Annotated in this window: 43 protein-coding genes (1 of these 43 running past the window's edge); 19 read left to right on the plus strand and 24 right to left on the minus strand. The window is 58.7% G+C overall.

Annotated elements, in window-relative coordinates; genetic code table 11:
• Positions 1–46 precede the first annotated feature (46 nt).
• The 3 genes from H9S92_RS12285 to H9S92_RS12295 form a co-directional block, all read right to left on the minus strand.
• Complete coding sequence (locus H9S92_RS12285) at positions 47–1141, minus strand: IS110 family RNA-guided transposase (protein WP_187465678.1); 1095 nt, start codon at positions 1139–1141, stop codon at positions 47–49.
• Positions 1142–1508: 367 nt separating this feature from the next.
• Entirely contained in the window at positions 1509–2948 is a 1440-nt protein-coding gene (locus H9S92_RS12290) for an aldehyde dehydrogenase family protein (protein ID WP_187467007.1), read from the minus strand.
• A 96-nt stretch (positions 2949–3044) separates the two neighbouring features.
• Positions 3045–3746 carry an SAM-dependent methyltransferase gene (locus H9S92_RS12295; protein WP_187467008.1) on the minus strand — a complete coding sequence of 234 codons (702 nt, stop codon included), beginning with the start codon at positions 3744–3746 and terminating at the stop codon, positions 3045–3047.
• 244 nt (positions 3747–3990) lie between these two features.
• On the opposite strand from H9S92_RS12295, the gene H9S92_RS12300 reads away from it, so the two are divergent.
• The 11 genes from H9S92_RS12300 to nadC all read left to right on the plus strand — a co-directional run bounded on the left by H9S92_RS12300 (position 3991) and on the right by nadC (position 18445).
• A complete protein-coding gene (locus tag H9S92_RS12300) occupies positions 3991–4767 on the plus strand; it encodes a glucose 1-dehydrogenase (RefSeq protein WP_187467009.1) in 777 nt (258 codons plus the stop codon).
• Between the two features lies 1 nt (position 4768).
• Positions 4769–6409 (plus strand): GMC family oxidoreductase N-terminal domain-containing protein, encoded by a 1641-nt coding sequence (locus H9S92_RS12305; protein WP_187467090.1) that lies wholly within the window; start codon positions 4769–4771, stop codon positions 6407–6409.
• Between the two features lie 125 nt (positions 6410–6534).
• Positions 6535–7935 (plus strand): c-type cytochrome, encoded by a 1401-nt coding sequence (locus H9S92_RS22660; RefSeq protein WP_187467010.1) that lies wholly within the window; start codon positions 6535–6537, stop codon positions 7933–7935.
• Between the two features lie 239 nt (positions 7936–8174).
• The gene (locus H9S92_RS12315) at positions 8175–10100 is read left to right on the plus strand and encodes a CBS domain-containing protein (protein ID WP_187467011.1); all 1926 of its coding nucleotides are present in this window, start codon (positions 8175–8177) and stop codon (positions 10098–10100) included.
• A gap of 81 nt (positions 10101–10181) precedes the next feature.
• Positions 10182–11066, plus strand: coding sequence for an Rpn family recombination-promoting nuclease/putative transposase (locus tag H9S92_RS12320; RefSeq protein WP_187467012.1), 885 nt, complete (start codon positions 10182–10184; stop codon positions 11064–11066).
• Positions 11067–11109: 43 nt separating this feature from the next.
• Entirely contained in the window at positions 11110–12498 is a 1389-nt protein-coding gene (locus H9S92_RS12325) for a YfcC family protein (protein ID WP_187467013.1), read from the plus strand.
• 218 nt (positions 12499–12716) lie between these two features.
• Positions 12717–14057 carry a Trk system potassium transporter TrkA gene (gene trkA / locus H9S92_RS12330; protein ID WP_187467014.1) on the plus strand — a complete coding sequence of 447 codons (1341 nt, stop codon included), beginning with the start codon at positions 12717–12719 and terminating at the stop codon, positions 14055–14057.
• 21 nt (positions 14058–14078) lie between these two features.
• Positions 14079–15527 (plus strand): TrkH family potassium uptake protein, encoded by a 1449-nt coding sequence (locus H9S92_RS12335; protein WP_187467015.1) that lies wholly within the window; start codon positions 14079–14081, stop codon positions 15525–15527.
• A 436-nt stretch (positions 15528–15963) separates the two neighbouring features.
• Positions 15964–16671, plus strand: coding sequence for a hypothetical protein (locus H9S92_RS12340; protein ID WP_222936078.1), 708 nt, complete (start codon positions 15964–15966; stop codon positions 16669–16671).
• A gap of 132 nt (positions 16672–16803) precedes the next feature.
• Positions 16804–17379: an endonuclease V gene (locus tag H9S92_RS12345; RefSeq protein ID WP_290282331.1), complete on the plus strand. Its 576-nt coding sequence runs from the start codon at positions 16804–16806 to the stop codon at positions 17377–17379.
• A 211-nt stretch (positions 17380–17590) separates the two neighbouring features.
• Positions 17591–18445, plus strand: a complete 855-nt coding sequence (gene nadC / locus H9S92_RS12350; RefSeq protein WP_187467018.1) for a carboxylating nicotinate-nucleotide diphosphorylase — start codon at positions 17591–17593, stop codon at positions 18443–18445.
• A gap of 590 nt (positions 18446–19035) precedes the next feature.
• Here nadC and H9S92_RS12355 read toward each other — a convergent pair.
• Both H9S92_RS12355 and H9S92_RS12360 read right to left on the minus strand, forming a co-directional pair.
• Positions 19036–19488, minus strand: coding sequence for a single-stranded DNA-binding protein (locus tag H9S92_RS12355; protein ID WP_187467019.1), 453 nt, complete (start codon positions 19486–19488; stop codon positions 19036–19038).
• A 555-nt stretch (positions 19489–20043) separates the two neighbouring features.
• A complete protein-coding gene (locus H9S92_RS12360) occupies positions 20044–24357 on the minus strand; it encodes a hypothetical protein (RefSeq protein ID WP_187467020.1) in 4314 nt (1437 codons plus the stop codon).
• Between the two features lie 402 nt (positions 24358–24759).
• On the opposite strand from H9S92_RS12360, the gene pdhA reads away from it, so the two are divergent.
• The gene (gene pdhA / locus H9S92_RS12365; RefSeq protein WP_187467021.1) at positions 24760–25818 is read left to right on the plus strand and encodes a pyruvate dehydrogenase (acetyl-transferring) E1 component subunit alpha; all 1059 of its coding nucleotides are present in this window, start codon (positions 24760–24762) and stop codon (positions 25816–25818) included.
• A 69-nt stretch (positions 25819–25887) separates the two neighbouring features.
• Here pdhA and H9S92_RS12370 read toward each other — a convergent pair whose 3' ends face one another.
• From H9S92_RS12370 to H9S92_RS12385, 4 genes are all read right to left on the minus strand, one after another.
• Positions 25888–26340, minus strand: coding sequence for a GNAT family N-acetyltransferase (locus tag H9S92_RS12370; RefSeq protein WP_187467022.1), 453 nt, complete (start codon positions 26338–26340; stop codon positions 25888–25890).
• 10 nt (positions 26341–26350) lie between these two features.
• A complete protein-coding gene (locus H9S92_RS12375; protein ID WP_187467023.1) occupies positions 26351–28813 on the minus strand; it encodes a zinc-dependent metalloprotease in 2463 nt (820 codons plus the stop codon).
• 148 nt (positions 28814–28961) lie between these two features.
• Complete coding sequence (locus H9S92_RS12380; protein ID WP_187467024.1) at positions 28962–29591, minus strand: flavin reductase family protein; 630 nt, start codon at positions 29589–29591, stop codon at positions 28962–28964.
• Positions 29592–29686: 95 nt separating this feature from the next.
• Positions 29687–30340 (minus strand): hypothetical protein, encoded by a 654-nt coding sequence (locus H9S92_RS12385; RefSeq protein WP_187467025.1) that lies wholly within the window; start codon positions 30338–30340, stop codon positions 29687–29689.
• 387 nt (positions 30341–30727) lie between these two features.
• Here H9S92_RS12385 and H9S92_RS12390 point away from each other — a divergent pair, with 387 nt between their 5' ends.
• Positions 30728–33205, plus strand: a complete 2478-nt coding sequence (locus tag H9S92_RS12390; protein ID WP_187467026.1) for an HYR domain-containing protein — start codon at positions 30728–30730, stop codon at positions 33203–33205.
• Positions 33206–33352: 147 nt separating this feature from the next.
• Here H9S92_RS12390 and H9S92_RS12395 read toward each other — a convergent pair whose 3' ends face one another.
• From H9S92_RS12395 to H9S92_RS12430, 8 genes are all read right to left on the minus strand, one after another.
• Positions 33353–34933 (minus strand): T9SS type A sorting domain-containing protein, encoded by a 1581-nt coding sequence (locus H9S92_RS12395; RefSeq protein WP_187467027.1) that lies wholly within the window; start codon positions 34931–34933, stop codon positions 33353–33355.
• A gap of 246 nt (positions 34934–35179) precedes the next feature.
• Positions 35180–36121: a sterol desaturase family protein gene (locus tag H9S92_RS12400; protein WP_187467028.1), complete on the minus strand. Its 942-nt coding sequence runs from the start codon at positions 36119–36121 to the stop codon at positions 35180–35182.
• Positions 36122–36184: 63 nt separating this feature from the next.
• Complete coding sequence (locus H9S92_RS12405) at positions 36185–37120, minus strand: energy transducer TonB (protein ID WP_246463836.1); 936 nt, start codon at positions 37118–37120, stop codon at positions 36185–36187.
• A 100-nt stretch (positions 37121–37220) separates the two neighbouring features.
• Positions 37221–37664, minus strand: coding sequence for a hypothetical protein (locus tag H9S92_RS12410; protein ID WP_187467029.1), 444 nt, complete (start codon positions 37662–37664; stop codon positions 37221–37223).
• Positions 37646–38032, minus strand: a complete 387-nt coding sequence (locus tag H9S92_RS12415; protein WP_187467092.1) for an alkyl hydroperoxide reductase — start codon at positions 38030–38032, stop codon at positions 37646–37648. The genes H9S92_RS12410 and H9S92_RS12415 overlap by 19 nt, the downstream gene beginning before the upstream one ends.
• Positions 38033–38245: 213 nt before the next feature.
• Positions 38246–38593: a type II toxin-antitoxin system VapC family toxin gene (locus tag H9S92_RS12420; protein WP_187467030.1), complete on the minus strand. Its 348-nt coding sequence runs from the start codon at positions 38591–38593 to the stop codon at positions 38246–38248.
• Entirely contained in the window at positions 38575–38784 is a 210-nt protein-coding gene (locus H9S92_RS12425) for a hypothetical protein (RefSeq protein ID WP_187467031.1), read from the minus strand. The genes H9S92_RS12420 and H9S92_RS12425 overlap by 19 nt, the downstream gene beginning before the upstream one ends.
• A 229-nt stretch (positions 38785–39013) precedes the next feature.
• Positions 39014–40165, minus strand: coding sequence for a BamA/TamA family outer membrane protein (locus H9S92_RS12430; RefSeq protein WP_187467032.1), 1152 nt, complete (start codon positions 40163–40165; stop codon positions 39014–39016).
• Positions 40166–40362: 197 nt separating this feature from the next.
• Here H9S92_RS12430 and H9S92_RS12435 point away from each other — a divergent pair, with 197 nt between their 5' ends.
• A complete protein-coding gene (locus tag H9S92_RS12435; protein WP_187467033.1) occupies positions 40363–40953 on the plus strand; it encodes a Uma2 family endonuclease in 591 nt (196 codons plus the stop codon).
• A 146-nt stretch (positions 40954–41099) separates the two neighbouring features.
• Here the strand turns inward: H9S92_RS12435 and H9S92_RS12440 are convergent, their stop codons facing one another.
• Together H9S92_RS12440 and H9S92_RS12445 are read right to left on the minus strand one after the other, a co-directional pair.
• Positions 41100–43295: a sodium-translocating pyrophosphatase gene (locus tag H9S92_RS12440; protein ID WP_187467034.1), complete on the minus strand. Its 2196-nt coding sequence runs from the start codon at positions 43293–43295 to the stop codon at positions 41100–41102.
• A gap of 548 nt (positions 43296–43843) precedes the next feature.
• The gene (locus tag H9S92_RS12445) at positions 43844–45544 is read right to left on the minus strand and encodes a M3 family oligoendopeptidase (RefSeq protein WP_187467035.1); all 1701 of its coding nucleotides are present in this window, start codon (positions 45542–45544) and stop codon (positions 43844–43846) included.
• Between the two features lie 282 nt (positions 45545–45826).
• On the opposite strand from H9S92_RS12445, the gene rpoN reads away from it, so the two are divergent.
• The 4 genes from rpoN to H9S92_RS12465 all read left to right on the plus strand — a co-directional run bounded on the left by rpoN (position 45827) and on the right by H9S92_RS12465 (position 51802).
• A complete protein-coding gene (gene rpoN, locus H9S92_RS12450; protein WP_187467036.1) occupies positions 45827–47323 on the plus strand; it encodes an RNA polymerase factor sigma-54 in 1497 nt (498 codons plus the stop codon).
• A gap of 102 nt (positions 47324–47425) precedes the next feature.
• The gene (locus H9S92_RS12455) at positions 47426–47716 is read left to right on the plus strand and encodes a GNAT family N-acetyltransferase (protein ID WP_187467037.1); all 291 of its coding nucleotides are present in this window, start codon (positions 47426–47428) and stop codon (positions 47714–47716) included.
• Between the two features lie 13 nt (positions 47717–47729).
• A complete protein-coding gene (locus H9S92_RS12460; RefSeq protein WP_187467038.1) occupies positions 47730–48905 on the plus strand; it encodes a glycosyltransferase in 1176 nt (391 codons plus the stop codon).
• Positions 48906–49165: 260 nt separating this feature from the next.
• Positions 49166–51802, plus strand: a complete 2637-nt coding sequence (locus H9S92_RS12465; RefSeq protein WP_187467039.1) for a DUF5916 domain-containing protein — start codon at positions 49166–49168, stop codon at positions 51800–51802.
• Between the two features lie 195 nt (positions 51803–51997).
• Here H9S92_RS12465 and H9S92_RS12470 read toward each other — a convergent pair whose 3' ends face one another.
• Positions 51998–52555 (minus strand): thioredoxin family protein, encoded by a 558-nt coding sequence (locus tag H9S92_RS12470; RefSeq protein ID WP_187467040.1) that lies wholly within the window; start codon positions 52553–52555, stop codon positions 51998–52000.
• A 287-nt stretch (positions 52556–52842) separates the two neighbouring features.
• On the opposite strand from H9S92_RS12470, the gene H9S92_RS12475 reads away from it, so the two are divergent.
• A complete protein-coding gene (locus tag H9S92_RS12475; protein WP_187467041.1) occupies positions 52843–54042 on the plus strand; it encodes an ATP-grasp domain-containing protein in 1200 nt (399 codons plus the stop codon).
• 89 nt (positions 54043–54131) lie between these two features.
• On the opposite strand, the gene sucD is transcribed toward H9S92_RS12475, so the two are convergent.
• The 4 genes from sucD to carA form a co-directional block, all read right to left on the minus strand.
• Positions 54132–55004, minus strand: coding sequence for a succinate--CoA ligase subunit alpha (gene sucD, locus H9S92_RS12480; RefSeq protein WP_187467042.1), 873 nt, complete (start codon positions 55002–55004; stop codon positions 54132–54134).
• 248 nt (positions 55005–55252) lie between these two features.
• Entirely contained in the window at positions 55253–55579 is a 327-nt protein-coding gene (locus H9S92_RS12485; RefSeq protein ID WP_187467043.1) for a hypothetical protein, read from the minus strand.
• Between the two features lie 94 nt (positions 55580–55673).
• Positions 55674–56969, minus strand: coding sequence for a phosphopyruvate hydratase (eno, locus tag H9S92_RS12490; RefSeq protein ID WP_187467044.1), 1296 nt, complete (start codon positions 56967–56969; stop codon positions 55674–55676).
• A 120-nt stretch (positions 56970–57089) separates the two neighbouring features.
• Positions 57090–57671, minus strand: the 3' portion of a protein-coding gene (gene carA / locus H9S92_RS12495) for a glutamine-hydrolyzing carbamoyl-phosphate synthase small subunit (protein WP_187467045.1). It continues 531 nt past the right edge of the window; only the last 582 of its 1113 coding nucleotides appear in the window; its start codon lies off the right edge, out of view; its stop codon occupies positions 57090–57092.

The following is a 57671-nucleotide window of genomic DNA, read 5'->3' on the forward strand; positions in this document are numbered from 1 at the left end:
CCCCGTAGGTGCTATGTTAAAAACCAAGCTTTTTTGAAAGTTTTTGCTAGTTTTGAGGTTCAAGGACGGGCTGTTTTCTCGGCTCAGTCACCGTAGGCGAGCTCGATGGCTCGCCTACCCTTTTACCCGCCCGGTTCCGGTGGGTATCCTCGCAGTATGGCTGCCCTGACTTCACCACTCCAAACGCTACCTTAAGTACCTGACGTACTGTTGCGGTGCGTGCCTGTTTTTTGGCCATTCCCTTGTCGATTGCCCTGCGGTAGGTCTCTCCGAACACGCTATCGTGATTACCGACCGCCGCCAGGCCCATGTAAGGTGCCGAACGGATTCTAGCGTTGCCTCGGCCCGAGATCCTCGTCTTGCCCCGAACCGAACTCCCAGACTGGTTTTCGATGATATCTAGACCGGCATACTTAATGAGTTGTTCGCGGTTCTCAAAGAGCGCGAATCCGTCCGTTTCGGCCAAGAGCGTATAGGCCGTGACGGAACCCACAAAGGGGATGGAGCACAGTAGCGCGTGGTTGATTTGCAGCGCTTCGTCCCCATCCCGCAACTCGTCCATTTCTCCTTCGATTTGGTCGATCTGGCGGGTGAAAAATTTGATCTGTTCTTTGAGTCGCTTGACCGTGTCCAGGCGCGGGCATTTGCTACTGGTCAGTGCGTGTAGGCGATTTCTAGCCTGGGTAAGGATACCCATAAGTGACTGACGCTCACGGGATAGCTCGCGCAATTCGCGCATCAACGGACTCATTGGTTGCCACGCCTTGGGATTGTACATGGCCCCGTAAGTGGCGATAATGCGCGCATCCAAGGGGTCATTCTTGGAGTATTCGTTAAGGCTACGGGCGAAGTTCTTGATCTTGTTGGGCAGCACCACACTCAGGCGGTATTGAGCATTGAACAGAACGTAAGCCAGGTCCTCGTAGTAGCGTCCAGTGGCTTCCATCACCACGTGCACTAAGGACCGATCAGGGGCGTTTTTACCCACCCATTTGACGAACTGGGTGTGCCCCCCACGAGTGTTATTGAAGCTCCGTTTAGTGACGATTTCCGAAGTGCGGTTAGCGTACACTTTCTGGATTACGGCCTCGAAAGTCTCGCAGGCGATGTCAGCTCCAATACTGTAGGCTATGAGTTGCATAAAAGAAGATTGAGGAAGTGAAAAAATGATCGAAGAACTTCCGTCGTCCAGCCTTGTAATCTTTACAGTTCCTAGTGGCAAAAGCAGCTACTGGATTAAGTGCTATCGTGACTCTAAAAGCCTTCTAACCGAAGCGTACAACCTACGGGAGTAACTGATCTGTAAAGACCGTCTTAGCGTCCGATGAACTGCATTCGGCTAGAAGTAAAGTAGTTATTTTTGCTTAGAGCGACCAAGCGATAACGACCCTACTGCAAACGTACAAGCGTCCGACGCCCACGAGCCAACTTAAACGAGCGGCGAAACTTTGCGGCGAGGGACCTGCGGGCGTCCGGGCCTTCCTCTGCTGAAAGGTTATTTACCCCCTCTAAATCCACGTAAATATCCGTCGCGCCAGCCCAACCACCTTATCCGTATACGGCGGGTAAGCCATGCTGAGGTCAAGAAAACGCCGCTCCACCACGGGCCGTTCGTTGGTGAATTCAATGAAGCCGCGGTGGCCGAAAGATTTCCCGATGCCCGAGTTGTTCACCCCGCCAAACGGCACCACCGGGCTGCCCCCGCCAATCAGGTAGTCATTGATCACTGCCCCGCCGGAGCTGCTGCCGGCCAGGAGGGTTTTTACCGTGGAGCGCGAGTGGCTCTGCACGTAAAAGGCCAGGGCTTTCTCCTGACGATTGATGATTTCCAGGGCTTCCTCCGGGCGCTGGTACGTGATTACGGGCAGGAGCGGACCAAAAATTTCTTCCTGCATGATCCGCATGTCCTCGTTGACGTTGGTCAGGATGGTGGGCGCGATGAAGCGGTCGGCGCGGTCCACCTGTCCGCCATAAGCCACGGTGGCCCCCTTGTCAATGGCGTCGTCGAGCAAGGCTTTGATCCGGTCGAAGTGCCGCTCGCTGATGATGCGGGGGAGGCTCTTGGACGCCTGCACGTCGCTGCCGTAGAAGCGGGTAATGGCCCGGCCGAGGGCGGCCACGTAGGGCGTGGCGATGGCTTGGTGGACGAGCAGATAATCCGGCGCAATGCAGGTTTGGCCCGCATTTACGCACTTGCCCCAGATGGTGTTGGCGGCGGATTTTTCCAGGTTCACGTCCTGGTCCACCACGGCCGGAGATTTACCGCCCAGTTCCAGCGTGACGCTGGTGAGGTTGGCGGCGGCAGCGGCCATCACCTTCTTGCCGATGGCGGGGCTGCCCGTGAAAAAGATGTGGTCAAAAGGCAGGGTTGTTAAATAAGCGGCGGTGTCGCCTTCGCCCTGAACCACTTTGATTTCCCGCTCCTCAAACAGGTCGCTCAGCATTTCATCAATGAAATCGGTGGTAGCCGGGCTGAGCTCCGAGGGCTTCACGACGGCGGCGCAGCCGGCGGCGATGGCGTAGAGGAGGGGGATGAGCGTCAGGCTGAAAGGGTAGTTCCACGGGGCAATGATGAGGGCGACGCCCTTGGCCTCGTGGTGGATGTAGGAACGGGTGCCGAGCATCGCCAGCGGGGTGGGCAGCCGCTCGGGCTCCATCCAGCGGCGGAGGTGTTTTTTGATGTAGCGGACGTGGCTGAGCACCTGCCCGAGTTCGGTCAGCAGCGTCTCCACCTCATGCTTCCGGAAATCTTTTTCCAGCGCGGCCACCAGGCGGTCCACGTTCCCGGGCTGCGTCAGGTAGTCCTCAATTTTGCGCAGCCTGGCAATCCGCTCGGGCGCTTTTTGGGCGCTCAACGCAGGTGCATGGGCACGTTGGACGGCAAGGAGCGGCTCCAGACCGGCGTTATCAAGGCTGGCCGCGCTGGCCGGTGGTGGGGTGGTGGACATGACCGAAAAGATTGAACGAGAAAAGACGACCCTCACGAGCCGTTTCGACAGCGAAGAAGATACGCAAATAAAAGGATTCCTGCCGCCTTTGGTTCGCTACCGCCCCAGCAGCAGAAACATCGCCGGCCGCTTTTGGAGCTCCGCACCGATGCCCTTCCGCCAGTCTTTCACCCGCCCGGTAAAGATGTATTCGCTGGGCAGCGTCAGGTCGCAAGCTACGGAGAAGAGCGTTTCGGGATGGAGACTTTCCAGGGCAACTTCTACGGTGGCCTGGTTGCGGTAGGGGGCTTCAATCCAGAGTTGGGTGGCTTTGCTGCGGCGGCTCTCCGCTTCCAGGCGGCGGAGGTCCTGGGCGAGTTGGGGCCGCTTCGGGCTGAGGTAACCGTGGAAAGTGAAGGCCTGCCCGTTGAGGCCCGCCGCCATCACGCTCAGTAAAATGGCCGAGGGGCCGACGAGGGGCACCACGCGGATGCCGCGTTCGTGGGCCAGCAAGACCAGCCGCGCACCGGGGTCGGCTACACCGGGAGCCCCTGCGTCGCTCAGCACCCCCACGTCGGCACCCCTTTCCACTGCCGCCAGGAGCTCGGGCAGGTCGCGGGCCTCGGTGTGTTTGGTCAGCTCGTAGTACGTACACTCCTGCAAGGGGATGCCGACCTCCTTCAAAAAAGCCCGGGCTACCTTGCCGGTTTCCACCACGAAGTGCCGCAGGGGCCGGATCACCTCCAGCGTAGCCGGCGGGATCGTCTGCAGCGCCGCACTGCCGAGCGGAGAAGGGATCAAATAAAGCTTGCCTTGCATGGGGTAAAGGTAAGGATTGGCGATTTTTGCTTGGCGAGGACTGATTTACGATTTGCTCCCGCAAGTCAGGAATTGACTTTTGCCTGTAAACTTAATTATGGGAATAACTTTCCTGCTTCGCTCATCTGCTGCATTTTTCATGCTGGCGCAGCTAAATAAAAGTTCATCGCACCTGTCGAAGTCACGGACAGCACTTACCCCATCCCGGCGAATTTTCGCTAAATTGCACCCAAAATTTACCTCTATGCCTTCCTCTAGCCAGCGTTTTGACCTCAGTGGCAAGGTGGCCATCATCACCGGTGCTTCCAAGGGCATTGGTGAGGCGATTGCCCGCGGACTGGCCGAGCACGGCGCATCGGTCGTCGTCAGCAGCCGCAGCCAGCCAGCGGTGGAAAGCGTCGCGGCCAGCCTCCGTGCCGCTGGCTACGAGGCTACTGCCGTTGCCTGCCACGTGGGCGACGAAGGCCAGCTCGAACAACTCGTAGCCGCTACCGTAGCCCAGTACGGCGGGGTGGATATCCTCATCAACAACGCCGCCACCAACCCCGTCTTTGGCCCGCTGGAAACCATGGATGGTGCCGTTTTTGATAAGGTGATGAACGTCAACGTCCGCGCCTGCTTTCTGCTGGCCAACCGCTGCAAACCCCTGATGGAAAAGCGGGGCGGTGGCTCCATCATCAACATCGCCTCGGTGGAAGGCATCAAGCCCTCGCCCATGATGGGCGTCTATTCGGTCAGCAAGGCCGCGCTCATCATGCTCACCCAGAGCCAGGCCCGCGAGTGGGGCGCGGCGGGCATCCGCAGCAACGCGATCTGCCCGGGCTTGATCCAGACGAAGTTCAGCTCCGCCCTCTGGCAAAACGAGGCCATCCTCAACCATTTCGTGGGGCAATTGCCCGCCGGGCGCATGGCGCAGCCGGAGGAAATGGTGGGCCTGGCCGTCTACCTGGCTTCGGCGGCGAGCAGTTATTCTACCGGCGGGGTCTTCACCGCCGACGGTGGCCACCTCATCGCCGGGTAAGATGGGCGCGCAGTACGATTACATCATCGTTGGGGCCGGCTCAGCAGGCTGCCTGCTGGCCAACCGCCTTTCGGCCAACCCCGCCCACCGCGTCCTGCTCGTCGAAGCCGGTGGCCGGCCCAACCACCCCAACATCCACATTCCGGGCGGCTACATGAAGCTCCACCGCAGCCGTTTCGATTGGGGATACTGGTCGGAGCCCCAGGAACACGTCCTGAATCGCCGCATCTACCTGCCCCGCGGCAAGGTCCTGGGCGGCAGCAGCTCCACCAACGCCATGGCCTACGTGCGCGGCAACCGCGAAGACTACAACGACTGGGCAGCGGCCGGCAACCGGGGCTGGGATTACGCCTCGGTACTCCCCTACTTCATCAAATCGGAGTGCAATGCCGACCTCGTCAACGCCTACCACGGCCAAGACGGGGAACTGCACGTCGCTTTCCCCCAGCGCTACGCCGCCCCGTTCGCCACCGCCTTCATTGCCGCCTGCGTGGAGACCGGAATGCCCCACAACCCCGACTACAACGGTGCCGAACAGGCCGGGGCGGGACACTTCCAGTACACCATCCACGCCGGGCAGCGCGACAGCGCCTACACGGCCTTTCTCCGTCCCGTGCTGGGCCGGACGAACCTGACGGTACTGACCCACACCCACACCCAGGCCGTGTTGCTGGAGGGCGACCGCGCCGTCGGCATCGTTGCCGGAAAACGGCCGGGGGACCGGCAGGAATTCCGCGCCCGCCGCGAAGTGATTTTGTCCGCCGGATCTTTTGCCTCCCCGCAGTTGCTCCTCCTCAGCGGAATTGGCCCCCGCGAAGAACTCCAAGCGCTGGGCATCCCCTGCCACCATCCGCTGCCCGGCGTAGGGAAAAACCTGCAAGACCACCTCTTCGCCCCCTTCGGCGCAACGGCCCGGCAGCGCCTGGGGCAAAACCACACCATCCCTGTCTGGTGGCAACTCAAAGGGGCTTTTGATTACTACGTCCGCCGCCGGGGCCTGTTCAACATCAGCCCGCTGGAGGCCGGGGCCTTCGGGTCTACCGCCGCCAGCCCGGGGCGGGTGGATTTTCAGTTTCACTTTTCCTCCTTCCACACCGGCGAAGGCTACGCGGCGGATTTCCACGATTACCGGACTTTCCCGACCGACGAAGACGGCTTCTCGGTGCTGCCCACCCTGCTGCGGCCGGCCAGCCGGGGGACCCTCCGGCTCCGTAGTGCCGACCCCTTCACACCGCCCCTGATTCAGCCCAATTTTTTGGCGGCGGAGCAAGACCGCAGCGTCTTCGTAGCCGCCGCCCGCCGGGCAATCGCGGTGCTCGAAGCCGATGCCTTCGGGGGCCACCGCAAAAAAATCATCGCTCCACCCAGCCACAGCAGCGACGACGCTATTTTGCAACACATCCTGCGGCAGGTGGAAACCGTGTACCACCCGGTGGGCACTTGCAAAATGGGCCACGATGAAATGGCGGTGGTCGACGATGAGCTCCGCGTACGGGGCATCGGCGGGCTGCGGGTGGCCGATGCCTCCATCATGCCCACCATCGTTTCCGGCAACACCAACGCTCCGGTGTACCTCATCGCGGAAAAGGCGGCGGATCTAATTCTGGCCGCCCAAACCCGAGTGCCGGGCGTTTTGCGGTAGCGGATTACACCTTGGCGCGGTCGCAGGTGCAAAAATTGTCTTTAAAAGCAAAGAACTTTGTAATTTGAAGTGAACCCTTTTCGCTGGCGTTCCTTTTAGCTTGGTAAACTATCCCACCGAGCCCCGTGCGTTATCCCCTCATCTTTGTCTCTTTGCTGCTGTTGGTGGCTTGTACTGCCTACCGCCCCCTCGCCGAAACGCGGGAAATGGGCGGGGAACCCTGGAAAACGAAAGTCCTGCCCGCCACGCCCCAGCAGACGGGTGGCGACCCCGTGGCTGGGCTGGATTACCTCATCAACGGAGACTACATTGGCAGCGGTGTTCCTTACAGCATCATGCTGAAGGCTGCACGGCGGATGTCTTCCGATGGTCCCTTCGAGCGCGACGGCATCAACGCTCCCTTGCCTTATTTTATGACGGCTTTTACCGCACCCAACGGAGCCCAGGTGGCCAATGGCAACTGTTTTACCTGCCACGCCGGGAAGGTCGCTGGCCAGCTGGTGCTTGGCCTTGGCGACAGCTTCTCCGACTACGAATCCAGCATGGTCAATATGGGCAAGATGATGCGGGTCGGCATGGCGCTGAAGTACAACAAACGGGACCCCGAAACGGAGGCCTTCCGGGATTTTGGCCGCTACTTCCGGCGGATGGCCCCCAAGATCAAGACCACCCAACCGGGCAGCAACCCCGCCTTCCGCCTCGCCGAAGCCTGCATGATGCACCGCAACCCGGCCGACCTCAGCTACGTAGATGATCCGCTCTACGACATGTGGGACTACAACATCGCCACCGACACCCCGCCGCTCTGGCACGTAAAAAAGAAAAACACCCTCTACTACAACGGCATTGGCCGGGGAGACATGACCAAGCTTCTGCTCCAGGCCTCCGTACTGGGAACACCCGACAGCAGCCACACCCGCACGGCCGCCGACGCCTTCGTGGACGTCTACGCCTGGCTGCAAACGCTGGAAGCCCCCGCCTACCCCGGCCCCATTGACGCCGAACTCGCCGCCGCCGGAGAACCAATCTTCCGGGAGCACTGCGCGGGCTGCCACGGAACTTACGGCAGCCAAGAAAGCTACCCCAACAAAGTCGTACACCTCGACCTGATCAAAACCGACCGCCTTTACGCTGATTACATCAACCAGAGCGGCATCGTCGATTGGTACAACCAGAGTTGGTTTGCGACCAGTCCGCCCCGCTCCTGGTTTGAGCCGACGGAAGGTTACGTCGCTCCGCCACTTGACGGCATTTGGGCCAGTGCGCCCTACTTCCACAATGGTTCGGTGCCGACGGTGTACGAAGTGCTGCACTCCCCCTCCCGCCCCGCCCGCTGGACCCGCTCCGGCGAAGGTACCGACTACGACCACCAGCGCCTGGGCTGGAACTACGACCCCGCGCCCAAGAACAAAAAATGGACCTTCGATACGGCTGTCCCGGGCTACGGCAACGGAGGGCACACCTTTGGGGATAAGCTCAGCGACGACGAGCGATGGGCGGTGGTGGAGTATTTGAAGACGCTTTAGTGGGGGAGTTCAGTAGTTCATAGTTCATTCATAGTTTACTGGTTTGGGGCTTCCATTGCTACTGGTAAGGACTTGCCTGGCACCTGCGGCCGCGCCCAAGGGAGGAGAGCCTGCCATTTTAGTGCTGGCCAGCGGGAGATTTAATACCTTAGGCGGACACTTTTACGCGGGTGCTTGCACGCTTCGGTGGCTAACGCGTAAATTGAGCCGAACTGGCCACTGCGGCCCAAAAAACCACGATGGGAGAAGAAAGAGTAAACGTACCAACCGAGGCCAGCCGGGCCAGTTTTACGCGTAGCTTGTTGCAAGACGTGCAAGCTTTGGAATATATGCTCAAGCACGAATGGTTTGAGACGGATACCATCCGGATCGGGGCAGAGCAGGAGATGTGCATCGTAGACCGGAAAACCCTGAAGCCCGCGCCAAAAAACATGGCGGTGCTGGAAAAATTAAAAGACCACCCCTGGGCCACCACGGAAATTGCGCGGTTCAACCTGGAGTGCAACCTCTCGCCGCAGACCTTTACGGGTAACGCCCTGCGCTTGATGGAAACCGAAAACCGCTACCAGCTGGAGGTGATTGCCGCCGCCGCAAAAACCCAGAATGCCCAACTGGTACTGACCGGTATTTTACCGACCCTGCGAAAATTTGATCTCGACATTTCCAACCTGACGCCGAAGCCGCGCTACCGGGCCCTGATTGAGGCCATCGGTGCCCAGGTAAAATCGGAGCGGGGGTTTGAACTGCGGCTGACGGGCATCGATGAGCTTTTCATCCGCCACGATACGCCACTGATGGAGGCCTGTAACACCAGTTTTCAGGTACACTTGCAGGTGACGCCGCAAACCTTTGCTCCGCTGTACAACATCTCGCAGGCCATCACGGCACCGGTGCTGGCGCTGGCAGCCAACAGCCCCCTGGTGTTTGGCAAGCGCCTCTGGCACGAAAGCCGGATTGCGCTGTTTCAGCAGGCTCTGGACGTGCGCACCACCCAAGACCACATGCGGCAACCCGAGCCCCGGGTGAGCTTTGGGACGCAGTGGCTGGACGAAAGCATTCTGGAAATTTACAAAGAAGACATTGCCCGCTACCGCGTATTGCTAGGGGACCAAATCGACGAAGCCAGCCTGGAAACGGTGGCCCGGCGGGAAATCCCCAAACTGCGGGCCCTGCAAATCCACAACGGCACCGTCTACCGCTGGAACCGCCCCTGCTACGGCATCAGCGACAATGGCATGCCCCACCTGCGGATCGAAAACCGCGTCATTCCGGCTGGCCCGACGGTTTTAGACCAAATGTCCAACGCTGCCTTTTGGCTGGGGGCGATGATGGGCATGGCCCACGAATACAAAGACATCCGCGAGCAGATGAGCTTTGCCGACGTGAAAGACAACTTCGTCAAAGCCGCCCAGTTCGGGATCGATACCCAGCTGACCTGGTTTAAAAACCGGAAGGTGAGCAGCTGCGACCTGATCTTGCACGAGCTACTGCCCCTGGCCCGGAACGGACTCAAAATGCGCGGCATCGTGCAGGAAGACATTGATCGCTACCTGGGCGTGATCGAGGAGCGGGCGCGGGTCCACCAGAATGGCGCGCGCTGGCTGCTGAAGTCGTTCACCAAGCTGGGGACGGAAGTGAACCAGGACGAAGGCTTGACGATCATTACTTCGGCCATGATCAAAAACCAGCTTTCGGAACGGCCCGTCCACGAATGGCCCATGCCCGATGCGAAGGACCTGAAAGACTACCGTCCGGTAGGGCTGCGGGTGGAAGAATTTATGGAAACGGACCTCTTCACCGTGCAGGAGGACGACCTGATTGACCTCGTGGCCGACCTGATGGACTGGCGGAAGCTCCGCTACGTCCCGGTAGAAGACAAAAACGGCCACCTGGTCGGCTTGATTACTACGCGGAAGATGCTGCGTTACTATACCCGCAAAGACCGTCCGGACGCTCCCGAAGGGCAGTACGTAACGGTAAAAGACCTGATGATTCCCCACCCGAAAACGATTGACCCCCAGGCGACGATCAAGCAGGCGATGAAAACCATGCGGGGAGAAAAAATGGGTTGTTTGCCGGTGGTCAAAGACGATGAGCTGGTGGGCATTATTACGGAGATGGACTTCCTGCGCGTGAGTGGGCGTTTGATTGAGCGGTTGAAGTAAGCAGAGGGCTCTTCGCGAACCCTTAGAACGCTGGAAATTGGCTATCTTTGGGCGGTCTAGTGCATTTTCAACCTTCTGATTATGAGCGCTTTGAAAGATAAGTACATCAATCCCTTAACGGATTTCGGTTTCAAAAAACTGTTTGGTTCCGAGCCGAACAAGGTCTTATTGATTGATTTTTTGAACCAGATACTCCCCGAGAAGCACCAGATTAAAGACTTGAGCTACGCCCGCAACGAACAACTGGGCTTGAATGAATTGGACCGTAAGGCGATATTTGATTTGTATTGCACCGGAGAGTCTGGCGAACGGTTCATTGTAGAGTTGCAGAAGGCGAAGCAAAATTTCTTCAAGGATCGAAGTGTCTATTACGCGTCCTTCCCCATTCAGGAGCAGGCACAAAAAGGAAACTGGGACTACCGCCTCGAGCCGGTTTACACCGTAGGCATTCTGGATTTTGTTTTTAATGATCACCGATCTGAGGAAGACCTGCTTCACATGGTAGAGCTGAAAAACCAGCGCTGTGAAGTGTTTTATGACAAATTGAAATTCATCTACATCGAACTGCCCAAGTTCAAAAAGCAAGAAGACGAATTAGAAACACAGTTTGATAAATGGCTATTTGTCTTCCGGCACCTATCAAACTTACAAGATAGGCCGCAACAATTACAGGACAAGATATTCCAGCGGCTCTTTGAAGCTGCGGAAATCGCGCGGTTTACGACCGCAGAAAGGGAGGCCTACGAAGACAGCCTGAAATACTACCGGGACCTGAAAAACGTGGTAGATACTTCGCGCGAAGAGGGAGTTCTGGAAGGCATTGAACAAGGCATTGAACAAGGCATTGAACAAGGCATCAAGCAGCGGAATCTTCAAATCGCCAAACGGATGAAAGAAAGGGGAATGCCCGATTCAGATATTTCCGAATTAACGGGCCTAAGCGAGGAGGAAATTAAGGAACTGTAGATCTGCTTCCCGTCGACAACAAGCACTAAGCTACCTTAGCGGCATGACGTTACGCAGACCCTGGTATTCCCGGATTCCCTCTCCGATGATCATGCTGTTGCTCATCATCCTGGCGGTGGGGGCCATGACCTGGCTATTGCCCGCCGGGCAGTACGAGCGGGTGGTGGTAGACGGGGCGCAGCGGGTGGTGCCGGGCAGTTACCAGCGGGTGGAACCGACGCCCCTCGGCATTTTCAGCATCTTCCGGGCCTTCCCCGATGGCTACCGGATTGCTACGCCCATCATCTTCATCTGCCTGGCCAGTGCCCTGATGTTTGCCATGCTGGAGCGGACAAAGACCATCGAGAACGTGGTGGGCCGGGTGGTGTACCTGACGGGCGACCGGCGGACGGAGCTGCTCATTGTTTTTCTCACCTTCGTTTACGGGGTGTTGGGCATCATGGTGGGCTACGAAAACAACATTGCCACGATCCCCATTGCGGCGATCGTCATTCTGGCTTTGGGGGGAGATTTGATCCTGGCTGCGGGCGTCAGCGTGGGGGGCATGACGGTAGCTTTTGGGCTGTCGCCGATCAACTTCTACACCGTGGGCAATGGGCATTTGATTGCCAACTTACCGCTGTTCAGTGGCTGGGAACTGCGGTCGGTACTGTGCTTCGGCGGCCTGGCCATTATGGCCTGGTACAACCTGCGCTACTACCGGCGCTTGCGGGCCAACCCCGAAAGTGGCATCGGGCAGGGGCTGGATACGGCGGGCCTGCAATTGAGCCAGCCGCTCGCGGAGTACCGCATCAGTGGCCGCAACTGGTGGTTGCTGGGGGTTTTTCTGGCCAGCCTGGTCGTCATCCTCTACGGGGTATTCAACTGGGGGCTGCACATTGATGACATCTCGGCCATCTTCCTGATCGTAATGGTGATCTGCGCGCTCACCAGTGGCCTGACGGGGCAGGAAGTGACCGCCGCCGGCATGCAATCCGTAGCCCAGATGGCGCCAGCCACCTTCATCATCGGGATGGCCGCTACGGTGAAGGTAATCATGGAGCAGGGGCAGATCCAGGACACCATCAGCTACGGCCTGGCGGAGGCGTTGGGGGGCTTGCCGACGTACGCTTCGGCGATTGGGATGTCCATTGGCCAAAGTGGGCTCAATATGCTCATTCCTTCCGGCAGCGGGCAGGCGCTGGCCACTCTGCCGGTGATGATTCCGCTGGGCGAGGCGCTGGGCCTGAGTCCGCAAATCTCCATCCTCGCCTTTCAGATTGGGGACGGGGTGACGAACCTGTTCAACCCTTCGCTGGGCGGCCTGGTAGCGATGCTTTCGCTGTGCCGGGTGCCGTTTGACCGCTGGCTGCGCTTTGCCCTGCCGCTGACGGGGATGCTGTTGGTCTGGGCCTGGCTGGGGCTTTTGGTGTCGGTGGCCATTGGGTATTAGTAATGAGCATGGGTATTCCCCTTCCCTGCTCCTCCCCCTTTGGGGGTTGGGGGGCCAACCAACTCCCCCCTTCGGGGGGTCGGGGGGGAGCACCTGCGGCCGCGCAAAATGCTCCGCAGCTTGCGTGATCCCGACGAGCGATAGCGGATCTCGGGACCGCGCCCGTTTCGCCAGACGCGAACTAATGCCGACCTTTGCGCCACTATAGCCAAAGCAGTATGAACATTGTCATCGCCGGAGCTGGCGACGTAGGCTTCCACCTGGCCAGCTTGCTGGCCATCGAGAACCAGAACATTACCCTGATCGACTCCGACCAGGAGGTGCTCGACTACGCGGGCGCGCACCTTGATGTGCTCACCATCCGGGGCGACGCTACCAGCCTGGCTACGCTCGAAAACGCCCGGGTGGGCTCGGCCGGGCTGATGCTGGCCGTCACCACCTCGGAAAAGACGAACATGATGGCCGCCATCATCGCCAAAAAACTGGGCTGCCGCCGCGTCATTGCGCGGGTGGACAACGAAGAATACCTCAGCGAAGAAAACGAAAAGACGATCTGTTCCCTGGGCATCGACCACGTCATCAGCCCCCGGCAGCTGGCCGCCGTGGAGATCGAACGCCTCATCAAACAGTGCTCCTTCACCGATATCTTCGATTTCGAGGAAGGCAAACTCTCGCTGCTGGGTATTACGCTGGACGAAAACTCCCCCCTCGTGGGTGTTCGCCTGAGCGATATTGACCAGCTTCGCTCCAAGGTCGATCTCCACCCCATTGCCATTCTGCGGGGGCACGAGACGATCATCCCCCGGGGCTTTACCCAGCTCAAGCGCAACGACCATATTTACTTCATCACCAAGCCCGATCAACTGCGGCTGGTGGAAGACTTTGTGGGCAAAAAGCGGCAAACGATCAAAAACATCATGATCCTGGGCGGCGGCAACCTGGCCGTTTCCACCGCCCAGTTGCTGCAAGAAAACTACAACGTCACCATCGTTGAAAACAACAAACCCCGCTGCCAGTACCTCAACGAGCAGTTGGATAATGTGTTGGTCATTCGCGGTGCCTATACCAATATCGACCTCCTCCAGGAGGAAGGCCTCGACCGGATGGATGCCTTCATTGCCCTGACGGACAACAGCGAGACCAACATCATCTCCTGCCTCACGGCCCGCAACCACGGCGTGTTCAAAACCATCGCCCAGGTCGAAAACAAAGAATACGTGCACATCAGCCAGAACATTGGCGTGGATACGCTCATTAATAAGAAACTGCTCGCCGCCAACAGCATCTTCCGCTACATCCGCAAGGGAAACATCGAGGCCATCACCAGTCTCCAGGGCGTCGATGCGGAGGTGATCGAGTACGTCATCAGCAAAAGCAACCAGCTCACGAAAAAGCCCCTTAAAGACCTGCATTTCCCCGAAACCGCCCTGGTAGGTGGCATCATCCGGGGGGAAGAAACGCTGATCCCCAACGGCAATACCCAGATGCAGATGGACGATAAGGTCATCGTCTTCGCCCTTCCTGCGGCGATCAAACGCCTGGACGAGCTGTTCCGCTAAAGCGCTGCCCACTCTGCCGTTATGATCAACTACCGCCCCATTGCCCGTGTCATCAGCATCCTGCTCGTCATCGTCGGTGGCCTGATGTGGACGGGCGTGCCCTTCAGTGCGTACTTCGATGAAGACCTCCGTCCGCTGTTGCTGGCGGGCCTGGCAACCATCGGGCTCGGTGCCTTGCTTTATCTGGTGCCCTTTCGCCGGGGCATCCCCATCCGGAAGCGCGAGGGCTACCTGATTGTGGTCTTGAGCTGGCTGGCGATGATCTTTGCCGGCATGCTGCCCTACCTCTTCAGCGGTATTATTCCCAACGTGGCCGATGCACTGTTTGAAACCGTTTCAGGCATGACCACCACCGGGGCTTCGGTGTTGACCGACATCGAAATCCAACCCCGCGGCCTGCTGTACTGGCGCAGCCTCACGCAGTGGATCGGGGGGATGGGCATCATTGTGCTCACCGTAGCCATCTTCCCCCTGCTCGGGATCGGGGGCATTGAGTTGTTTGCCGCCGAGGCACCTGGGCCAACCTCCGATAAGCTCCACCCCCGCATCAGCGAAACGGCCAAGCGGCTGTGGCTGATCTACGTGGGCCTCACCGTCGTACTGGTCGGCGTACTCACCCTACTGGGCATGAGCCCCTACGAAGCGATCAACCACGCCCTGACCACCATGGCTACCGGCGGCTTCAGCACCCGCAACGCCAGCGCGGCGGCGTTCAGTCCGGCCATCCAGTACGCCCTCATCGCCTTCATGTTTCTGGCCGGGGTCAATTACACGGTCTTGTACCTCAGCCTGAAGCGGCGCTGGGCCGACGTCTGGAAGAGCGAAGAACTCAAGGCCTACTTCAGCCTGGTGGTTTTCCTCACGGTCATCATCACGATCAAAGTTTATCACGCTACGGGAAGCCAAGACCTGGAACAGGCTTTCCGCGATAGCTTGTTCCAAATCGTGAGCCTGCTGACTACCACGGGATTCGTTTCCGCCGATTATACCAGTTGGACGACCAGCATCACGTTGATGTGCTTCGTATTGCTCTTCCTGGGGGCCTGCGCGGGGTCCACCTCGGGCGGCATCAAGGTGATCCGCCACCTCGTCTTTTTCAAAAACAGCTACCTGGAGTTCAAGCGGCTCATTCACCCGGCGGCCATTGTGCCGCTGCGGCTCAACCAAAATATCGTCCCCGGGCGCATCATCACCCACGTCTTTAACTTCCTGCTGCTGTACCTCCTCATTTTCGTGTTCGGCTCGGTGTTTTTGGCTATGCTCGGGCTGGATTTCATGACCTCCATCGGGGCGATGGCCACCTGCCTGGGCAACGTCGGGCCGGGCATCGGTGAGGTCGGGCCGGTGGATAATTTCGCCTGGTTGCCCGGGCACATTAAGGTCTTTTTGTCGTTCGTGATGCTCATTGGCCGCCTGGAAATCTTTACGGTGCTGGTGTTGTTTACGCCCTTCTTTTGGCGTTTGAATTGAGGGGAGGGGTGTATAGGGGCGCGGCCGCAGGTGCAATGGGATGGACGCCCCCCGACCCCCGGAGGGGGAGGAGCTGGGGGGGGGGAGGAGCCTCAACGCTATAATTTCCAAGAATAGACTTATTGCCAGCCTGAAATAGAAATGCATGTGGTTCGAAAACCTAACCGGATTCAAAGAAGAATCCCCCGCAAACGTTCGAGAAAAAATCCTGGTGGAGGGAGACACTTTGCTGTCTACCGTGAACCATCGGCGTTTTACGTTTGGCCAGCTGGAAGTGCTTAGTCTGGAAGAGTTGAGGCAAAGTAGTCCGCCCCTAAGCGCATACCGCGGTAAGTTGCTGCTCAGCGAAGTGGTCGGCGACGTCCAGGCAATGCACGCCCAAGCGGCAAACGCCCACGCCCTTTTCCAGGCCGCTTCCCAGTTCAACCTCTTGGAAATGATTGGCCCCAACGTTACTCCGGAGCGGGGAATTGACCGCTACGAGGAAGACTTTACCCAAGGCCCCGCCTGCGCCATTGCTTGCGGGGCGGGAACCATCTACAGAAATTACTTTGTGAGGGTCGGAGAGCAAATTGGCCAGTCTGCGGATAAACAAATTGATTGCCTGGCCGGGATAGGCCGGGAACTGGACAATGAAAACTTGCACCTGTGGTCCATGAAAAACGGCTACGCCCTCGCGAACGAGCAAGGGCTTTTGACGATCAACAAAAAACTCTCCGCTTTAAGCCATGCGCAGCGGGAAGATTTAAAGGGCAAATTGCAAGTGGGCGTGCAGTGGAATACCGAGGTTACGCTCAATGACGGCCAGCAAAAGGTCTCGCAAATATATTGTTCTGCTTTGCCCGTGGCTTACAGTCAAGTGGAACCCATGTATTGGGAGCGCTTCGCCAGAATCGTGCTGGAAGCCACGTACGAGGCTACCTTTTTCGCTGCGGTGAGGAACTTGGAATCCCATGGCTCGAATGTGCTTTACTTAACCTTGGTCGGCGGAGGGGCCTTTGGGAACGAGGTAGATTGGATCCTTGAGTCACTGGAAAAAGCAGCAAGCAAGTTCCGGGAGGTGCCGTTGGACGTAAGAATCGTCAGCTACGGAAAACCAAATCCGCGCTTGGGGCCATTCATCAACGCATTGACGGAAAAATGAAAAGAGGTGTTCCGAAGGCAGGGGATCTGGGGCCACCCAGGCAGCTCCTCAAGAAAGCGCCCCCGCCCGATCCAATTCTTCTCCCCATCTTTACCACCCCGAACCCCACAGGAAACAGTGGGAAGATGAACCATAGCGGCCCATCCCCAGCCATCCACCTTTGAACAAGGGCAACCACACCGCTGCAAAATGATTTACGCCTTTGACCTGTACTACCGCGAGGAAGAAACCGTAACCGCCTGCGTGGGTTTTGAGAACTGGTCAAGTACCGCCCCGGCGCTACAGTTGACCGAGAAGAGCAAGGTAGAAAGCGACTACATCAGCGGCCAATTTTACAAGCGAGAACTGCCCGGGATCCTTCAACTCCTCCAGAAAATTGACCTCCAGCCGGGCGACCTCATCATCGTGGACGGATACGTTTATCTGGACGATGAAAAGTCCAATGGCCTGGGAGGTCACTTGTACGAAGCTTTGGACAAGCAGTTTCCCATAATCGGCGTGGCGAAGAAGAAATACCACTCGCTGGAAAAGGAGTACCGGGAAGTGTACCGTGGACAGAGCCAAAAGCCGCTGTTTATTACCGCAGCCGGATTTGACCTGGAGGAGGCCCAATGCTGCGTGGAGGGCATGGCCGGAACCTACCGGATCCCCGATTTGCTTAAGATCGTCGATCAGCTGTCCAAAGGAATGATCTCCCCCGAAGGATAGGCTATCTGAAGAGGTAGGGAAAAGCCGTAGCGGGTTTTCGCCCATGAGGTCCTCGGCGGGGGGGGACCAACTTAGACCAACCCTTAGTGCAACTTAGTGCCCTTAGTGGTGGAAAACCCGCGCAGCGGAATAAGCGCCTTCCCCCCCCCAGCACGAGCCTCCGCCAAAATACCCAAAACCCCCGTACCTTTGCGGCCCAAAATCTGCGTCCATGACCGAAAGCCTGCGCCAACGGATCCTCCAATTCATTACCGAAGCCCTGTCGGAAGACGTGGGCCCCGGTGATTTTACGTCGGAAGCCACCATCCCGGCCACCAACCGGGATACCGCCCGCCTGCTGGTCAAAGACGTCGGTGTATTGGCCGGCGTCGAAGTAGCCCGCATGATCTTTGAAGCGGTTGACCCCAGCGTGGAATTCGACCAGCGGATGCAGGACGGCGACCTCATGCACGATGGCGACGAGGCCTTCTACGTCACCTGCAACTCCCGGGCCCTGCTGCGCGCCGAACGGCTCGTCCTCAACACCATGCAACGGATGAGCGGCATCGCCACCCTGGCCAACCGCTATGCCTTTGAAGTGGAAGACCTGCCCGTAAAAGTGCTCGATACCCGTAAGACGACGCCCAATCTCCGCTTTCTGGAGAAGTGGGCCGTCCGCCTGGGCGGTTGCCACAACTACCGGGACGGACTCTACGACCGGATCATGATCAAAGACAATCACATCGATGCCGCCGGCTCCATCACCGCAGCCATCGAAGGCGTCCAACGCTTTTTTAAGGACAATAATATGGTGCTGCCCATCACCGTCGAAGTCCGGAACCTGGTAGAACTGATGGAAGTCCTGCAAGTAGGCGGCGTAGACCGCATCATGCTCGATAATTTTGAGACCCCCATCCTCAAGGAAGCCGTCGCCCACATCAATGGCCGCTTTGAAACCGAAGCCAGCGGAGGGGTTACCCTCACCAGTATCCGCGATATTGCCCTGACGGGAGTAGACTTCATCTCCGTCGGCGCCCTCACCCACTCCGCCACCAGCCTGGACCTCAGCCTGAAGGTGGTGAAGTAGGTTAGTTCATAGTTCATAGTTCATAGTTCAACCTTGAGCTAGCTACTGAACTATTAGACTACTGAACTACTGAACTACTAGACTTAGGCTGTCTAATCTAATGGGTTTAACCCGTGCGCGCTTTAGGGGCCTGGACCCCCTAGGTTGAGACCCTCTGGGTCGATCCAGCTAATCACGGTGCCCCCCTAGGTTGAGACCCTCTGTGTCGATCCAGCTAAGTACATTGGCGTATTCTCCTACGACCCAGAGGGTCTCGACCTATTAAGCGCTTGAGCCTCCCCGGTTGGCCAAAGTGAGTACGGCTGCGGCCTGGCTAATTAGACAGCCTACTACTAGACTACTGAACTACTAGACTACCGAGCTAAAAAAAAGCCAGCCCCGCCCACGTAAGGGACCAGGGCCGGCTGGGATTTTTCCTGCTGCTTTTGAAAGAACGTGCGTACCGGGTGAACGGAAAGCACTGCCGGAAAATCAAGAAAAAAACGGAGCAAGACATTTTACCCCAACCGTACCGAGGTTAGGAAAATGGAATTAAGTCAGCCCGGCCGTTGGATGTTGGCCGGGCTGACCAAATGACTGTCTGCTGCTGCTCAGGCGGCCAACTCATCGGCGGCGGTGTTTTTGCTGCGCCGCTTTTGGGTTTTGGGGGCGATGACTTCTCCCGTTTCGGGGTCGGCCACCAGGGAGGACTCGGCGGCGGCGGAGCCCCGCTTGCCAGCACCGAGGAAGGTGAACTCCTCGGCAATCACTTCGGCGGTGGTGCGGACTTGCTCGTGCTTATCCACCCAGCGGCGGTACTGCATCGAGCCAACGATGGCGACCTGGCTGCCGCGCTCCAGGTACTGGTCAAAGAGCTCGGCGAGTTTGCCGTAGGCCTTCACCCGGTGCCACTGGGTGCGGGTTTGGCGCTTCCCGTCTTTGTCGCGGAAGTACTCGTTGGTGGCCAGGGAGAATTCGGTGGCTTGGCTGCCGTTCTTCAACGTCGTGGTTTTGGGAGCGGAGCCGAGGTTGCCAGTGAGGTGGATGTGGTTACGTACGTTCATTGTTAAGGAACTTGTGAGGTGAAAAATGACCGCATCAGGTATGGATGGCGACACGGCCGGTGAAGGAATGCGCCAACCGAAGCAGAGCGAATGGCAAGCCAGTTCCTCATTTCCGGTGACAATGCAAAGGTGAAGGTACCCCGTAACCGTAGTGGTTTTTTAAATGAATACTTGCGTTTATAGGCGTTTAAAAACGATTTTAAAAATGCAAAGCATTGATTTTCAATTATTTGTGATTTTGCTTCCAGCAAAAATTTTTGTACTTTTCTACCAAATACGGTCAAGACGTTTCACGTCGCAGTTGTTCCAGACCGGATCCAGACCTCTGGTTCGGCACGAGATTTAGCCCATGGAGTCACATGGAGTTAGAGCATGGAGTTGCATGGAGAGCCAGACTTGCCAGATGAGGTCCAGGGGTTGTACGTCGCAGCAAACACCCATCCTCGCAGCGGAAAAACGTCGGAGTCGCGCCAGCCCAATCAAATATCCAATATCAAGTATCGTCTATCGTCTATCCTAGTCCCTCCCCTTGCACCTGCGGCCGCGCCCCTCGAATCAATCGAGCAGGATGGCCTTGATGATAACGGAGTGGGTGGCACCCCGGACTTCGAAAAAGACGAGCCCAGCCGCCAGCACCAGCCGCTGCCGGTCGATGCTCACCCGGTTCGCGCCAGCGCGGAGATCCACCGACCAAGCACCCAGGCTGCGGCCCGTGGCGTCGCGGACGGCCAGGGTAGCTGCCTCGTCATCCGGCCAGGTGAGATCAAGCACGGCCCGCTCCCGCATGGGGTTGGGGTACAGCGTGGCGTGGCTGCCTGCCTCGGCGCTCCGTGTTTTGCCCAGGCCCAAAGGATGGCGTTGCAACTGGGTATCGTAGCCTTCGGCCAGCAGCGCATTCGTGCCGCTGGCCAAATGAGGCAGGTCTGCTTCGTCCCCCGCAAAGTCAATGCTCAACAGCGGCGCGGCATTGGGAATAGGGCCAAGCTGGAGCGGGGCGTAGCTGACGTGAAGGATGCCCTCCCGGTCCTGGCGGTAGGCCTCGGCCCCGATCAGGCCGGGCAGCACGCTGGTTTTTCCGCGTAATTGCAAACTGAATTGCAAGGCCGTCAGCGCCGCCCCTTCGGCCAGTTGGAGGTGCCAGAGGTGTTCACGCTGCGCGTCCGGGTGCCAGGCCAGCTGGTCAGCATTCCGCGTACCCGTGCGGCCCACCACGGGAGCATCCCCCACGGGAAAGCCCTGGTTGGGCTGCGCAGAACCGCTGACGTCGCCCACCTTAATGGCAATGAATTCGATGAAGTTTTCCCCCGCCAGGTCGTTGAAATTCCCTACTTCGGGGAAATTTTCCGCCCAGGGATTAGCCGGGTTGGGGAAAACGTAGTCTTTGGGGACGAAGCGCCAACTGGTATTGTTATCAAAATCGTCCTTGAGGCCCAGGATGACTTCCCGGATCGTGATCAGGTCGCGTACGGTGATGGTGCCGTTGCGGTTGGCATCGGCGGCGATGAGTTGGTAGGGGCTCAATCCGTCGTCAAAGTTGAGCAGGTAGCGCCCGATAATGTTCATGTCCAGCGTCGATACGCCGTTGATGGGGTTGGCGTTGAGGTAGGGCTGAACGGTGTAGTCCTCCCCTTCTTCGAGGCCGGTAAAGGCAAAGGTGCCTTCTGTCGAACTGTTCGTGGTCAGCGTCGTAGGGCCATCGTTGTACAACAAGACATCGGCCATGGGCTGCCCGGTCAGGGTTTTGATTAAGCCCTTGATGCTGGCGTTGCGGTCAGAGCAGGCTGCGTTGTTGTTGTCCGTTACCACCAGGCGGACGTTGCAGAAATCACTGCGTCCGTTCGCGCCGCCCGCGAAAGCGTAAACCCGCAGGAAGAGTTCGCCCCGGTCGCCGCAACTGAGCTGGAGGTTGTTTCTTCCCGGCTCGGGCAGGAAGCCGGCGGCGTTGGCCTCCGTTTCGGTGTAGAGGGAGTAGGTCACCTCGGCCGCCACGCAGAGTTCCGGCGGACTGGCAATGAAATCACTGGCCCACACCACCCCGATGCCGCCGCTGACGGGGTCGGGGGAAAGATTAGTGGACAGAACATTGATGCAGGAGGGCGTGGGCGCTTTGCCGTCGTTGACCACCAGGATGACGAAACGCTGGGTGGCGTTGCCGCAAGCATCGCTGCTGCGCACCCGCGCCAGGTGCCGCCCGATGGGGAGGTTGCGGATGAATACTTCCACTCCCGTAGCCGGGTCCCCAACGAAGCGGCTGGGGCTGATCTCGCGGTCGCCCACAAAATCCAGGCCAGTAATTACGCCGTCGTTGTTGCGGTCCAAGACGTCCGTATCCACCGTCACGGCGGTGCTCGCCGAACTGCAATCGTCCGTAGCGGTAAAGGCCAGGATAACGCCGCCCAGGCAGTCGGCCGTAAAGGCCAGTCCCGGGTCCGGCTCGGGAACCTCCAGGGTGGGTGCCGCGTCGTCGTAGACCTGGACGAACTGCTGGTAACGGAAGTAACCGCGCCGGTTGGAACTGCCGTAGTTGGACCAAAGCTCGCGGATGTCGTTGCCGTTGAAAGGCGTTGCATCGCGGTCCAGAATCAGCCGGTCGTCGGTGGATACATCACCGTTCAGAGGCGCAACGTTGAGGAAAACCGGCTGCCGGAGGTTGCCGTCGCGGTCGGCGTCCCGCGGCACGGAAATGGGCGAGGAAATACCGTCGTATTCACACCAGTTGATGACGTCGTAAGTGAGCCTTAGCTTGTAACAACTGGCGGCATCGGCCACCAACGTGTCGGTATCGATGCTCACGGCCAGCAGATCACAGCCTGATTCCGTACCCGTCAGGTCCTCCGGCGTGGGGAGTTCCCCGCAGCGGTAAGATTCGTCGCCCGGGAAGCGGATGGAGTAGTCGTGGCGCGCCCGTACTTCGATCACCTGCCGGCAAACGTTGGGGTACTGCCGCCCCACCGCGTCAATGGCCCGCCAGTGGCGGATGAATTGCCCGACCCCGCAGTTGTTGAGTTCGCCGGAGACGGAAGGGATTTCCCTTGTTCCGTCGCAGTTGTCCAGCACCGTCACCGCACCAAAGGCATCCTCCAGTTGCTGGTCGATGGCAACAGGGTCATTGAAAAAGGCCCAGACGAGGTCGGGCGGAAAGCGCTCGGCAAAATCGGTGCAGGAGATGGCAACGTCGGCTGGCGCGTTGCAAGTGGGGCCTATTTTGTCTTCCACCAGCACCTCCAGCCAGCACTGGTTCCGGTTTTGGCCCGTGGCGTCGGTACCCTCCAGGCGGACGCGGTTGAGGCCAATTTGGGCGCAGGTGAAAATCACCCGGGGAGCGAGTTCGGAAAGCAGGCGGTTTTCCGCATCTACCCGGGCGGCGAGGAGGGAGACCGGACCACAGTCGTCGGCGCTGCCCGCATCCATTACTTCGGTGCGCAGCACGGCCAGTCCGCTGCCATCCAAAGAGACGTTGAGGCGGTCTTCGCAGACCATCACGGGGTCTGTGCCGCCAAAGATGCGGATGTCCACGTCCGCTACCGCCGTATTCTGGCAGGCGTCGGTGGCGATGAAGCGCAGGATGTGCTGGCCAAGGGGGAGGGGAGCGGTCAGGGCCCGCTGGATGTCCGGCGAAAAAACTTCGTAAGGCCCCAGCGGCGTGCTGCCCAGTACGCCGTGGAGGTACACCAGAGCGGTCATCGTCACGGCAGCACCACAGCCATCGGCTACCGTTACGCCCCCCTGCCGGGTATTGACGATGGCACCGCAGGCACCGTCGTTGGTGGAGTAGAGGAGCGGACCGGTATCGGGGCTGCCGTCAAAATCATTGTCCTGGGTGGGCAGCGTGATCACGGGCGCTTCCTTGTCGCCCACCTGCACCACCTGGGTAAAAACGGTATCGACGCCGCCCGCACACCAGTCGAGAAGGCGGAAGGTGCGGATGAAAGAAAAATTGCGGCCGCAGCCGTTGATCCGCTCCCCATCGCTGTAAGTCACCTGAAATTGGCAAAAGCCGCTCACCAGGTTAATCGGCCCGTTGGCCGTCTCGAAGTAGGGGTAGTCGGCGGGGCGGGGCTCGGGCTTATCAAGCTCGATGGGCGTATTGCCGCAACGGATAAACACGCTGTTGGCCACCCCACGGATCATGGAGCGATCGGGCCGCACGAAGTAAATTTTTTGGGCGCGGACCGCAGGTGCCGTGGAATGCGCTGGCGAAAGCTGGGTTGCGGTATAGGTGCGCGTCAGCGTGATCGTGTCGCGGCAGGTATCGTTGTAGGGGAAGTCGTAGCGGTCGGCCACGCACACCTCCACCGAACCCCCGCAGCCATCCGTAACGACGGGCAGGCCAGTGCCGGCCTCCAGCGCCGCCCGCAGGGCAGGGGCCAGCGTACCGGGTGCGGGCCGCCCGGTAATCAGGTCAAGGGTGTAGCAGCGGCTGACGGTGGCGGGCAGGGCATTGACGTCGGCTGCCGCAGCCAGGTTGCAGCCCCGGGTGACTTCCTCCGCCAGCCCCACGAAGGCCGGCGGTGTCTTGTCTTCCACCATCACAAAACCCCAGCAGAAAAAGCGTTCCAACTCGGGCGTCCCCCGGCCGGTAATTGTGTAGCGGAAACGACCAGGGCCATCGGCAACGGCCGCATTGCGCCGGTAATCATCCTCCACCAAGACCGTAAAATCTTCGGCCTCCAGGCAAGGATCCAGGCCCGTCAGTACCATCTGGTGATCGATCGTCCGCTGGCAATTGTCGTTCAGCGTAACGTTGATTGCCGCCTGGCACGCAAGGTTAAACGGCCCCTCACACTGCGCCAGCAAGCCCCCAAAAGGAGCTGCCAGTAGCAGCAACAGCCACCACCGTCTTAGGTCGTGTCGGAGAAGGTCGTTCATTGTTGGTTTAAGAGAAAGCAAGCAAAGCCAGTGCAAGATAAGCATTATCTGCCAACCCACCCGTTACCAAGGTCTTAATCTTATCAATCCCCCGGTTGAGGATGCCCCCGCCCCAAACATGGCTATTCGGGTGGGGCCCCCTCAACCGGGCTTTCTACGTGCTTCGCTCCTCGCTCCTTGTCCTGACTCCCCCCTTCGGGGGGCCGGGGGGGAGCACCTGCGGCCGCGCCCCAAAGCCCGACTATTTAGAGCAGCCCGCACGAGAGAAAAACTCCAACGGCTAAACCAAGCCACTTTTAACCGGTTGCTATAAGAAATGGAATTCTTTCCATTGCATTCGCAACCCGCAACCTATATTTAGCGGGTAAACCTTCGCAAATCAGCGAAATTTCGCTACCCAACATGGCAACAACAAGCTCTAAGACTACCCCCCAGGCCAAGAAATCTCCGACCGCTAAGCAAAACGGTACCGCTAAGGGACTGAAATACAGCAAGGAACAATACCTCGAGTGGTATACCCTGATGCTGCGCATCCGTCGCTTCGAAGAGCGCGCCCTGATGTCTTACGGCCAGCAGTTGATCCGCGGTTTCTGCCACGTTTACATTGGCCAGGAAGCCGTTGCGGCGGGTATGGAGAGTGCCCTGACAAAAGATGACGGCATTGTGACGGCTTACCGCCAGCACGGTACGGCCCTGGGACGCGGCGTATCCATGCGCGCAGCCATGGCCGAACTCTACGGCAAAGAAACCGGCATCGTAAAAGGTAAAGGCGGCTCAATGCACTTCTTCAGCAAGGAGAACAAGTACTTCGGCGGCAACGGCATCGTTGGTGCCCAAATCCCCATCGGCACCGGCATCGCCTTTGCCGAAATGTACAACGGCACCAAGAACCTCTGTGTAGTGATGTTCGGCGACGGCGCAGCCCGCCAGGGTGCCCTCTGGGAAAGCTGGAACATGGCCATGACCTGGAAAGTCCCCGCCCTCTACATCTGTGAAAACAATGGTTACGCGATGGGCACCAGTGTCCAGCGCACCAGCAACGTTACCGACCTCTCCATGCTGGGTGCCAGCTTCGAGATGCCCAGCGAAACGGTGGACGGCATGAACCCCGAGGCCGTTCACGAAGCCGTAGCCCGCGCCGCCGAACACATCCGCTCCGGCAAGGGGCCGTACTACCTCAACATCAAGACCTACCGCTACAAAGGCCACTCGGTTTCCGACCCCGCCAAGTACCGCGAAAAGACGGAAGTGCAGGAGTACCAGGATCGGGATCCCATCAAGGTCGTCGAAGCCCGCATCCTCGAAAACGGCCTGGCCACCGAGGCCGAAATCAAGGCCATCAAGGACAGCGTGAAGGACGAAGTAGCCGACGCCGCCCAGTTCGCCGAAGAAAGCAACTACCCGGATCCCTCGGAGCTCTACACCGATAATTACTCCGAGCCCTACCCCTTCCTGACCTAAGGTATTGTTGGGCTTCAGCCCGACCAAGAGGGTGGAAGCCCAATTCTCGGAGGACTTTACCCCAGACGGCTAATCCAGCATTTTCTCCAGGCAAACGCTGTTGGCCACCCCTGCGTATTGCCCGTAGTTTTCGGCCATTCGCCGGTAGCCCTGCTTTTCGTACAGCCGGATGGCGTAGGGCTGCCGGATGCCCGTCTCTAACACACCCCGGCGGTAACCCAGCGCCGTCGCCCAGGCCTCCAGCTCTTCCAGCACGGCCACGGCAATGCCCGCCCCCCGGTGCTCCGGCAGGGTGTACATCCGCTTGATCTCTACGGTAGCCGCGTCGAATTCCTTAAACGCGCCGCAGGCCACTGTCTCGCCGTCCACTTCGGCCAACACCACGTGGCGGATGTGCTCCAGCCCGTTGTACTGGTGGTAAAAGTCGTGCTCATCTTCGTCCGTCACCGCCAGATGGGCATCGAGTAATCGGACCAGGTGGCGGAAGGCGGGGTGGTCGGCAGTAGTACGTTGCAGCGTCATGGTGCCTGGTTTAGTGCAGTTCTCCGCAGCCAATGGGGGAACCATCGGGCAGCTCCAGTGCTGGCCGCAGTTCCACACTGCCGGGGTCGGAGAGGAAGTTATTGATTTGGGTGATGAGGTAGCGGTAGTGCGGGCCGTGGGGGAGGTTGAGGTAGGCCCTTGGTTCTGACCTGCCCCGGTACGAAATCAGTGCAGCGAGGGCGGCGGCCTGGACGTCTTCACTGGCCGATTTATCCGCCGCCAGTTGCAGCAGGTGGGCCACCATGCGCCGTTCGGCCGTCTCCGCCAGGGCCGCCGGGTAGCCTGTTTTGTTTTGCCGCACCTGGTCTTCCAGCGTAGAAGCGATGCGCTCCAGGTAGCCACTGATGGCCAGATTTTGGGTTTGGGGATACTGGGTGCCTTGCTCTACCAGGCGCGCCAGGCGGTGGGGGTGCAGCAAAAAGGCCAGCGTATTATCACAAGCCGCAGCGGCCATGGCCAGCGGGTCAAAGCCCCCGCCGTTGCGGGTATTGAACAGCTCGCGGTTGCGCGAGTAGCCCAGGGCGGGCGGGGGGATGAGTGCAATCACGTGGTGCGGCACCGCCAACACTTCCGGGGAAAGACTTTTGAGCAAAACGTTCAGCGCCGCCTCCTGCCGATGAGGGTGCACCGGGGTGATGACCTTGGGGGCATCGGGCTCGCGCACGGCGTAGTCGTAGGTGTATCCCCCGATCATCTTACTCACGGCCTCCACCTGATAACGGTGCATGAGATAAACCGGAACGAAAACCGACTCCAACTCCGAGTAAGGCATGCCATAAGGGATGTTTTCCGGGCCAAAGTTGTCCATGGCGTGCTGGCGTAAAACCAGCAGGCGGTTCATCTCCACGATGGGGTCGGCGCCGTTGTCCCACAGGTGGGCTTCGGCCTGGCTGCTGCCGGCGGGGCGGGCGTCGGGGTCGCTGACGTAGCGGAGGCCGAGGCTGTCGCTTTCGGTCAGGATGGCCTGGAGTCCGGCGGCTTCGTCGGTGCCGACGGGAAAATCCGCGTAGCCGTACCTGATGGCCTGCTTATCCCATTCCCCGATGCCGACGGCGTAGGCCTGGCTGAAGTCTACCTGCCCCTTTTCCAGCGTGACGTAGGGATGGGGATAGTCCATCACCGAAGCCCGCTGGTTGGTGGAGGCGGCAAAGTTGTGGGCCAGCCCGATTGTGTGGCCTACTTCGTGGGCGCTCAACTGCCGCAGGCGGGCCAGGGCCAATTCCTCCAGACGGGGGTCGGGGGTAATGCCGTCGGCCCCGTAGGCTTTAATGAGTCCCTGGGCGAGTAGAAAGTCCTGGCGAACCCGCAAGCTGCCCAGCAGGACGTGACCCTTGATGATTTCTCCGGTGCGGGGGTCCGTTACGGAACTGCCGTAGCTCCAGCCCCGCGTACTGCGGTGTACCCAGTTGATGACGTTGTAGCGCACGTCCAGCGGGTCGGCGTCTTCGGGCAGGATCTTAACCTGGAAGGCATTGCGGTAGCCCGCCGCCTCAAAAGCCTGGTTCCACCAGCTGGCCCCTTCCAGGAGGGCGGAGCGAATGGGCTCGGGCGCACCCCGGTCGAGGTAGTACACGATGGGCTCCACGGCTTCGCTGACGGCCGCCGTGGGGTCTTTTTTCTCCAGGCGGTGGCGGGTGATGAAGCGCTTGATCAAGGGCTGATCGATGGGCGTGGCGTAGTCGGCGTAGCTGCGTTCGTAGTAGCCGCTGCGGGGGTCAAAAACGCGGGGGCGGTATTGGTCGTCGGGCAACTCCACAAAGCTGTGGTGCATCCGCAGGGTGAAGCTTTCGCTGGTGGGCGTCACGCTGCGCACCTGGCTGCCGCTGGCCTCGCCGGTGAAGGTGATCGTCGCCTCAAACTCACTGTTTTTTGGGAAGTTTTTGGTGCGCTCCGGGTAAATGGCGCTGCGGTCGGCGGAGACTTTGTAGGTGCCCTGTTTGTTGCGTTTCAGGCGCTCGATCACGCCATGGGCATCACTGAGCAGCAGGGGGGTCAGGTCAATCAGGCAGCGGTCTTCCGTTTTGGCCACCACCTTGAAGCCTTCCAGGACGGATTGCGCAAAGGCATCGCGTACGCTGTTGGCCTCGTCGGCGTTGTCGGATATGGCGCGGTATTCGAGGTTGCGTTGCTTCAGCAGTACCCGGGGCCCTACGCGCTCGAAAGCCACCACGCGGGAATCGCCCAGTTGGTTGCGGTCCAGCCCGATGTCGTTGCTGCCCAGACCCGCCGCCAGGCTGTTCACGTAGAGAAATTCTTCGCCAAAGCGCGCAATTTCCAGGTAAATTTTGCCCTCGTCGTCGCTCCAGTAATAATTGAAAAAGCCCTCGCTTAGCGCCATATCCGCCGTTTTTTCGGCGATCGTGGGCAATTTTTCCGCTGCTTTCTGGGCGCTGACGCAGGTGCAGGGGATCAGGACAATGGAGCAAAGGAAGCCAAAGAGGAGGAGACGCACGGCAAGGGAGGTATTTGATACAAAGGGCTAATATAGTTCAGTAGTTTAGTAGTTCATAGTTCAGTAAGGAGTGGGGCCTTCCCTCGCTCGTTCGTACCTTGTCTGCACCTGCGGCCGCGCCCCTTTAATCCTTTCCCCCTTTCTCCCCTTACTCCTTTCCCCCCTTAATGACCCGGGCGTAGGGCATTTGCTGCGCTGTACCCGGATGGTGGTAAGTATCGAGACCCGCCACGGTCATCGTGGCCAGCAGTTCGTGGTCGACGTGCCCCGTGGGGGCCACGGCGGCATCGGGCACGAAGACTTCCTGGACCCTTCCGACAATGAAGAGGGTCTCAATGCCCCCGATCTTGTGCTCTTCTTCGAAAGTGAGGCCGATGCGCACCTGGCTTTCCGCTACGTAAGGTGCCTTGCACTTTTCGCTGTACAGGGGCGTAAGCCCCGTTGCCGCAAACTCGGACGTCTCCAGCGGGTAGTTCGCGCTCGTCTGGTGGGCCTTCTCCAGGAAACCGGGATGGATGGTGTTGACGGTAAACCAGCCGTTGGCCTTGATGTGGTGATAGGTGTGGCGCGGGACCGTCAGTGGCCGCATGATGAAACCCAAGAGCGGCGGCGAGCTGGCGCTGATGTGGACAAACGAGCTGAAAACCCCCAGGTTCTCTACCCCCCGGTAGCCTTTCGTACCCACCAGATGCACCCCCCGCGGGCCGGGCAGGGTGTTCATAAACTGACGGCGGTACATCGACTCCTGGGCAACAATGTCTTCAATGCTCAAGTGCATGGCGGGTGGGTTTGGTAAATGACGCGGGCGGAGGTAGTAACTACCTCCGCCCGCGATTGTTGCAGTGGGTTGTGCGGCTTATTCAGCCGCCATCATTAATTCTGCCCAGCCAGGCGGATGGCCTCTTGGACGTCGATGCGGGTGCCGTTGTTGCGGGCCACTACGAAGGCGTCTTTCACGCCCATTTGCCGCAGGCGATCGCGGAGCTGTACGGCGTTGGCGTAGGTGCGGAACTGGCTGACGACAAACTTTTGCAGGCCGTTTTGTTCCTGGAGTTCCAGGGCATTATCCGTGGCCATGCTGGGATCAACCGTGTTTTGGGCGAAGGCTCCGAGTTGGACCTGAAAGATGACCCCGGCAACGGTATTGCGGTCGGTATCCACCTGGTCGTTGCGGCTGGCGCGTTCCTGGGCCAGTTGCTGCTGGAGTTGGTTGACCTGGGCGATGGCTGCGGCGGCTTCATTGCGGGCGTTGGCTGCGTCGTTGCGGGCGGCGGTCAGGGCCTGATCGGAGGAGGAACCCTGGTTGCGCATTTGCTCCAGTTGGGTGCGGGTGGTGATGAGTTGCTGTTGCGAAGTTTCGCAGTCTTCCACCAGTTGCCGCAGGGCATCGGGGTTACGCTTGTACTCGGCGGCGCGGGCGGCCCAGTCTACACCGCCTTCGCCAGCGGCAGCGGTCGTTTTCGGCGAGCAGCTCACGGCCAGCAACGCAAAGGAACAGAGAAGGAGGAAGGAGAATAATCTAGGCATGATGGGTATTGGATTTAGCGTTAGAACGGCCAAGGTAGGGGGGGAAGTTTAGTGCGGGAGGCTACTTTGGTTTCCCCGCCACCAAATGCAGCGCGGCGGATGGGCGAAAGGCCGTGCATAACCACCAATTCCAGCACTTTGCGGTGTTAGGTGCCAGCCCCCCGACGCTGGAATACGCAAGGCTCATTTCTAGTAAGTAAAAATCCCTTTTGGGGTACGTACAAGTACCCGAATCACGGTTCATCCCCGTGCTGAGTTGGTTCGGTAGGCTAAATGAACCTATATTAGTGACACACCACGTATCCATAACTTTATTCGCACACTATGTCATTCCACTTTCACTCCTGCGCAAGTCGCTTGCTTCGCCCCCATTTTTGCGTACTGAGTATGCTAATCGCCGTCTTGGCCACGGGGCTCCTGCCCGCTCAGATCGTCCAGGATTTCTCCACCAGCACGCCCGGTACGGATCATTACGTAGATGCAGGCTCACCGTTTACTCAGCACATTCTGGTCAATAACCCCCTGCCCCAAACTGCCCCGAATGCCACCACCGCCGGCAACGTCCCCGGCTACCAGGTTACCTACACCCCCAGCCGCAACCGCGGTACGGGCGGTGGCCTGACGGACGGCGAGTTGTTTGGCGTCGTCGACGTCACCGTACCCGCTGCGGCCGATAACAACATGGGCAGCCTTACCATCGACTTTGTCGCCAACCCACCGCCCAGCGGAAATAATCGGGTTTACGTACTGGAAGATCCGGACGGGCTGGCCACCCTTCGTTTTAACCCCGTCATGGTTGATGTCAATACGGTGTTTTCCATGGCCTACATCATCGCCAACACGAGCTACGAAAACAGCGATGGGAGCGATGACCGCATCGCCATCTACCTGGAAGACGTCTTAAGCGGTGCCCGCACCGACTTGTTTTCCGCGACCAACGCGGCCATTCCCCGCAACGAAATGTGGGCAACGTTGACGGCCGACCTTTCCGCGTCCGCCGGCCGCACCCTTCAATTGGTCGTAGAATTCGATACCAACGCCGGAACCGAAGAGATGGCCATCGACAATATCCGCTTCAGCTCCGGAACACTCCAGGCCGACTGGCCAGTGTGCAGTGCGCCAACGGTGCCCACAGTGGCCCAGTCGCCCGCTTCCGTTTGCCCCGGGGTACCCTTCCGGATCACCATCGCCGGAGCCTTGAACAACGCCACGGAATGGGTAATTTATGCTGATGCTGCGGCGACCCAGGAGGTAGGCCGAACTTCTTCGGACCAATTCGACGTGTTTACCGGTGCCGTGGCCGGAACGTCCTACTTCATCCGCGGCGAAGGCACCTGCACCAACCTCATGACCCTGGCCCCGTTGGCCATCACCACCAATGCTTCTGGAGATTGCTTGCCGGATGCTACGCCCGGCACCAGCTTCGAGGAGCCGCTGGGCGCAGCAACGGATTATTTTGACACCGGCGACCCCCTCACCACTCATGAACTGATGAACAACCAGGGCCAGCCTTCCGTGAGCCACCGCTTCGCCGCGCAGGAACTGGGCTTTACCACCGTATTTATCCCTAACCGCATCGGAAGCAGCGGCGATGCGGGCCTGACGGACGGCGATGCCTTAGGCGTCAGCAACAGTGCCAGTTTTAATTTTCCCGACGGCAATCAGGGATTCGTTTTCGAAGATACCGACGGCGAGGTATTACTTTTCTTTACCCCCGTTGACCTCACCGGCCAAACTGGCGTGACGGTATCCTTCGACTATTTCGTTAACGCTACCTCCTACGAAACCTCGGAGACGGGTGTTGATTTCTTGGTGGCGGCCATCGTCCAGAATGGCCAAGCTACCGAACTTTTCTTAGACGCCAGGGGCCAGGCGACCAGCGGCTTGACGGGATTGGAAACCGGCGTCTGGACGACTTATACTTACACCATTACGGGCAATTACAACGCACCCATTCAGTTCGCGCTGGCCGCTAGTTTTGACGCCTCCACCGAGCGCGTCATCATCGACAAGGTCTCATTCTCTGCGGGCACCGTCGTTTGCGAGGATGCTAGCGCGCCAGTAGTCTCCTGCCCCGCACCAATCATGCTCGATGGGAACGACAACTGCACGGCGGTGGCCACTTACACTGCTACGGCTACGGATGATTGCTCTGATAACGTCAGCATCACTTATTCCCAGGCCAGCGGTACCGCCTTTCCTGCGGGGGAGACCCCCGTGGTGGTCACCGCCACCGATGAATCGGGCAAAAGCGCCACCTGTACCTTTACGGTGACCGTAAACGACATCACGCCACCCGTGCTGACCTGCCCGGCAATTACCGTACAAACGGATACACTTACGGACTGCAACTTCATCGCTACGGACAATACCCTGGACGTGACGGCCACCGATAATTGCGGCAGCGTAGTCCTGGCCAACAGCCTCGACAACGGCGCTACCCTTCAGGGCGTAGCCATTGGCCCCACAGTTTCGGCCATCACCTGGACGGCCACCGATGGCTCCGGACTGGTCAGCACCTGCACCCAGCAGGTTTCTGTGATCGTTCCACCCAGTTGTTTCCCAACGAGTGTGAATAACCAGGAGGCAGCTGTCTTCCGTTCCGTGCGTGCTACCCCGAACCCTTTCACCGCAGGAACGACCATTTCCTTCGGGCTGCCGTTCACTGCCCCCGTTGCCGTGGAAGTCTTCGACGTCTCGGGAAAGGTCCTGCAAAGCGGCTTCGCAAATACCACGGCCCACAACGAATACGCCTGGTACTGGGATGCTAATGCGGCCGGCAGCCGCGCCCCGGCGGGCGTGTACTTTGTCCGCCTCCGCGCTGAGGGGCGGGTGTATACCCAACGGGTGGTGTTGTTGAAGTAGGGGCTTGCGTAAACGGTTCAGCAGGAGGGAAATGCCCCACCTGTTGAACCGTTTGTTGACTACGGAGCGGTGGGGGGAATTGGCCGTCAATACCCCTGGGGTGGTGGGTTGCACCAATGGACGGGATTATCCCCCCCTGCCACTAAGCTACTGCTTAATAAACCTGAAAAAATCCTTGGAAGATTTAGGTCCGATTTGCAAAAGGTAAACGCCTGGTACCAGTTGGTCAACCGCAATGGAAAACTGGCTACGCCCCGCCACTTCTGGAATGACCTTTACCATTTGCCCGGCCAGGTCGTAGATGCGTACTTCCGTAGCCTCAAAGAAATTATCACGCACGGCTACATTAAGTACGTCTGAGGCAGGATTCGGAAAGAGGAGGACGTCTGCCCGCTGAATAGGCGCGCGTTCCGGGAAAGTAGTGAGGCTAGCGACGTTGAATTTGGCCATGAAAATAAACTGATCGGTAAAATGATTGTGCGTAACGATTGGCGTTCCGGCCAGCGTTCCTCTGTAGTTGCCGGCAACCAGGAGGTTTCCTTCGTGTTGAACCATATCTACGATAGGGTCATTATCAAAGGTCTCCGTTAGGCCCTGCATCGAAAGGAGCTGATCGGTAGGCGAAAAGATGCTCAACACTGTACCTGAAAAGAACGCTACAGGATCAATGGTCGGGTCTCTATCGTACCTCCTCGTATCCAGTGTGGCGTACGCTCCGTTAGCCAGGATTTCGATTTTTTGGGGAATCATACCCACTGGGTTGGCTACGAGCTTTAGCACGTCTCCCTGCGGAGAAACCCGCACCCGGAAGCCACTGAGAAAATTACAATTGCTAAGGCTTGGGGCCGGAGCCGTTTGTCCGTTGTTGGCCCAGAGTTCTCCGGCGTAGGCCCCCGTGAGGAGGAGGTCGCCATTGGCCACTTCCTTAATATCGGTCACCAATCCACTCGTGGCAGAGAGCAGGTCTTGCTGCCATAGCGTCTCGCCAGTGCTGCCCCGCAGGGCGTTGAGGGTGACGTACCGGGGTTCTTGAGGACATGGCCCAATAAAGCGGGCGTTAATCCACATTGGGTTGGTGGCGACCACCACCTCCCCCCGGGAAGTTTCGACCATACCGTGGATGCGCAGTGCACTAAGCCATTCGGGCTTGGGGGTTATTTTCTGCAACCACTTTACTTGGCCATCGCCACCAATCCGCGCGACGAAATAGCTGGGAGATACGTTGCTGGTCAAGGTTTCACTACCTACCCGACAGAAGCCCCCGGTGAATGTTCCCGCCAGGAGTACATCGCCCACCGTGGCACTTTTGGCCACCGTCAGTTCCTGTATTTCGGTGTTGATGATGTGGGATTGCACTACATTCCCCAAGGTGTCAATATCGGCCAGCAAAATATGTCGACTATCTCCGAGGCTGGCTAAAGTGTCTCGTCCGTACACCACGTCAGCATTCACCCTTGACACTATTTTTACGCCACCACCAGCGTTAGGCAGTATCCGCATGGGGCTATTTGAAGCATACGAACTGGATTGAAGGCCCGAAAAGCGCTTAAGCCAGCGCGGATTACCCCGCCGGTCAGTTTGGGCGACAAAGTATTGGCTATTGTCATTTCCTACTGCCAGGCGATCATTGCCCACAAACAGCAGGTCATAAAATTCGCCCCGGCTACTGTAGCCACAACTGTAGGTATATCCCAAATCATCGGCTGCTAATTGGGGGGCTCTTAGCATCGAACCAGAGTTGCCGACTGCATACCGGTTATGTAGCGTAGCTACCCAGTCGGGGGAAATCTGGGCGAAAAGTGTGGACGAAAAAAGCAATAAGAGAGGGTAAAGGCACCAACGCATGGTTTCGTGGTTTAGGTTTTGAGAGACATATCTGCTCAAATATACAGGGTTCCTCCCCGGGAGGAGACCGGGAATGTAATTTTTTCTCCGCCCGATAAAATTTTAACGTAATGTTTTAAATCACTTCTCCTACTCCACCGCAGCCCCAACGCGCCCCTGTGGAACCTCTGCCTGCGCCCGCGCCTCCGCCGCCCAGTCCCGTCGTATTTCCTCACTCGTTTTCCGGCTCCCGTCGTGGCTCCAGCCCGGCGGGCCAAAGACGTAGTACCAGCGGCTGCGCCAATTTGGGGCCCGGCGGAGGTCTTGCCCCATCGTCACCCATTCGTGCGTGGCAATGCGCAGCGGATTAAAGGTGTTGATGTTGGTCACCAGCCCGTAGGTAGGCCGTTGTTTTTCCGCCTGAAAGGTGCCGAACAGCCGGTCCCAGATGATGAGCACGCCGCCGTGGTTGCGGTCCAGGTACTCCACGTCGCTGCCGTGGTGGACGCGGTGGTGGCTCGGGGTATTGAAAATCAATTCGATAGGGCGCCACATTTTATCAATGGCCTCGGTGTGGATCCAGAACTGGTAAATCAGGCTGATGCTGCCAAAAATGGCCACCATGATGGGGTGGAAGCCGACCAGCGGCAGCCACAGGGTAAAGACGAAGGCCCCGGAAAGGTTGCCCGTCCAGGTCTGCCGCAGGGCCGTACTCAGGTTGTATTTTTGGCTGCTGTGGTGTACTACGTGGCTGGCCCAGAAGTAGCGGATCCCGTGGCTGCTGCGGTGAAAAACGTAGTAACTCAGGTCTTCGGCAAAAAAGCAAAGCACCCACACCCACCAGGCGGCCCCCAACTCGAACAGACGAAACTGGTAGAGGAAAAAGTAGATCCCCACCACCGTCACTTTCGTGAACAGGCGCAAAATGGCGTTGCCCACGCCCATGGCTAAGGAGCTGAGCGTGTCTTTGGTCTCGTACCAGTCTTTTTGCTCCCAGGCCGCGACGGCGATTTCAACCAGCAGCAGGAGGATGAACCCCGGAATCGCGTAGTGAATGGCGAGCGGATTGTCAGAAAAAATAAACTCAGGCATGATCGGGCGCACTTAAATCCAAGGATAAAAGTAGCGAAAATTCGCCAGATTGCGGTGGGGTGCCTATTCCAGCCTGAACTTCACGGGCAAATTATATTCCACCCGCACGGGCTGGCTACCTTGCTTTCCAGGTATCCAACGGATTCCATTGTCGTTCATAGACTGAACTACTTCGAGGGCTGATTGGCCGTAACCAACCCCTATATCTCGCATAATTTTAGCGTCCGTTATTGTACCATCCTTTTCAACTACGAACTGGATAACGACCAGACCAGCTGCACAGGATGCTAGTTGTATTGGTGTCAAGTTTAAATTTTCGTGCAGGTATTCAAGTAGTTTGACTTTGGCGCAGTTTTCCAGTTCAGCCTCATCAGGAATGTCTTCGCAAGCAGGGAAGCGGGGCATTTCTTCGACGACCTTAAACACATCAGAAGAACCTTTATTTTCTGGTGGAGCTGGCGGGGGGGGATAGGGCACCGTCCCCTCCGTTAACTTGAATCTCACTGGCAGATTAAACCTTACCCGGACGAGTTTCCCTGCCTGCCTCCCCGGTGTCCAGCGTTTTTCTTTTGTGGTCATCAAGTTGACTAGGCGGAGAGCCTCCGTCCCTGTACCCGCGCCAGGGTCGCGGACGACTTCGATACCTGTTATCGATCCGTCTTTTTCTACCGTGAAACTGACGACGGCTGTCCCTTCCACACTGTCTCGCCAGGCGACGTAAGGGTAGCGCAGGTTACCATAGATAAAGGTCCGCATCAGGCTGTCGGCACATTTTTTTTGGGATGGATAGTCTGCTGCAATTTCGTCACAGCCAGGGAAAAGGGGCATCACTTCTCGTAATCCGCCAAATAGCATTTCTGGTGGTGGTGGAGGTGGAGTCGTATCCAGCGTTATGGTTTCTACCGCAACTACCTTTTCTGCCAAACAAGTGCCACTCCCCAGGGCAATGAGCGTGGAAAACAAGGTAATTCTAAGGTATTTCGAAAAAGAACTGGGCATTACGAAGGGCTTTTGAGCTTAGATGCGGGTCAGCCATTGTCTGGTGCAACCTATGGCGAAATAATGTCTGGTTTCAACAAAACATTACCATTTACGACTGCTATTGGACCAGTAATGCAACAATGGTCAGCCCCCACACTACCGTCCACAACCCCGTTCGCCACCAGTTTACGGCGATTAATTTCGCCACTAAGGGCAAGTGCTCTGCCTCGGTATCAAGTGCACCGTGCAAAGGCACCGCCCGCAGAAATGTAATGGCCCAGGCGGTGAGCACCAATACCAGGTTTAGCCCAATATCCCAGCGGAGAGGAGCCAAGGCCAGCCAGCCGTACAGCGCCAATTGACCAAGCATAATGGGCATGACCACGTAAGTTACGCGCCGGGTATAGACCGGGTGCCACGCCCGGAAGCCTTCCCCGTGGTAATGCAGAAAAGCCGGATAAATCACCAGCTGCACCAGCCAGATCAGCACCAGCGCGGCGGTATCGAACACCAAGCGCAGGGCCCAAAAGTGCGCCTCGTCCATTATTCCGTCAGTCGCCACCGGTAAACCTTGTGTACCCGCCAGAGGATGAGCCCAAAAGGTATCCACCAGATAAAATCATTGGTAATCAGGGTATAGAAAAAGCCGAAGGGAACCAGCCCCGTGGCGTAATTCAGCAGGAAACCGGCCGGACCGAAGAGTTTGCCCAGTCCGCCTACCGCCACAATCGGCCAGTGTCGCATGGGGTCGTAGCTGGCCCACCAATACCCCAGGCCATACACGCCAATCACCATCCCCATGCCCTGCCACACCATCGGATGGCGCATTGGCTCCATGCCCACCAATTCCCAGAAGTGCTGCGGAAACAGGACGACCCAGGCACCCCACAGGATATTGTAAATGGCCGCGAGGCGAAGGGTGGTCCGCATCCAGGGCGGGGAGGAATTCTCGGGCATGGCGTGGCCAGTTGGTCAGTCAGGAAAGCGCGAATTTCCCATTTGGTTCACGGGAAAATGGTCCTTGAGAATGTAGAACGGGGCGCGGTCGCAGGTGCAATGAACGTCTTTAAGGAGCAGAGATGGTCGACGGCAATCATTAAGCTATTGGGCGTGAGGGTTAATGACTTTAAGCCTTTCGATCCCCTAAAAATCTTTAGTGTTTCTTGAAATAATAGTTAGTTCAAATACCAATGCTGTGGCTGCAATCACAGCATCGGGTAATTTAATTTTCTTTTTCCTCCGAATCTCAATTGCTTGATTTGCAACCTCTTCCGTCAACGGTAGTACAGTAACTGACTTTACAAACGAACTAAGCGCGTCCATTTCTTCGACTGATCCTTGAAACCCAAGCAACTCAATTCGATTGATTATCGAGAGATAAACTGCCTCAGTGTCAAAGATTTTCTCCACCCATCTTTCTCCGCTTTCCGTAAACTTGCCAGCGATAAGGTCAATTACCGCGTTGGTGTCAATTAAATACGATCTTCCCATTCTTCACGTACCTTATTGGCGTAAGACAACAGCTCCTCACTGGGATTTTTGATGATTCCACCCCACTTTTGGGTAGGGGCGGTAGGGGGCATAGTCTCCTCAATAACAACTTCAACCGCCCTTAATTTCTCTAGGCTACGGATGATGTCGAGAGCATGCTCTTCCAAAATGTGGAGGCGCAAGGTGATCATAGGCAAAATTTGTTCTACAAGGTAACGAAATACCCACAATAGAAGTTACAATCTTTCCTCCAAACAGTTGCAACTGCTATTCCCAGTGGCTGGCCAGAGTGCGAAGACCTGCGTCGCGTGCGAGGCCTAAGTAAATTTTGGGACTTCAAACTGCGATAGTCTCATACGAAACAGGTGTTTAGGGGCTGCCTCTTCTCCCCGTCCCTCCCCTTGCACCTGCGACCGCGCCCTAAAACGCCTCGCCCAGGCCCAGGTAAAATCCGCTGCCGTTGCTCTTCCCCAGGCCAAAGGCATAATCCACCCGCAGGTTAATGTTTTCCTTGGGGATGATGGTGACGCGCAGGCCCGTGCCAAGCGAATAGCGCAGCTCCGGCACCGCCAGTTCCGCGACCTCCGGAGCCACCTGCCCCGCGCCACCGTAGAACACAAAGCCGATGCTTTTCCAGGTTTGCCAGCGGTACTCCGCCTGGGCAAAGACCGCCAGGCGATCGCGGAAACGAAACTCGGGAAAACCACGGAGCAACTCCGGACCACCCAAAAAACTCAACTCCTGGACGGGCGTCTCGCCCCCTCCGTACCGACCAAAAAGCTGGAAGCCCAGCACGCCACGGGGACCCGTCCGGCGGTAGGCGCGCAGGTCAAGTTTGCTGAGTTCGAAGGCGCTCGTTCCCCCCAGTGCGGTACCGTAAAACCCCTGCGTGAACTCCACCAGGATGCCCTTCTGGGCATTGAGCACGTTGTCCCGGTTGTCGTAGGAAGCGGCAAACTCCAGGCCCACGTTTTTACTGCCCAGGCTGTCTTGCAGGCTAGCTCCGGCGGGCAGGGCCTCGGTGGCTTCCACGAGCGCAGTGTTGTAGTAGGTGTTGTACCGAAAGCCGCCGCCCACGAAAAGCTTGGGCAAGACCTGCCGCAGGAGCAAGGGCTCGATCAACAGGCGTTGGTAGGTGATGGCGCTGCGGTCGGCCTCCGTCGTTCCGTTGCCGACGCCGAAGTAGTTCTGCGGGAAGTCCGTATAATCCAGGTTGCCCCGCAGCAGCCACTTTTCTTCCGGGAAAAAGACGGTGTAGCCAGATGTGAAGAAAACCTGGTTTTTCAGGGTGTAGCTCACGCCGATGGGGATGTTGGAGGTGCGCGTGTCCTTCCCGGCACCCTTGGGCTTGAACAAGAGGTTGGCCCCGAAACCGAAGCCCAGGCTGGTGTTGGGCTCAAAGTAAGCGATGGGGGCCAGGACGATCCGCGTCTGGAAATCGTTAGTATCCACTGGCGGACGACCAATGTTGAATTCCATTAAGTCGGTCACCTTTTCGATGAGGCCCTGCGCCACGGTGATCTGAAAACTCAGGAAAAAGCAGAGTGCCGTGGCGGATAATCTTAGGTGCATGGGGGGTAAGTATCGAGGTAATAGACTAGGAACGATGGAGACTGGTAATTGTGCAGTAGATACGTAGCAGAAACTGCGGTGGTTCCGGCTTTAAAGAGCAGTGGGCACGTTTCTTGCGATCAGGAAGGAAGAAAACCTTGCCCGCCGCCGACGCATTACTTCTTGGTGCGCCAAACCAAAAGCCGTACCTTATTCCCATGACCAGCCTGATCACCAAAGCGGAGCACATCACCCAACTCCCGGGCTTTCGGTGGACCCTGGAGCGCTACCACGCAGCCATCGCAGGAGGCATCCTAAATGAAGACGACAAAGTCGAACTGCTTTTCGGTAAACTAGTCCCCAAGTCTCCCGTTGGAATCGTACACGGAAAAACGGTGAAAAAAATCAACCGCCTTTTGACCCGCACCCTGGCTGAAGCGGCCTATACTATTGGTGTCCAAGACCCCATCACCCTAAACAACGACTCCGAGCCGGAGCCAGATTTATTTGTTGCCAAAGGCCCCCTTGAGGCCTACGATCATCACCCCTATCCCCAAGACTTGCTGCTGGTCATTGAGGTGAGCGACTCCACCCTGCTGCGCGACCGGGGGGCCAAGAAACTTACTTACGCCCTGGCGGGCATCGAAGAATACTGGCTGGTCAACATCTTTGAGCGGCAGGTGGAACGCTTTACCGGCCCCATCCCTGAGCAGGGAGAATACGCGCACTGCGAGACGTTCAGTCATCAGGAATCCTTCACCAGCCTCCACCTCGGGGTATTCGCCGTAGCGGATTTGTTGGTGGATTAATACGCCTTGAGCGACGCGACGCCCTCCTCTATTCAGCGCTGGCATTGTTAGGCGCATTGCACCTGCGGCCGCGCCAAAAAAGAATGGCCGCCACACTTTCTCGTGCGGCGGCCATTCCATTATTAATTGATTCGATAATTCAATCCTTACACCAGGAAGGGCGCAATCACGAGAGAAACTACTGCCATCAGCTTGAGCAGGATGTTGAGCGACGGGCCGGAAGTATCCTTAAATGGATCACCAACGGTGTCACCCACTACTGCGGCCTTGTGGGGCTCAGAACCTTTGTGGTAGATGGTACCCTGAACGCTGGCACCGGTTTCGAACATTTTCTTGGCATTGTCCCACGCACCACCGGCGTTGGACTGGAAGATGGCCATCATGACCCCTGCGCTGGTTACCCCGGCGAGGAGGCCACCGAGCATTTCTGCGCCGCCGGCAAACCCAACGACAACCGGGGTAATGACCGCAATCAGGCCGGGCATCACCATCTCGCGGATGGAGGCTTTGGTGGAGATTTCCACGCACTTTTCGTAGTCGGCCTTACCGTCAGCAGCGTTGAAGATGGCGAGGTCGGCGGGGGAATACTTGGAAGTATCGTGGCCCGCGCGCTTCATCATTTCGAGGGCGGCTTTCAGCTCGGGGATGTCGGCAAACTGGCGGCGTACCTCCTGGATCATGTCGTTGGCGGCGCGGCCTACGGCTTCCATGGAGAAAGCGGAGAACAGGAAAGGCAGCATGGCACCGAGGAACAGACCGGCGGTGACGTAGGGGTTGGCAATGTCGATGTTGGTCAGGTTAGCCGTCTGCATAAAGGCGGCAAACAGTACCAGCGCCGTCAGTGCCGCAGAGCCGATGGCGAAACCTTTACCGATGGCGGCTGTGGTGTTGCCTACGGCGTCGAGTTTGTCCGTGCGCTCCCGTACTTCCTTGGGCAGACCCGCCATTTCAGCGATACCGCCGGCGTTATCGGAAATCGGGCCGTAAGCATCAACGGCCAGCTGGATGCCCGTGTTGGCGAGCATACCTACCGCCGCGATACCGATGCCGTAAAGACCCGCAAAGTAGTAAGAGCCGATGATGGCAGCACAGAGCAGCACGATGGGGTAAGCCGTAGACCGCATCCCGACGGCAAGGCCGGCGATGATGTTGGTGGCCGAGCCGGTCAGCGACTGGTCAACGATACCCTGCACGGGCTTGGTGCCCGTACCCGTGTAGTACTCGGTGATGTAACCAATACCCAGGCCGGAGATGAGACCGAAAAGGATGGCGAAGAAGATGCCGTTGCTGGTGTAGTTCTGTACCAGGCCGTTGCTGTTTTCAACGGACCACTCGGCGGGCATCATGGTAGTAACGGCGAAGTAGGTGCCGGCCAACATGATGACTGCTGCGATCAGTTCGCCCGTGTTGAGGGCTTTCTGGGGGTCACCGCCTTCCTTCACGCGCACGAAGAAGGTGCCGATGATGGAGGCAACGATGCCGATGCCCGCCACCACGAGGGGAAGCAGGACGGCGTTGAGGCCCGCCATTTCGCTCTGGGCGAAGGCTGGGATGCTCATGAATGCCGCGCCAATCACCATCGTGCCGATGATGGATCCTACGTAAGATTCGAAAAGGTCAGCACCCATACCGGCTACGTCGCCTACGTTGTCTCCAACGTTATCGGCGATGGTGGCGGGGTTGAGGGGGTGGTCTTCGGGGATGCCGGCTTCGACTTTGCCTACCAGGTCAGCGCCTACGTCGGCCGCCTTGGTGTAGATACCGCCGCCAACGCGGGCGAACAGGGCGATGGAGGAAGCGCCGAAGCTGAAGCCAGTGAGGACGGAGATCGTCTTGAGCACGTTCAGTTCCGTATCCACGCCAAACTGGCCCTGGAAGATGAAGAAGAGCGAACCGAGGCCGAGCAGACCGAGGCCCACTACGCCGAGGCCCATTACCGCGCCGCCGTCAAAAGCAACGCCGAGGGCTTTGCCCAGGCTGGTGCGGGCGGCCTGGGTAGTACGGATGTTGGCTTTAGTAGCTACGTTCATCCCGATGAAACCAGCCAGAGCAGAACAGACCGCGCCAATGACGAAGCTGACGGAAATCATCCAGCTCGTAGCGTCATCGCCGTCGAGGTAAGCAGATATGCCCAGGATAACGGCTACCGCCACCACGAACCAGACCAGTACTTTGTATTCCGCCTTCAAAAAGGCCATGGCACCGTCGGCAATGTTTTTGCCAATGCGTTGCATGAGTTCGTTCCCGGGGTCTTGCTTAGAGACGCCCGCTGATTTGATGAACATAAACACCAAGGCGAGAATCCCCAGAATGGGGGCCGCCAGCATAATAGTAGAAACCATAAAGTGAAGAGATTTACTTGTTAGAGAAGAATGTTTTAGCACGCGAGACTTCGCGCTCCAGTCTTCGATGACAAGCGATCTAGATGGCCGCGGGAACCATACGGTTGGGTGTTCGCCGCGCTTCAAAAGGTCGTTGACCCGAAATTTCCCGCAAAGGTAACATACTCCGCCCAGGATGACCAAGCAATTTTTGGCCGGTCTTCCCGCCTAAGCCCGCCAAAACGCTCGCTACTGGCTTACGCTCTTCCTGAGCACAAGGGCCAGTAGGGGGTAAAACTTTCTCATTACGGGAGGAATGGATTTTGGTAAGGGGCCAAAGATCCCACCGCAGCATTACCCGTTTATTTAGCGAAGATTAAGCTTAACGCCAGGTTGGTGCTATGCAACGAAGATATTCGCCCATTTTTAAAGGTTAGATCGCAATGGCTTTTTAGTTCGGTAGTTGGGTATTGCCCACTACCGAACTACAGAACTACCTTCTAAAGGCCGTTGAAGACCAATCACTTAGGATTGTTGTAAGGGCTCAACCCCACGTTAAGCCCAGGTTTTCAGGCCAGCTCGGCCAGGCGGGCTTCCACCGTCTTGGCAATGCGTTCCATGATGCCGGGCTCGAAGGGGTTCTCCAGGCCAGCCAGGCGGACGAGGTCCAGGAAGCCCAGGGAGCCTCCGGCGGTGCACAGCCGCACGTAATCGCTCCAGGCCTGCTGGTGGTCCTCCTGGTCTTTCAGCCAAAACTGGAACGCACAGATCTGGGCCAGGCAGTAATCGATGTAGTAAAAAGGCATCCCAAAGAGGTGCAGTTGGCTCTGCCAGTAAGTGCCCTGGCGCAGGAAGGGCTCGTCGGAATAGTCCAGGTGCGGCGTATACTCGGCTTCCAGCTTTTTCCAGGCGGCGTTGCGCTCGGCGGGGCTCCACCCGGGGTGGGCGTAGACGAGGTGCTGAAATTCATCGACCGCACAGCCGTAGGGCAGGAAACGAATGGCGCTTTCGAGGTGGCTGTAGAAGTACTTTGCGGCATCCGGACCAAAGAAATCGGGCACCCCGGGGTAAGCAAAGAATTCCATGGACATGGAGTGGATCTCCGCCGCATCGTAAGTAGGCCAGGCGTACTCCATCGGCCGCTGGTGGCGGCTGCTGTAAACCTGGAAGGCGTGGCCGAATTCGTGGGTGAGCACGTCTACGTCGTGGCTAGTCCGGTTGAAATTCGAGAAGATGTAGGGCGCGCCGTAGTCATTGATGTAGGTACAGTAGCCGCCGGGGGCTTTGCCGTCTTTTGCCTCCAGGTCCATGAGCTGGAAGTTTTCGAGGTAGCGGAAAAATTCTCCCGTCTCGGGGCTCAGCCCATCGTAGAGCTTGCGGGCAGCGGCAACGGTGTCTTCCAGCGTACCCTGGGGAGTGGGGTTGCCGTCGGGGAAGCGGAATTGGACGTCGTAATAACGCAATGACTCCACGCCGATGCGGGCGGCTTGCTCCTGGGCCAGGCGGGTAGCGATGGGGACGATGTAGCGTTTGACTTCGTCGCGGAAAACCGCAATTTCGGCGGGGCCGTAGTCCGTACGGTTCATCCGGGCGTAGCCGAGGGGGATGAAGTTTTCGTAGCCCAGTTTCCGGGCCATGCCGTGGCGGAGTTTGACCAGGTCGTCGTAGATTTTTTCGATCTCCTGCTGGTTTTCACCCAGCCAGCCCCACTTTGCGGCGTTGGCTTTTTGGCGCTGGGCGCGGTCGGGGACCTGGCACATCGGCACGATGCTGCTCAGGTTGTAGACCTTGCCATCCAGCTCGATGCGGGCCCCGCCCTTCAGCTCGGTGTAGGCACTGTAGCCTTTGTTTTCGGCCTGGAGGTCTTCGATGAGCTCGGGTTGAAAAGTCTGGATGCTGAGCTCGGCAGTGAGGAAGAGTTGCTTGCCAAATTTTTCCTCCAGGGCGGCGCGGTGCGGGCTGGCGATAAGGGCGCGGTAGTAATCCATGCGCCACACCTCGGTGGCGGGCAGGTTTTCGTCAAACCAGGCCTTTTCGGCGCGGTAAAAGGCATCGCGGGTATCGATGCTGTAGCGGATGTAGCAAATGTTGTAGGCCGTCGAAACCCGCGCCCGGATGTCGTCAATGCGCTCCACCGCCGCAGCCGCCCGCTCGGGGGAGGAAGCCGCGGTAAGTTCTTCGATGATGTTGCTGATGGCCCTTGCGTCCGCTTCCAGGTCGGGCCGTTGGTACGGAAAATCGGGAAAGGCGAAGTTGGGGGAAAGGGACATGGTCGGTTGTTGGGCGGTACTCAGCAATAAGCGCGCAAAGTAAACGAATGTTTCACCATTTAGCATATGCCTCTGCAAAAGGGCGCGGCCGCAGGTGCCGGGAAGGTCTTTTGAAGAGCCGGGCGAGGGGGAGGCATCCATCGCTCCTCCGTCAAGCCCCCTGCACCTGCGGCCGCGCCCAGTGCCCCAAAACGAGCTGAATAATTCCTCCGACGGGTGGCTCCGCCGCGAACCTTCGCCGCGCCCTAAACGTATTTAATCCCGTTAGCTCACCCATACCGGATGCTCGGACAGTCCTTAAAACTGAAACTTTCCCAAACGGCCAGCCCCCGCCAGATCCAGCTCATGCAGCTGATGCAACTGCCCGTGATGGAACTCGAACAGCGCATCAAGGAAGAACTGGAAAGCAACCCCACCCTGGAAGAAGCCCGCCCGCTGGAAAGCGACGTCGCTGAGCCCCAGGAAGAGCGCGCCCACGACGGCGAGGAACGCAATGCCGAGTACGACGACGACTACTTCCAGCAATACCTCGAAGACGACCCCGGCAGCTACCAGACGGGGAGCCGCCTCGACGAAGATTACGCCGCCCCCGGCAGTTATACGGCCGACGAAACAACCTTCTTTGAACACCTCGAAGAGCAGCTCAGCAGCCTCGATTTTCGTGGCCCCCTCGAACAACTCATCGCCCGCCAGATCATTGGCAACCTCGACGACGATGGCTACCTCCAGCGCAGCCCCTCCGCCATCGCCGATGATCTGCTCATCAACCACCACCTCGACGTGACGCCGCAGCAGGTCCGCAAGGTCCTGGCCACCGTCCAAACCCTTGAGCCGCCCGGCATCGCCGCCCGCGACCTGCGCGAATGCCTCCTCCTCCAGCTCAACAATAAGGTAGACAACGGTGCCGAGCTGGAAGACATGCGCTTCGCCGACCTCATCCTGGCCCAAACCATCATCCGCGATCACTTCGAGCTGTTCTCCAAAAAACACTACGACCGCCTCCGCGAAAAACTGGAGGTCGACGAAGACGAACTCCGCGACGCCCTCGGCGAAATTCTCCGCCTCAACCCCAAACCCGCCAGCGGGCTCAGCGGCGTGGCCGGCGGGCGGGTGGCCCGTACGATCGTCCCCGACTTTCTGGTCACCACCGAAGACGGGCAGCTCAAACTCCAACTCACCGCCCGTAATGCGCCGGACCTGCGGGTCAACGACCACTACCAGCAGCTCCTGGCCGACTACCGCCGCAAGCAAAAAGCCGCCGGCAAACTCAGCATCGCCCAAAAACAGGCCGCCGGCTTCATCCGCCAGAATATCGAATCGGCCACCTGGTTCATCGAAGCCATTCAGCAGCGGCAGCAGACCCTCTTTAGCGTCATGCACGCCATCCTGCGCTACCAGGAAGCCTACTTCCGCAGCGGCGACCCTAAAGACCTCCGCCCCATGATCCTCAAAGACATTGGGGAAATGACGGAACTCGACATCAGCACCGTCAGCCGCGTAGCCAACAGCAAATTCGTTCAGACCGACTTCGGCACCCATTCCCTGCGCGATTTTTTCAGCGAGGGCATGACCAACCAGAGCGGGGAGGAGGTGAGTACCACCCAGATCAAGAACGTTTTGCGCGACATCATCGCCCAGGAAAACAAGCGCAAGCCTTACGCTGACGATAAACTCCAGGCAGCCCTCGCCGAGGCAGGATACGACATTGCCCGCCGCACCGTGGCGAAGTACCGCGAACAGCTGGGCTTGCCCGTGGCCCGACTGCGCAAGGAGCTTTAGGCCCCACGTTTTTCTGAACAGGAGTGCTCTTTCCCCGCTCGCCGCAGCCTTCCGGTAGCGGAATTCGACCTACCTTAGCTTCCCGATTAAAGCCCCTAGGATATGCCCGACCACGCGCACGACGTTGTCAACAACCCGGAGAAATACCGCTTTGAAGTCATCAGTGGTGGCCTCACCTCCAAACTGGAATACCGCCTGGGCCGCAACCGCCTGGCTTTGGTACACACCGAAGTTCCGGAAGAACTGGCCGGCCAGGGCATCGGCAGCGCCCTGGTGACGACCGCCCTGACTTACGCCCGCGAACACGACCTGATCGTTCTGCCCTACTGCCCCTTCGTGGCCGCCTACCTGGAGCGCCACCCGGAATGGGAGGACATTGTGGGCGAGATCTAGTCCTACCGCGCCCATGCTCCTGCTGCTGATCGTTTTCCTGCTTGTGGCGGCGGCCCAAGCCTGCTACTGGGGCTACTACCTGCGGTACGCTTACTACCGTCCGGGCTTTGTACTGCGCCCGCCCGACGCAGACCGCGAAAGTCCGCCCCTGAGTGTGATCGTCTGCTTTCACAACGAAGAGGACCACCTCGGGCAGTGCGTTGAGCGCATCCTGGCCCAGGACTACGCCGGTGATTTCGAGCTGATCCTGGTGGACGATAATTCTACGGACCAGTCGGTCTCGCGGGTGCACCCTTACCTGATTGCCGACGGGCGGGTGCGGCTGTTGGACCCTGGCCCTACCCGGCCGGGCAAGAAAGATGCCCTGACCTATGGCATTTCCCAGGCCCGGCACAACTTGCTGGTGCTGACGGATGCCGACTGTGTGCCCCTGACCAGCCAGTGGCTTTACTGCATGGCCGAACCGCTGCGGGCGGGTGCGGAGTTGGTCTTGGGGGTGTCGCCCTGCGCGCCGGAGAAAGAGGACAGTTTGCTCGTGCGTTGGCAGCGCTTTGAGACGCTTTATACCAGTATCAAGTACCTGGGTTTTGCCCAGCGGGGCTATCCGTACATGGGCGTGGGCCGCAACCTGGCCTACCGGAAGTCCTTCTTCGAACGGGCCGGGGGATTCGCCGCCCACGCCGATTTGCCCGGCGGGGACGATGACCTGCTGGTGGCGAATGCGGCGGACGCGGCCACGACGGTGCGGATGCTGCATCCTGCGGCTTACGTGTATACCCACGCCCAGGGCAGCTGGAGGGCTTACTTCCGGCAACGGGCCCGTCATCAATCGGCTGGCCAACGCTACCCGCAGGTTATGCAAATCTTGCTGGGGGGGCTGGCCCTGAGCCACGGCCTGTTCTATCTGCTGGGTTTTTTGCTGCTGTTCAGTCCTTGGTGGCCTTTGGTATTGGGGCTTTACGCGCTCCGCCTTTGGCTGCTGGTGTACGCCTATCACCCGGGATTTTACAACATCAACCCGCGCACTTACACGCCGGAAGGGGTATCGGCAGCGGTTGCCCCCGGTACTTTGTTGGGGTGCGTGAGCAGGCTGGTGGTGGCCGGCAACGTCGCCTTCTTTGATGCCTGGGTAGGGCCGATGTACCTGTACCTCGCCCTGGCGGGGGGGCGGAGGCCGAAGGGGTGGTGAGGCGGGAGCCAGACGTCCCTTGCTCTTTGTTCTTTTCCACGGCACCTGCGGCAGCGCCCGCTTGCGGATGCGCAGGACAAGCTTTCTCATCAGCGCGGCTTTTTATCAGGAGTCAAGTGTTTCTACGTTGGCTTCAACGGTGTAGATACGTTGTTTAACATCAACAGTAAATATCTCCTTCGGTCACGCTGGCACCATCGTGCAACCCCTCTCTCCAGCGTTCGTCCTTCTTACCAAGTAAAGACTACTGACACTCCAACATGAGACATCCCCTCCTCCTCGCCAGCCTTTTGGCTTTGGCTGCTCCTTTGTTTGCCCAGGACCGGCCCGTTTACGAAACCAAACGACTGGAGGGCGAGGCCCCGGCCATCGACGGAAAATTGGATGACGCGGCCTGGGAACAAGTAGCCTGGGGCAGCAATTTTTACCAGCGCCAACCCGATGACGCCGCGCCCATCAGCCAGGAAACCGCTTTCAAGATTCTCTATGACCAGCGCTTTTTGTACGTCGCCTGGCGGGCTTTCGATACGGAGCCCGAGAAGATTGAGGCCCGCTTTGGCCGCCGCGATGACTTTCCTGGCGACTGGGTGGAAATCAACTTCGATAGTTTTAACGACAAGCGCACGGGCTTTTCCTTCTCCGCTTCGGTCAGCGGCGTACGGGGGGATGAATTCATCAGCAACGACGGCCAGAACTGGGACACCAGCTGGAACCCCTACTGGCTCATGAAAACCCAGCGCGATGACCAGGGTTACACCGTTGAAGCCCGTATCCCCTTTTCCCAGTTGCGCTTTGGCAAGGCGGAGCAGCAGGAGTGGGGCCTTCAGGTCAACCGCAACCTCTTCCGTGCGCAGGAGGCCAGCTCCTGGGCTCCCGTGAAGCAAACCCAGCCCGGGTGGGTGAGCCGCTTCGGCATCCTCAAAGGCATCGAAGGGGTAAAGCCGCGCCGGCCGTTGGAACTGCAGCCCTACGTGTTGGGCCAGGTCCGCACCGGCGATGCCTTCGACCCCAATGACCCTTTTGCCAGCAAGACGGAGTCGAAACTCAGCGGTGGCCTCGACGGCCGGATTGGCCTGACCAACGACGTGGTGGTGGATTACACCATCAACCCCGATTTCGGGCAGGTGGAAGCCGACCCCGGCGCGATCAACCTTGATGGCTTCCAGATCTTTTTCCGCGAGCAGCGGCCCTTCTTCGTCGAAAACCGCAACATCTTCGATTACCAGATTACGGCCGCCGAGGCGGGCGGACAGTACAACAGTGATCTGCTCTTCTACAGCCGGCGCATTGGCGGCTCTCCGAGTCGTTTTCTCTCCGGCAACCCCAGTGCGGCCCGCTACGTCGACCAACCCGAAAATACCACCATCCTCGGGGCCGCCAAAGTGAGTGGCAAGACCCAGTCTGGCCTCTCCCTCGGCCTGCTTTCCAGCGCCACCGAGCGGGAGTTTGCCCGGATCATGGACCACAACGGGGAGACGCGTACGGAGGTCGAGCCGTTTACCAGCTACAACGTCGGCCGCGTCCAGCAAGACTTCGGCAGCAGCCAGAGCACCATCGGCGTGATGCTCACTTCGGTGAACCGGGATTTGCGGACCGACGAGCTGCGCTTCCTCCACCGCAGTGCTTATTCGGGGGGCATTGACCTGGTGCACCGCTGGAAAGACCGCGCCTGGCAGCTGAAGGCCAATGCCATCTGGAGCCAGGTCAATGGCACCGCCGAAGCGATCACCAATACCCAACAGTCTTTTGCCCACCTCTTTCAGCGGCCCGACGCCGATCACCTCCGGGTAGACACCAGTGCCACGCGCCTGAGCGGTACCGGCGGGACGCTGGCCATCGGGGAATTTGAGGGCGACTGGGTTTTCGAATCGGGGTTTACCTTCCGCAGCCCGGGCCTGGAGCTGAACGACATTGGCTTTCTCAACAACAGCGAGCAGATCAACTACTTCGCCTGGGGAGCCCGCCGCTGGCGCAATCCCGTGGGCATCTTCAACCGCTTCCAGTGGAACCAGAACATTTACCTGGGCTGGGACTGGAGCGGAGCCTCGCTCAACCGCAGTTACAATACCAACGTCTGGGGGCAATTCCGCAACTTCTCCAACTTCCGCTTCTGGGTCAATCTGGAACAACAGGACATCAGCCGCAACGCCCTGCGCGGCGGCCCGCTCTTCCGCCGGCCGCCCGGCTATGCCCTTGGCGGTGGCATCGGTACGGACCAACGCAAAAAACTCCGGGCCTACCTCTACGCCGACGGCGGGCAATCCTACGATGGCAACGTGATGGGCAGCTCGGTGGGCCTCGAATTCGCCTACCAGCCCCTCGACGCGCTTTCGCTGTACTTCGAACCCAACTACAGCTGGACGGACCGCCGCGACCAGTACATCACCACCGCCCAGGACGGCGACCGCACCGCCTACCTCCACGGCCAAATCACCCAACAAACCCTCAGCTTCACGCTACGGGCCACCTACAACGTTACCCCCGATTTTACGGTGCAGTACTACGGGCAGCCCTTCATCGCCCGCGGCGTCTATGATGAGTTCAAGACGGTAGCCGACCCCCTGGCCAAGCAATTTGAAGACCGTTTTACCACCTTCTCCGCCGAGGCCATCCACCACGACGCCGAAAACGGGCAGTACAGCATCAACGACGACGCCGATGAAGCAGTAGACTTCCGCTTCGGAGACCCCGATTTCAACTTCCTTCAGTTCCGCTCCAATTTCGTCGTACGCTGGGAATACCTCCCCAGTTCCACCCTCTTTCTCGTGTGGTCCCAAGGCGTAACGGGCGGTGCCGACCCGAACAAAGACGTGTTCTCCGCCCTGCGCGACGACCTCTTTGCCAACGATGCCCAAAACACTTTCCTCCTCAAAGCCACTTACCGCTGGGTACGCTAGGGGGGGAAGGGGAAACCTGTCAACGTTATTTTGTTAGACCCAACAGGATTTAACATATTTAATTAACTGCGCTGCTGCCTACGGCGGTCAACATTCAACACTTAACATTTGGCTACCGCTGTTGCATAGAGGACACTTGCTGCCGCTGTAACATTGGACATCAAACGTCTGACATCACACATCTGACATCACACATCACCCCTTCCATTTGATGTTGCACCCAGCGCTGGGGTACTGCTTTTCCGGGCTGGGCTGGCCCGCCAGGAGATCATCGAGGGCGTGGCGGAGGTCTTCGCCGGTGGGCGGTGTACCGCTACCCGGACGGTTGGCGTCCAGTCTTCCCCGGTAGTAGAGCGCGGCGTTGGCGTCGAACAGGTAGATATCGGGCGTGCAGGCCGCGTCGTAGCTGCGGGCAACTTCCTGGCTTTCGTCGTAGAGGTAGGGAAAGGAAAACTGAAAATTGGCGGCAAAAGCCTGCATGTTATCGGGGCTATCGACGGGGTATTTCTCGGCGTCGTTGGCGCTGATGGCCACCGTAGCGATGCCCCGGTTGGCGTAATCTTTGGCAACCTGCACCAGTTCTTCAATGACGTGCAAGACGTAGGGGCAGTGGTTGCAGATGAAGTACACGAGGGTTCCTTGCGGGCCTTTGAGGTCGGCCCAGCTCAGGTCTTGGTCGCTGACGGTGTCGGGCAGGGTGAAAGCGGGAGCGGGCGTCCCGATGGAAAGCATGGTGGATTCGGTCAAGGCCATGGGGGTGATTTTTGCGTTAAGTTCTTTGGTCTGCGCAGCGGGCTTGTATCTTTGGGGCGGAGGCGCTTCCTCCCCGATCGTTTCTCCCCGGCGGGTACTGCCTAGTACAACCTACCCGGGGGGCTTGGTTCATCGCTGGCGGGTATTTTAGCGGTCGGTTTCCCCGGAGTGGGCGCTGCCGCAGGTGCCGCGCAAGTCGTAAGGAGCCAGGGAAGGCCATCGGGCTTACTTCTACCATTTGATGGGATTACCCCGCCCCGGGCTCAAAGCACAAACAGACGCTCACCATGACTTTCCTTTGCATCACCTGTTATTTTAAAGGATCGCCTTTTTTGCGCGCCAGTAAGGAAGCCGGCAATACGGTTTACTTGCTCACCGACAAAAAACTCGAGCACGAGCCCTGGCCCTGGGAAGCCATTGACGAAGTCTTTTACCTCGAAGACATCACCAACACCCCCGCCAACCTGGGCCGCACCGCCAACGGCCTGGCCTGGCTGATGCAAGACCGCAAGATCGACCGCATCGTCGCCCTCGATGATTTCGACGTCGAAAAAGCCGCCTACCTGCGCGAGGAATTCCGCATCCCCGGCATGGGTCAAACCACCGCGCGCTTTTTCCGGGATAAGCTGGCCATGCGCGTTCAGGCCCGCGACCAGGGCGTCCCCGTCCCTGTCTTCAGTTCCCTGTTCAATAATGTGGAGGTTACGGAGTTTGCCAATTCCGTCACCTACCCCTGCCTGATCAAGCCCCGCTGGGAAGCCAGTGCCACGGGCATCCAAAAGGTACATTCCGCCGAAGAACTCTGGGCGGCCGTACACGCCCTGGGCGATAAGCGGCCACAGTACCTCGTGGAGCAGTTTCGCCCCGGCGATGTCTTCCACGCTGACGCCATCAGCGTTAACGGCGAGGTCGTCTTTTGCCAGGTCTCCCGCTACCTCAGCACACCCTTTGAGGTGGCCCACGGGGGGGGCATCTTCCGCTCCATCAGCGTCCCCTACGATCATCCCGATGCCCAGGCGCTGCGGCAACTGACCAGCGAGGTGATGCACGCCTTCGGGATGCGCTTCAGCGCCAGCCACACGGAGTTCATCAAGTTGCCTTCCGGCGAATTCGTTTTCCTCGAAACGGCCAGCCGCGTCGGCGGAGCCCACCTGGCGGAAATGGTGGAGGCCGCCACCGGCGTCAGTCTCTGGGAAGAATGGGCCCGCCTGGAAACGGCCATGGCCTACGGCGTAGAGTACCACCCACCAGGGCGCCGCTACCAGCAGGCCGGCATCGTCGTTTCCCTCTGCCGCCACGAATGGCCCGATATGTCTCCCTTCCAGGAGCCGGAGATCGTCTGGAAAATGAACAAGCGCCAGCACGTGGGCGTCATCGTCGCTTGCCCCTACGAAGACCGCATCATGCAGTTGCTCGACATCTTCGCCGACCGCATCGCCCGCGACTACCACGCCGCCGCACCCGCCCCTGACCGGAGTTTGAACTAGGCATAGTCTTCTGACCAACAAAAAAGCCAGCGCATTCTCCCAAGAGAACGCGCTGGCTTTTTCGTTTACGCTTAGGCGGTGCGGAAGGCTTATCCCTGCAGCGCCTTTACCATCGTGATGCCGATTTCGGCGGGGCTTTTCACGACGTGGATGCCACACTCGGCCATGATTTTCATTTTCGCTTCGGCAGTGTCTTCGTGGCCACCGACGATGGCACCGGCGTGGCCCATTGTGCGTCCCTTGGGCGCGGTCTGGCCAGCGATGAAGCCGACTACGGGCTTGGTGCCGTGTTCTTTGACGTATTGCGCAGCTTCGGCTTCCATCGTGCCGCCAATTTCTCCGATCATGATGATGCCGTCCGTATCGGGGTCGTTCATCAGCAGTTCTACGGCGTCTTTGGTGGTGGTGCCCACGATTGGGTCTCCGCCGATGCCGATGCAGGTGGACTGGCCCATGCCGGCCTTGGTGACCTGGTCTACGGCCTCGTACGTGAGGGTGCCGGAGCGGGAAACGATGCCGATGCGGCCGGGGCGGTGGATGAAGCCGGGCATGATGCCGCACTTCGCCTCACCGGGAGTGATTACGCCGGGGCAGTTCGGGCCGATCAGGCGGCAGTCGTAGTCGCGGATGTAGGAACGGACCTTCACCATGTCTTGCACGGGAATGCCTTCGGTAATGCAGATGATGACCTTAATGCCAGCGGCGGCAGCTTCCATGATGGCGTCTCCGGCGAAGGGTGGGGGGACGAAGATGACGGAAACATCGGCACCCGCCTGTTTCACGGCGTCGGCTACGGTATTGAAAACCGGCTTGCCGAGGTGGAGTTGCCCGCCTTTGCCCGGGGTGACACCACCTACCAGGTTGGTCCCGTACTCCAGCATCTGCTCGGCGTGGAAACTTCCTTCCTTACCGGTGATGCCCTGCACGATGATGTTGGAATCTTTACGAACTAAAACTGCCATGGCGCTACGTTGAAATTTTTTGCTGGGGTGGAAGCCCGCCCGAACCTGGGCCAGACCATCATTGCTCATTTGTTCCCCTTACCCTGCACCTGCGACCGCGCCCGGAAGAGTCTCCCCCCCGGAACGCCCCGGGCACAATGCAAGCGGAACGGCCGCGAAGGTACAGCAGCCGCGCGCCAAGACAAAACGACAGGCAACTTCATCTTCCACAAAGTGCATATTAGTGGCCCGAGGGCTGACCTCAGTGCCTACTCGGCGGGGGCTTCGACGATGATGAATACGTCTTCGTCGTCTTTTTGCATGAAGTAGCTTTCGCGGGCAAAACTCTCGCGGTTGCGCTCCATTTCCAGCTTTTCCGTCTCGGCTTTGCCGATCAGGGCGTCGTAGTTTTCCAGGTCACTTTCCAGGCGATTGACCGTGGAGTGGAGTTTGAACTGCGTGAGCACATCGTGGCGATCAATGAAGATCATGAAAAAAGTAAAGGCCACCAACGCCAAAAAGTAGCGGTTGCGCAGGTAGGGCGGCAGCTTGAGCCAAAGGGCTTTGAGCGGGTCGGGGGTTTGCTTGATGGCCATACGGGATGCAATATAGGTGGCGAAAGATAAGGCTTGCCGCCGGGAACGAGCGAATTTTTCGCTCCATTCCCGGCGGCAGCCCGTCAGTTAAGGCCTAGCGCCCAATCTTGCGCAGCAGGTCGCGGCCGGGGAAGTAGGCGGTGCTGCCCAGTTCTTCCTCGATGCGGAGCAGTTGGTTGTATTTCGCGACCCGGTCGGAACGGCTGGCGGAGCCGGTTTTGATCTGGCCGGTGTTGAGGGCCACGGCGAGGTCGGCAATCGTTACGTCTTCCGTTTCGCCGGAGCGGTGGCTCATCACGCTGGTGTAGCCCGCGCGGTGGGCCATGCTGACGGCGTCGATCGTTTCGGAGAGGGAGCCGATCTGGTTGACTTTAACGAGGATGGAGTTGGCGGATTTGTCTTTGATCCCCCGCGCCAGGCGCTCGGTGTTGGTCACGAAAAGGTCGTCGCCCACCAGCTGGCAGCGCTGCCCGATGCTTTTGTTAAGTGCCGCCCAGCCGCTCCAGTCGTCCTCGTCCAGGCCGTCTTCGATGGAGAAGATGGGGTACTTATCGACCCAGCCTTTCCAGTAGTCGACCATGCCGGCGGATTCGATCTTGCGACCGTCTGACTTGTGGAAGTGGTAAACGTTTTCCTTTGAATCGAAGAATTCGGAAGCGGCGGCATCCATGGCAATCATGATGTCTTCGCCGGGGCGGTAGCCCGCTGCTTCGATGCTTTGGAGGACGATCTCGATGGCCTCCTCGTTGCTTTTGATGTTGGGGGCAAAGCCGCCTTCGTCGCCGACGTTGGTGCTGTAGCCTTTGCTTTTCAGCACTTTTTGCAGGTGGTGGAAGGTTTCCACGCCCATGCGCAGGGCTTCGCTGAAAGTATCGGCACCGAGGGGCAGGATCATGAATTCCTGGAAGTCGATGCTGTTGTCGGCGTGGCTGCCGCCGTTGAGGATGTTCATCATCGGCACGGGCATCGTGTGGGCATTGACGCCGCCGATGTAGCGGTAGAGGGGCTGGTTGAGCTCCTGGGCGGCGGCTTTGGCGCAGGCGAGGCTGACGCCGAGGATGGCGTTGGCGCCGAGCTTGCTCTTGTTGGGCGTGCCGTCCAGCTCAATCATCGTGGCGTCGATGTAGCGCTGGTCGGTGACGTCTACGCCGAGGAGTTCTTCGGCGATTTTTTCTTCTACGTTGGCTACGGCTTTGAGGACGCCTTTGCCGAGGAAAACGCCTTTGTCGCCGTCCCGCAGTTCCACGGCTTCGTATTTGCCGGTGCTGGCTCCGCTGGGTACGGCGGCGCGGCCCACGGCACCGTCGCCGGTAACGACTTCTACTTCAATGGTGGGGTTGCCGCGGCTGTCGAGGATTTGCCGGGCGCGGATGTCGAGAATTGAACTCATAGTTTTAAAGTTTAAATTTTTACGCTACGCATCATTGCGCATGGCTGGATTTTTGCGCGGCCGCAGGTGCTCCCCCCCGACCCCCCGAAGGGGGGAGTGAGGACAAGGAGCGAGGCAAGATCAGGCGCGAACGGCTTGGTGCTCTTTGATCAGGTCGATGAACTGATCAAAAAGGTAGGCAGCATCGTGGGGCCCGGGACTGGCTTCGGGGTGGTACTGGACGCTGAAAGCCGGCTTCCCAACGACGCGGATGCCTTCGATGGTATCGTCGTTGAGGTTGCGGTGGGTGATTTCCACGCGGTCCAGGTTCTGGGCGATGGCCTCGGGGGAGACGCCGAAGCCGTGGTTTTGGCTGGTGATTTCCGATTTGCCGGTGATCAGGTTTTTCACCGGGTGGTTGATGCCGCGGTGGCCGTGGTGCATCTTGTAGGTGGGGATGCCGACGGCCCGGGCCAAAATCTGGTGGCCGAGGCAGATGCCGAACAGGGGCTTTTCCTGATCGAGCATACCCTGGGCGGTAGTGACGGCGTAATCCATCGCACCGGGGTCGCCAGGGCCGTTGGAGATGAAGAGGCCATCGGGCAGGAAAGCCATGATGTCTTCTACGCTGGATTTGGCGGGGAACACTTTGACGTAGCAATCGCGCTTCAGGAAATTCCGGAGGATGTTTTGCTTGGTGCCCAGGTCGAGCACGGCTACGCG

Source organism: Neolewinella lacunae (assembly GCF_014349155.1).
In the GTDB taxonomy this organism is placed as follows: domain Bacteria; phylum Bacteroidota; class Bacteroidia; order Chitinophagales; family Saprospiraceae; genus Neolewinella; species Neolewinella lacunae.

What these genes read in the sequence shown, in the direction of transcription:
- H9S92_RS12285 (WP_187465678.1), bottom strand. Translation starts at nt 1,141, where the DNA reads ATGCAACTCATAGCCTACAGTATTGGAGCTGACATCGCCTGCGAGACT.
- H9S92_RS12290 (WP_187467007.1), bottom strand. Translation starts at nt 2,948, where the DNA reads ATGTCCACCACCCCACCACCGGCCAGCGCGGCCAGCCTTGATAACGCC.
- H9S92_RS12295 (WP_187467008.1), bottom strand. Translation starts at nt 3,746, where the DNA reads ATGCAAGGCAAGCTTTATTTGATCCCTTCTCCGCTCGGCAGTGCGGCG.
- H9S92_RS12300 (WP_187467009.1), top strand. Translation starts at nt 3,991, where the DNA reads ATGCCTTCCTCTAGCCAGCGTTTTGACCTCAGTGGCAAGGTGGCCATC.
- H9S92_RS12305 (WP_187467090.1), top strand. Translation starts at nt 4,769, where the DNA reads ATGGGCGCGCAGTACGATTACATCATCGTTGGGGCCGGCTCAGCAGGC.
- H9S92_RS12315 (WP_187467011.1), top strand. Translation starts at nt 8,175, where the DNA reads ATGGGAGAAGAAAGAGTAAACGTACCAACCGAGGCCAGCCGGGCCAGT.
- H9S92_RS12320 (WP_187467012.1), top strand. Translation starts at nt 10,182, where the DNA reads ATGAGCGCTTTGAAAGATAAGTACATCAATCCCTTAACGGATTTCGGT.
- H9S92_RS12325 (WP_187467013.1), top strand. Translation starts at nt 11,110, where the DNA reads ATGACGTTACGCAGACCCTGGTATTCCCGGATTCCCTCTCCGATGATC.
- trkA (WP_187467014.1), top strand. Translation starts at nt 12,717, where the DNA reads ATGAACATTGTCATCGCCGGAGCTGGCGACGTAGGCTTCCACCTGGCC.
- H9S92_RS12335 (WP_187467015.1), top strand. Translation starts at nt 14,079, where the DNA reads ATGATCAACTACCGCCCCATTGCCCGTGTCATCAGCATCCTGCTCGTC.
- H9S92_RS12340 (WP_222936078.1), top strand. Translation starts at nt 15,964, where the DNA reads ATGATTGGCCCCAACGTTACTCCGGAGCGGGGAATTGACCGCTACGAG.
- nadC (WP_187467018.1), top strand. Translation starts at nt 17,591, where the DNA reads ATGACCGAAAGCCTGCGCCAACGGATCCTCCAATTCATTACCGAAGCC.
- H9S92_RS12355 (WP_187467019.1), bottom strand. Translation starts at nt 19,488, where the DNA reads ATGAACGTACGTAACCACATCCACCTCACTGGCAACCTCGGCTCCGCT.
- H9S92_RS12360 (WP_187467020.1), bottom strand. Translation starts at nt 24,357, where the DNA reads ATGAACGACCTTCTCCGACACGACCTAAGACGGTGGTGGCTGTTGCTG.
- pdhA (WP_187467021.1), top strand. Translation starts at nt 24,760, where the DNA reads ATGGCAACAACAAGCTCTAAGACTACCCCCCAGGCCAAGAAATCTCCG.
- H9S92_RS12370 (WP_187467022.1), bottom strand. Translation starts at nt 26,340, where the DNA reads ATGACGCTGCAACGTACTACTGCCGACCACCCCGCCTTCCGCCACCTG.
- H9S92_RS12380 (WP_187467024.1), bottom strand. Translation starts at nt 29,591, where the DNA reads ATGCACTTGAGCATTGAAGACATTGTTGCCCAGGAGTCGATGTACCGC.
- H9S92_RS12385 (WP_187467025.1), bottom strand. Translation starts at nt 30,340, where the DNA reads ATGCCTAGATTATTCTCCTTCCTCCTTCTCTGTTCCTTTGCGTTGCTG.
- H9S92_RS12390 (WP_187467026.1), top strand. Translation starts at nt 30,728, where the DNA reads ATGCTAATCGCCGTCTTGGCCACGGGGCTCCTGCCCGCTCAGATCGTC.
- H9S92_RS12395 (WP_187467027.1), bottom strand. Translation starts at nt 34,933, where the DNA reads ATGCTAAGAGCCCCCCAATTAGCAGCCGATGATTTGGGATATACCTAC.
- H9S92_RS12400 (WP_187467028.1), bottom strand. Translation starts at nt 36,121, where the DNA reads ATGCCTGAGTTTATTTTTTCTGACAATCCGCTCGCCATTCACTACGCG.
- H9S92_RS12405 (WP_246463836.1), bottom strand. Translation starts at nt 37,120, where the DNA reads ATGCCCAGTTCTTTTTCGAAATACCTTAGAATTACCTTGTTTTCCACG.
- H9S92_RS12415 (WP_187467092.1), bottom strand. Translation starts at nt 38,032, where the DNA reads ATGCGGACCACCCTTCGCCTCGCGGCCATTTACAATATCCTGTGGGGT.
- H9S92_RS12420 (WP_187467030.1), bottom strand. Translation starts at nt 38,593, where the DNA reads ATGGGAAGATCGTATTTAATTGACACCAACGCGGTAATTGACCTTATC.
- H9S92_RS12425 (WP_187467031.1), bottom strand. Translation starts at nt 38,784, where the DNA reads ATGATCACCTTGCGCCTCCACATTTTGGAAGAGCATGCTCTCGACATC.
- H9S92_RS12430 (WP_187467032.1), bottom strand. Translation starts at nt 40,165, where the DNA reads ATGCACCTAAGATTATCCGCCACGGCACTCTGCTTTTTCCTGAGTTTT.
- H9S92_RS12435 (WP_187467033.1), top strand. Translation starts at nt 40,363, where the DNA reads ATGACCAGCCTGATCACCAAAGCGGAGCACATCACCCAACTCCCGGGC.
- H9S92_RS12440 (WP_187467034.1), bottom strand. Translation starts at nt 43,295, where the DNA reads ATGGTTTCTACTATTATGCTGGCGGCCCCCATTCTGGGGATTCTCGCC.
- H9S92_RS12445 (WP_187467035.1), bottom strand. Translation starts at nt 45,544, where the DNA reads ATGTCCCTTTCCCCCAACTTCGCCTTTCCCGATTTTCCGTACCAACGG.
- rpoN (WP_187467036.1), top strand. Translation starts at nt 45,827, where the DNA reads ATGCTCGGACAGTCCTTAAAACTGAAACTTTCCCAAACGGCCAGCCCC.
- H9S92_RS12455 (WP_187467037.1), top strand. Translation starts at nt 47,426, where the DNA reads ATGCCCGACCACGCGCACGACGTTGTCAACAACCCGGAGAAATACCGC.
- H9S92_RS12460 (WP_187467038.1), top strand. Translation starts at nt 47,730, where the DNA reads ATGCTCCTGCTGCTGATCGTTTTCCTGCTTGTGGCGGCGGCCCAAGCC.
- H9S92_RS12465 (WP_187467039.1), top strand. Translation starts at nt 49,166, where the DNA reads ATGAGACATCCCCTCCTCCTCGCCAGCCTTTTGGCTTTGGCTGCTCCT.
- H9S92_RS12470 (WP_187467040.1), bottom strand. Translation starts at nt 52,555, where the DNA reads ATGGCCTTGACCGAATCCACCATGCTTTCCATCGGGACGCCCGCTCCC.
- H9S92_RS12475 (WP_187467041.1), top strand. Translation starts at nt 52,843, where the DNA reads ATGACTTTCCTTTGCATCACCTGTTATTTTAAAGGATCGCCTTTTTTG.
- sucD (WP_187467042.1), bottom strand. Translation starts at nt 55,004, where the DNA reads ATGGCAGTTTTAGTTCGTAAAGATTCCAACATCATCGTGCAGGGCATC.
- H9S92_RS12485 (WP_187467043.1), bottom strand. Translation starts at nt 55,579, where the DNA reads ATGGCCATCAAGCAAACCCCCGACCCGCTCAAAGCCCTTTGGCTCAAG.
- eno (WP_187467044.1), bottom strand. Translation starts at nt 56,969, where the DNA reads ATGAGTTCAATTCTCGACATCCGCGCCCGGCAAATCCTCGACAGCCGC.